The 57,671-nt window shown below is 41.0% G+C and carries 49 protein-coding genes and 2 pseudogenes (1 of these 51 only partly in view); 44 read left to right on the top strand and 7 right to left on the bottom strand.

The genetic code is table 11. From position 1 onward, the window contains the following. From ACSR9O_RS14980 to ACSR9O_RS14880, 21 genes are all read left to right on the top strand, one after another. On the top strand, window positions 1–1,190 hold the 3' portion of the coding sequence (locus ACSR9O_RS14980) for a TRAP transporter large permease (RefSeq protein ID WP_101225474.1). Its footprint begins 88 nt before the window's first position; only the last 1,190 of its 1,278 coding nucleotides appear in the window; the start codon falls outside the window, past its left edge; the stop codon is at window positions 1,188–1,190. 60 nt (window positions 1,191–1,250) lie between these two features. Beyond that, the gene (locus ACSR9O_RS14975) at window positions 1,251–2,294 is read left to right on the top strand and encodes a TRAP transporter substrate-binding protein (protein WP_491724625.1); all 1,044 of its coding nucleotides are present in this window, start codon (window positions 1,251–1,253) and stop codon (window positions 2,292–2,294) included. A 24-nt stretch (window positions 2,295–2,318) separates the two neighbouring features. Next, window positions 2,319–3,569 carry a nickel pincer cofactor-dependent isomerase, group 22 gene (locus ACSR9O_RS14970; RefSeq protein WP_491724624.1) on the top strand — a complete coding sequence of 417 codons (1,251 nt, stop codon included), beginning with the start codon at window positions 2,319–2,321 and terminating at the stop codon, window positions 3,567–3,569. A 65-nt stretch (window positions 3,570–3,634) separates the two neighbouring features. Next, window positions 3,635–5,839 (top strand): dihydroxy-acid dehydratase domain-containing protein, encoded by a 2,205-nt coding sequence (locus tag ACSR9O_RS14965; RefSeq protein WP_491724623.1) that lies wholly within the window; start codon window positions 3,635–3,637, stop codon window positions 5,837–5,839. A gap of 63 nt (window positions 5,840–5,902) precedes the next feature. Then, entirely contained in the window at window positions 5,903–6,670 is a 768-nt protein-coding gene (locus ACSR9O_RS14960; protein ID WP_101225470.1) for an IclR family transcriptional regulator, read from the top strand. 31 nt (window positions 6,671–6,701) lie between these two features. Continuing rightward, a complete protein-coding gene (locus ACSR9O_RS14955) occupies window positions 6,702–7,589 on the top strand; it encodes a fumarylacetoacetate hydrolase family protein (protein WP_101225469.1) in 888 nt (295 codons plus the stop codon). Window positions 7,590–7,600: 11 nt separating this feature from the next. Beyond that, window positions 7,601–7,900 carry a UxaA family hydrolase gene (locus ACSR9O_RS14950; protein ID WP_101225468.1) on the top strand — a complete coding sequence of 100 codons (300 nt, stop codon included), beginning with the start codon at window positions 7,601–7,603 and terminating at the stop codon, window positions 7,898–7,900. A gap of 4 nt (window positions 7,901–7,904) precedes the next feature. Then, the gene (locus tag ACSR9O_RS14945) at window positions 7,905–9,062 is read left to right on the top strand and encodes a UxaA family hydrolase (protein ID WP_101225488.1); all 1,158 of its coding nucleotides are present in this window, start codon (window positions 7,905–7,907) and stop codon (window positions 9,060–9,062) included. A 22-nt stretch (window positions 9,063–9,084) separates the two neighbouring features. After that, on the top strand, window positions 9,085–10,554 hold the full coding sequence (gene gucD / locus ACSR9O_RS14940) for an alpha-ketoglutaric semialdehyde dehydrogenase GucD (RefSeq protein ID WP_101225467.1): 1,470 nt from the start codon (window positions 9,085–9,087) through the stop codon (window positions 10,552–10,554). A gap of 67 nt (window positions 10,555–10,621) precedes the next feature. Further along, the gene (dgoD, locus tag ACSR9O_RS14935; RefSeq protein ID WP_230175865.1) at window positions 10,622–11,770 is read left to right on the top strand and encodes a galactonate dehydratase; all 1,149 of its coding nucleotides are present in this window, start codon (window positions 10,622–10,624) and stop codon (window positions 11,768–11,770) included. Between the two features lie 17 nt (window positions 11,771–11,787). After that, window positions 11,788–12,699, top strand: a complete 912-nt coding sequence (locus ACSR9O_RS14930; protein ID WP_260357784.1) for a dihydrodipicolinate synthase family protein — start codon at window positions 11,788–11,790, stop codon at window positions 12,697–12,699. After that, window positions 12,696–13,643, top strand: a complete 948-nt coding sequence (locus tag ACSR9O_RS14925) for a U32 family peptidase (RefSeq protein ID WP_230175867.1) — start codon at window positions 12,696–12,698, stop codon at window positions 13,641–13,643. The genes ACSR9O_RS14930 and ACSR9O_RS14925 overlap by 4 nt, the downstream gene beginning before the upstream one ends. 34 nt (window positions 13,644–13,677) lie before the next feature. After that, window positions 13,678–14,655 (top strand): C-terminal binding protein, encoded by a 978-nt coding sequence (locus tag ACSR9O_RS14920; protein ID WP_491724622.1) that lies wholly within the window; start codon window positions 13,678–13,680, stop codon window positions 14,653–14,655. Then, complete coding sequence (locus ACSR9O_RS14915) at window positions 14,652–15,515, top strand: fumarylacetoacetate hydrolase family protein (RefSeq protein WP_491724621.1); 864 nt, start codon at window positions 14,652–14,654, stop codon at window positions 15,513–15,515. The genes ACSR9O_RS14920 and ACSR9O_RS14915 overlap by 4 nt, the downstream gene beginning before the upstream one ends. Window positions 15,516–15,536: 21 nt before the next feature. Beyond that, on the top strand, window positions 15,537–16,493 hold the full coding sequence (locus ACSR9O_RS14910; RefSeq protein WP_491724620.1) for a sugar kinase: 957 nt from the start codon (window positions 15,537–15,539) through the stop codon (window positions 16,491–16,493). A gap of 13 nt (window positions 16,494–16,506) precedes the next feature. Next, entirely contained in the window at window positions 16,507–17,139 is a 633-nt protein-coding gene (locus tag ACSR9O_RS14905; protein ID WP_101225487.1) for a bifunctional 4-hydroxy-2-oxoglutarate aldolase/2-dehydro-3-deoxy-phosphogluconate aldolase, read from the top strand. Window positions 17,140–17,221: 82 nt separating this feature from the next. Continuing rightward, window positions 17,222–18,037: an ATP-dependent sacrificial sulfur transferase LarE gene (larE, locus tag ACSR9O_RS14900; protein WP_491724619.1), complete on the top strand. Its 816-nt coding sequence runs from the start codon at window positions 17,222–17,224 to the stop codon at window positions 18,035–18,037. Next, window positions 18,034–18,804 carry a nickel pincer cofactor biosynthesis protein LarB gene (gene larB / locus ACSR9O_RS14895; protein ID WP_063593702.1) on the top strand — a complete coding sequence of 257 codons (771 nt, stop codon included), beginning with the start codon at window positions 18,034–18,036 and terminating at the stop codon, window positions 18,802–18,804. The genes larE and larB overlap by 4 nt, the downstream gene beginning before the upstream one ends. Continuing rightward, window positions 18,785–19,819: a nickel pincer cofactor biosynthesis protein LarC gene (gene larC / locus ACSR9O_RS14890; RefSeq protein ID WP_491724618.1), complete on the top strand. Its 1,035-nt coding sequence runs from the start codon at window positions 18,785–18,787 to the stop codon at window positions 19,817–19,819. Before larB ends, larC begins: the two co-directional genes overlap by 20 nt. Beyond that, window positions 19,816–20,292, top strand: a complete 477-nt coding sequence (gene larC2 / locus ACSR9O_RS14885) for a nickel pincer cofactor biosynthesis protein LarC2 (protein ID WP_137017611.1) — start codon at window positions 19,816–19,818, stop codon at window positions 20,290–20,292. The genes larC and larC2 overlap by 4 nt, the downstream gene beginning before the upstream one ends. Next, window positions 20,289–20,927: a DUF4833 domain-containing protein gene (locus ACSR9O_RS14880; protein WP_260357778.1), complete on the top strand. Its 639-nt coding sequence runs from the start codon at window positions 20,289–20,291 to the stop codon at window positions 20,925–20,927. The genes larC2 and ACSR9O_RS14880 overlap by 4 nt, the downstream gene beginning before the upstream one ends. Window positions 20,928–21,307: 380 nt before the next feature. Here ACSR9O_RS14880 and ACSR9O_RS14875 read toward each other — a convergent pair whose 3' ends face one another. Next, window positions 21,308–22,225 carry a DMT family transporter gene (locus tag ACSR9O_RS14875; protein ID WP_101225455.1) on the bottom strand — a complete coding sequence of 306 codons (918 nt, stop codon included), beginning with the start codon at window positions 22,223–22,225 and terminating at the stop codon, window positions 21,308–21,310. Between the two features lie 393 nt (window positions 22,226–22,618). Here ACSR9O_RS14875 and ACSR9O_RS14870 point away from each other — a divergent pair, with 393 nt between their 5' ends. From ACSR9O_RS14870 to ACSR9O_RS14835, 8 genes are all read left to right on the top strand, one after another. Continuing rightward, complete coding sequence (locus ACSR9O_RS14870) at window positions 22,619–23,575, top strand: sugar kinase (RefSeq protein WP_101225454.1); 957 nt, start codon at window positions 22,619–22,621, stop codon at window positions 23,573–23,575. Window positions 23,576–23,601: 26 nt separating this feature from the next. Continuing rightward, window positions 23,602–24,612: an ureidoglycolate dehydrogenase gene (allD, locus tag ACSR9O_RS14865; protein WP_101225453.1), complete on the top strand. Its 1,011-nt coding sequence runs from the start codon at window positions 23,602–23,604 to the stop codon at window positions 24,610–24,612. An 8-nt stretch (window positions 24,613–24,620) separates the two neighbouring features. Further along, window positions 24,621–25,640 carry a zinc-binding alcohol dehydrogenase family protein gene (locus ACSR9O_RS14860; protein WP_101225452.1) on the top strand — a complete coding sequence of 340 codons (1,020 nt, stop codon included), beginning with the start codon at window positions 24,621–24,623 and terminating at the stop codon, window positions 25,638–25,640. A 13-nt stretch (window positions 25,641–25,653) separates the two neighbouring features. Continuing rightward, window positions 25,654–26,274, top strand: coding sequence for a bifunctional 2-keto-4-hydroxyglutarate aldolase/2-keto-3-deoxy-6-phosphogluconate aldolase (locus tag ACSR9O_RS14855; RefSeq protein ID WP_101225451.1), 621 nt, complete (start codon window positions 25,654–25,656; stop codon window positions 26,272–26,274). Window positions 26,275–26,286: 12 nt separating this feature from the next. After that, entirely contained in the window at window positions 26,287–27,363 is a 1,077-nt protein-coding gene (gene uxuA, locus ACSR9O_RS14850) for a mannonate dehydratase (RefSeq protein WP_101225450.1), read from the top strand. Beyond that, complete coding sequence (locus tag ACSR9O_RS14845) at window positions 27,360–28,196, top strand: SDR family oxidoreductase (RefSeq protein WP_491724617.1); 837 nt, start codon at window positions 27,360–27,362, stop codon at window positions 28,194–28,196. Before uxuA ends, ACSR9O_RS14845 begins: the two co-directional genes overlap by 4 nt. A gap of 186 nt (window positions 28,197–28,382) precedes the next feature. Continuing rightward, complete coding sequence (locus tag ACSR9O_RS14840) at window positions 28,383–29,384, top strand: LacI family DNA-binding transcriptional regulator (RefSeq protein WP_491724616.1); 1,002 nt, start codon at window positions 28,383–28,385, stop codon at window positions 29,382–29,384. A 159-nt stretch (window positions 29,385–29,543) separates the two neighbouring features. Next, on the top strand, window positions 29,544–30,785 hold the full coding sequence (locus ACSR9O_RS14835; RefSeq protein WP_101225447.1) for an MFS transporter: 1,242 nt from the start codon (window positions 29,544–29,546) through the stop codon (window positions 30,783–30,785). Window positions 30,786–30,853: 68 nt separating this feature from the next. On the opposite strand, the gene ACSR9O_RS14830 is transcribed toward ACSR9O_RS14835, so the two are convergent. Continuing rightward, window positions 30,854–31,720 carry an AraC family transcriptional regulator gene (locus ACSR9O_RS14830; protein ID WP_491724615.1) on the bottom strand — a complete coding sequence of 289 codons (867 nt, stop codon included), beginning with the start codon at window positions 31,718–31,720 and terminating at the stop codon, window positions 30,854–30,856. A 194-nt stretch (window positions 31,721–31,914) separates the two neighbouring features. On the opposite strand from ACSR9O_RS14830, the gene ACSR9O_RS14825 reads away from it, so the two are divergent. The 4 genes from ACSR9O_RS14825 (at window position 31,915) to ACSR9O_RS14810 (ending at window position 37,074) form a co-directional block, all read left to right on the top strand. Beyond that, window positions 31,915–33,420, top strand: a complete 1,506-nt coding sequence (locus ACSR9O_RS14825; protein WP_491724614.1) for a UxaA family hydrolase — start codon at window positions 31,915–31,917, stop codon at window positions 33,418–33,420. 45 nt (window positions 33,421–33,465) lie between these two features. After that, entirely contained in the window at window positions 33,466–34,479 is a 1,014-nt protein-coding gene (locus tag ACSR9O_RS14820; protein WP_491724613.1) for a zinc-binding alcohol dehydrogenase family protein, read from the top strand. An 80-nt stretch (window positions 34,480–34,559) separates the two neighbouring features. Beyond that, window positions 34,560–36,047 (top strand): tagaturonate reductase, encoded by a 1,488-nt coding sequence (locus tag ACSR9O_RS14815; RefSeq protein WP_491724612.1) that lies wholly within the window; start codon window positions 34,560–34,562, stop codon window positions 36,045–36,047. Between the two features lie 322 nt (window positions 36,048–36,369). Continuing rightward, complete coding sequence (locus tag ACSR9O_RS14810) at window positions 36,370–37,074, top strand: TerC family protein (RefSeq protein ID WP_101225442.1); 705 nt, start codon at window positions 36,370–36,372, stop codon at window positions 37,072–37,074. Window positions 37,075–37,263: 189 nt separating this feature from the next. Here the strand turns inward: ACSR9O_RS14810 and ACSR9O_RS14805 are convergent, their stop codons facing one another. Beyond that, entirely contained in the window at window positions 37,264–38,745 is a 1,482-nt protein-coding gene (locus ACSR9O_RS14805) for an aldehyde dehydrogenase family protein (protein ID WP_241590872.1), read from the bottom strand. 241 nt (window positions 38,746–38,986) lie between these two features. Here ACSR9O_RS14805 and ACSR9O_RS14800 point away from each other — a divergent pair, with 241 nt between their 5' ends. The 9 genes from ACSR9O_RS14800 (at window position 38,987) to ACSR9O_RS14760 (ending at window position 52,196) form a co-directional block, all read left to right on the top strand. Next, window positions 38,987–39,139 (top strand): hypothetical protein, encoded by a 153-nt coding sequence (locus ACSR9O_RS14800; protein ID WP_491724611.1) that lies wholly within the window; start codon window positions 38,987–38,989, stop codon window positions 39,137–39,139. A gap of 121 nt (window positions 39,140–39,260) precedes the next feature. Continuing rightward, entirely contained in the window at window positions 39,261–41,093 is a 1,833-nt protein-coding gene (locus ACSR9O_RS14795; protein ID WP_491724610.1) for a sigma-54-dependent Fis family transcriptional regulator, read from the top strand. Between the two features lie 243 nt (window positions 41,094–41,336). Then, entirely contained in the window at window positions 41,337–42,467 is a 1,131-nt protein-coding gene (locus ACSR9O_RS14790; protein WP_101225438.1) for a histidine kinase N-terminal domain-containing protein, read from the top strand. An 811-nt stretch (window positions 42,468–43,278) separates the two neighbouring features. Then, complete coding sequence (locus tag ACSR9O_RS14785) at window positions 43,279–44,697, top strand: amino acid permease (RefSeq protein ID WP_157831147.1); 1,419 nt, start codon at window positions 43,279–43,281, stop codon at window positions 44,695–44,697. 578 nt (window positions 44,698–45,275) lie between these two features. Continuing rightward, window positions 45,276–46,028: a hypothetical protein gene (locus ACSR9O_RS14780; RefSeq protein ID WP_230175878.1), complete on the top strand. Its 753-nt coding sequence runs from the start codon at window positions 45,276–45,278 to the stop codon at window positions 46,026–46,028. Between the two features lie 286 nt (window positions 46,029–46,314). Further along, window positions 46,315–47,310 carry a cation diffusion facilitator family transporter gene (locus ACSR9O_RS14775; protein WP_101225435.1) on the top strand — a complete coding sequence of 332 codons (996 nt, stop codon included), beginning with the start codon at window positions 46,315–46,317 and terminating at the stop codon, window positions 47,308–47,310. Window positions 47,311–47,472: 162 nt separating this feature from the next. After that, complete coding sequence (locus tag ACSR9O_RS14770) at window positions 47,473–48,222, top strand: Cof-type HAD-IIB family hydrolase (protein WP_260357994.1); 750 nt, start codon at window positions 47,473–47,475, stop codon at window positions 48,220–48,222. 172 nt (window positions 48,223–48,394) lie between these two features. Continuing rightward, a complete protein-coding gene (locus ACSR9O_RS14765; RefSeq protein WP_230175879.1) occupies window positions 48,395–49,393 on the top strand; it encodes an NAD(P)H-dependent flavin oxidoreductase in 999 nt (332 codons plus the stop codon). A gap of 406 nt (window positions 49,394–49,799) precedes the next feature. Then, on the top strand, window positions 49,800–52,196 hold the full coding sequence (locus ACSR9O_RS14760; RefSeq protein WP_491724609.1) for a YhgE/Pip family protein: 2,397 nt from the start codon (window positions 49,800–49,802) through the stop codon (window positions 52,194–52,196). Between the two features lie 196 nt (window positions 52,197–52,392). Here ACSR9O_RS14760 and ACSR9O_RS14755 read toward each other — a convergent pair whose 3' ends face one another. The 4 genes and pseudogenes from ACSR9O_RS14755 to ACSR9O_RS14740 all read right to left on the bottom strand — a co-directional run bounded on the left by ACSR9O_RS14755 (window position 52,393) and on the right by ACSR9O_RS14740 (window position 55,419). Next, complete coding sequence (locus ACSR9O_RS14755; RefSeq protein WP_260357767.1) at window positions 52,393–52,992, bottom strand: exonuclease domain-containing protein; 600 nt, start codon at window positions 52,990–52,992, stop codon at window positions 52,393–52,395. 69 nt (window positions 52,993–53,061) lie between these two features. After that, a pseudogene (locus ACSR9O_RS14750) lies at window positions 53,062–53,301 on the bottom strand (transposase); the annotation flags it as partial. A gap of 327 nt (window positions 53,302–53,628) precedes the next feature. Further along, window positions 53,629–54,510 carry a helix-turn-helix domain-containing protein gene (locus tag ACSR9O_RS14745; protein ID WP_434167036.1) on the bottom strand — a complete coding sequence of 294 codons (882 nt, stop codon included), beginning with the start codon at window positions 54,508–54,510 and terminating at the stop codon, window positions 53,629–53,631. A 282-nt stretch (window positions 54,511–54,792) separates the two neighbouring features. Then, window positions 54,793–55,419, bottom strand: coding sequence for a CAP domain-containing protein (locus ACSR9O_RS14740; protein WP_101225430.1), 627 nt, complete (start codon window positions 55,417–55,419; stop codon window positions 54,793–54,795). 298 nt (window positions 55,420–55,717) lie between these two features. Here ACSR9O_RS14740 and ACSR9O_RS14735 point away from each other — a divergent pair. Both ACSR9O_RS14735 and ACSR9O_RS14730 read left to right on the top strand, forming a co-directional pair. Beyond that, window positions 55,718–56,989, top strand: a pseudogene (locus ACSR9O_RS14735) (NAD(P)/FAD-dependent oxidoreductase). Window positions 56,990–57,053: 64 nt separating this feature from the next. Further along, window positions 57,054–57,632, top strand: a complete 579-nt coding sequence (locus ACSR9O_RS14730) for a GNAT family N-acetyltransferase (protein ID WP_491724608.1) — start codon at window positions 57,054–57,056, stop codon at window positions 57,630–57,632. Window positions 57,633–57,671: the final 39 nt, after the last annotated feature.

The raw sequence follows: 57,671 nt of genomic DNA, 5'->3' as shown, positions 1-57,671 counted from the left end.
TAATGTACTTCCTTGGTATTTTTGATAGTCAAATAATCGCACAAAATCTAATCAGTGGCGCTGATAACTTCCCTCTAATGGCCATACCGTTCTTTATGCTTGCAGGAGAGGCGATGAATAGGGGCGGATTATCACGGCGTATCGTTGAGATGGCAATGAACTTGGTTGGCCATATCAAGGGAGGCCTTGGCTATGTTGCGATCATTGCGAGTGTGTTGTTTGCAAGTTTATCAGGATCTGCCGTTGCCGATACAGCAGCGCTTGGGGCTATATTAATTCCAATGATGGTGAAGTCAGGGTATGATGTGAACCGGTCAAGTGGGTTGATTGCATCTGGTGGTATCATTGCCCCGATCATTCCGCCAAGTATTGGCTTTATCATTTTCGGTGTCGCAAGTGGAGTGTCCATTACAAAGCTGTTTATGGCAGGAATCGTTCCTGGTATTTTACTAGCGGTTGGACTAACGGTTACCTGGGCCATTGTTGCACGAAAAGATAAAGTCGCCGTTAACCCCCGAGCTTCAACAAAAGAAATTCTTACTTCTCTTCGTCAAGGCGTTTGGGCTCTATTCCTGCCCATCATTATCATTGGTGGATTGAAATTCGGTTTATTCACACCGACTGAAGCGGCAGTGGTGGCTGCAGTCTACGCCATATTTGTCGGTCTTGTAATCTATCGAGAAATGAAAATGAAAGATTTGTATGAGGTCTTTGTTCATGCAGGAAAAATGACGAGTGTTGTCATGTTTCTGGTCGCCGCGGCACTCGTGTCATCCTGGCTGATAACGGTAGCCGATTTACCTGGTCAGGTAATTGGATTGCTGGAGCCATTTATGGATCATCCATTCCTTCTATTAATAATGATAAACTTATTGGTCATCGTAGTTGGAACTGCTATGGATATGACGCCGACAATCCTTATTCTAACACCTGTATTAATGCCATTGGTGGTCGCTGCAGGTATTGATCCAGTTTACTTTGGTGTCCTGTTTATCCTGAATAACGCCATAGGTTTACTTACACCACCGGTCGGAACCGTATTAAATGTCATGTGCGGCATAAGCAAGATCAGTATGGAAGATATCATGAAGGGGATTTGGCCTTTCTTGCTCGTGGAAGTAATTGTATTGATCTTGTTGATTCTGTTCCCTTCCTTAGTGCTGGTTCCTCTAGGATGGTTTACCTCCTAACGGAATTAAACTAGTAATTCGGTTTGTATGCTGATATTCATCTTAATTAATAGGAGGAAAATGATAATGAATAATCTGTTCAAGCGTTTGGCGGTGGGGGTTTTACTGCCAGCCGTATTGCTATTAAGTGCTTGCGGAAACCAAAATGAAAGCGCTTCAGCTGACGGTATTCAAAAAAGAATAATCAAAGCAGGAATCGGTAATAGTAAAATGCATCCACAAGGGCAAGGAATGGAGAAATTTAAAGAACTGGTTGAAGAAAAAAGCGGGGGAAAAATGAAGGTCCAAAACTTTTTTGATGCCACCCTCGGGGATGATCAGAAAATGACAGAAGCACTTCAAGGTGGTTTACAGGAAGTAACTGTTCCTTCAACCTCTCCACTTGTGGGAATGATTAAGGAATTTGGAATTTATGACTTTCCGTTTGTCTTTAATAATGAAGAAGAAGCTTATTCCGTACTTGATGGTGCAATAGGCAAAAAACTTTTGGATAAATTACCGGAACATGATTTAGTAGGTCTGGGATATTGGGAAAATGGTTTCCGAAACTTAACCAACAGTAAACACCCTGTTAAAACGGTTGAGGATTTCAAAGGCCTTAAAATTCGTACCATGCAAAATGAAGTGCATTTAGATGCTTTTTCAAAGTTGGGTGCTAATCCATCGCCGATGGCCTTCTCTGAAGTATTTACTGCACTGGAAACCGGCACTGTTGATGGGCAGGAGAACCCACTCGCAACAATTCAAACGCAAAAATATAATGAAGTGCAAGACTACTTAAGTCTTACAAATCATGTTTATACACCATTTGTATTCCTTGTAAGTAAAAAGTTCTGGGACGACCTATCAGAAGAAGAGCAAAAAATCATGAGTGAGGCCGCACAAGAGGCTGGAAAGTATCAACGGGAAGTTAACCAAAAAGAAAATGAAAAGGCACTTAAGTATCTAAAAGAAGAAGGAATGAAAATCAATGAAGTAGAGCCGGAAGAAATAGAAAAAATGAAGAAAGCCATCCAACCAGTGACGGACGAATATGCCCAGAAATTCGGGCCGGATCTTGTAGAGGAAATGATGAGCGAAGTTGAAAAAGCACGCGGTAAATAATCCAGACTGTTTGGAGGATAGAAAATGGATATTATCTCTGAACTTTTACGTGAAATCCAATTACCGAAAATGGTCAAAGTGAGGCAGAAATTTCTTACACCTCATATAGCTGATGTAGCTGGTGAGGTGAAGAAGGCGATAAAAGAAGCAGGTGTCTTATCAAGAATAAATGAAGATGACAGGGTGGCAATTGCAGTAGGAAGCAGAGGGGTGGCGGACCTTCCTACTCTTGTAAGAGAAACGGTGGCTGCCGTTAAGGAGGCTGGCGGAAATCCTTTTATAGTCCCTGCAATGGGAAGCCATGGGGGTGCTACAGCGGAGGGACAAATTGATGTGTTGCTTCAACTGGGTATTTCAGAAGAATCGGTTGGAGCGTCAATACTTTCATCAATGGAAGTTATTAAACTGGATGAATTGCCAAATGGGCTCCCTGTCTATATTGATAAGCTTGCATATGAATCAGATAAAATCATTGTCATTAATCGGATAAAACCACATACGGCATTTCGCGGACCGGTTGAAAGCGGACTAATGAAAATGATTACAATCGGTTTAGGCAAGCAAAAGGGAGCCGAAGCTGCACATGCATACAGCTTTAAGTATATGGCGGAACATGTCCCTGAAATGGCAAAAATTTCTTTAGCGAAAGCTCCTATCATATTTGGTCTTGCGACTATTGAAAATGCCTATGATAAACCAGCGAAAATCGTCGCAGTCCCAGCAGAGGAACTGGAGGAAGTGGAACCGGGACTATTGCTTGAAGCAAAATCGTTGATGCCAAGAATCCATTTCGATTCGATCGACGTACTTATTGTAAATGAACTCGGAAAGGATATTTCAGGGGATGGAATGGATCCGAATATTACGGGTAACTTTGCCACTCCATATGCTACCGGTGGGCCAGAGGTTAAACGGACCGTTGTACTTGGACTTACTGAAAAAACTCACGGTAATGCAAACGGCATCGGCATGGCTGATATGACGACGAAGGCCGTCATGAATGAAATCGAATGGGAAAAAGGCTATGCCAATGCACTCACAAGCACAGTGACAGATGTAGTAAAGCTCCCGATGTTTTTAGATACGCAGGAATTAGCTGTTAAAGCTGCTATCAAAACGTGCAATGCCTTCAATTTGAATAAAGTGAGAGTCGTAAGAATAAAAAATACGCTTGAAATCGGTGAAATTTGGATTTCTGAAAGCATGATGGAAGAAGCTTTAAAAAACAAAAATTTAGAAATCCTGTCAGAACCAGAAGAATTGGCACTAGACTAAAAACCTTGGTTAATATTTTTAGAGAATGGAAGAAATTCATTTGAAATCAGAAAAGGAGTGCTGAAATGACACACCTATATCCACTAATTGATAACGGGATAAACCCTTACCGCGATAATGTACAGGGAAAAGCAAATGAACCCATTACAGTTGCAGGTTTGTTGGACCGTTCGAAGCTGACGCTTGGCTCCACATATGAAGGGGACAAGCCTGATTGGACGCTTGAAGAAATTTATATGCGGCTAGAGAGGAATGCCCCGCGTATCGCAATAATCGGTGGTTCGTCCGATCATCCGGCCCATATAATGGATTACCAAACGTCAGCACGGGCAGCAATCCGCATTTGGCAAAACGGCGGTGTGCCGTTTCATTTCTCGACGCCGGTGATGTGTGATGGCACTGCGCAAAACAATCAAGGAATGAGTTACTCTCTCCAGAGCCGAAACGCGGTTGCACAAATGGTTGTCAACCAGCTAGAAGCTCACAGTTATCATGGTGCATTCGTCATTCAAGGGTGTGATAAGCAGCCTCTTGGTGTTGTAAGTGCACTCGCACATGTTGATCGTGTTCGCCGAAACCGTGGTGAAGCACCCTTTTTCGCAACATTCGCACCTGCTCACGTATTGGAAGGCGGTTCGATTCCAGCTGACGTGATTGAAGAATTGGAAACTCTTGCGAAAAAAGCGGAAAGTAAAGGAGCTACTGATGTAGCCGTTGATTTACGAGATACGATGGCATATATATTGCAATGTTCATCGAATACTGCATTTCAGGGTGTATTTGAACGGGCCTATGAACGAGGAATATTGATGAAGGAACAGCATAAATACTTTGAAATGAGACTTGCTGTCGCAACATGTGACGGGCAGGGAGGTGTTTGTGCCTTTAATGGTACGGGGAATAGTTCACGTCATTTAGTGGCAGGCATGGGTCTGGTTCATCCAGCAGTGGAGCTGTTGACCGATCCACCAACACAACGCCAGATTAATTCGGTGCTTGATAGCTTTGCCGGCATGATAAACGAAGAGCGCTACGGCGTGGCCAACATTGTCGCTGCGAACATAAAAAATGCAATCCGTATTCACAGCGCTTCGGGGGGTTCTACTAACTTAATGATGCATATTGTCGCAGGCATGCTTTATGCAGGATTCAAATTCAGTTTATGGGACCTTGACCGCATTCATCATTCACATCCAATTCCTGACTTATTTGATTACAGTTTGACAGAAGGAAGGGACATTTATTCACTTGCGATGCAGTGTTGCAGCGGGAAAAGCAGAGGAATGGAAACACTTTTTCATGAACTTATTGAGAATGGTGTACCAATGGATCAGGATGCGCCGACTGTCGCAGCAAAAACCTGGAAAGAACGACTTTCGATCACAAGTAGCCTAAAAGCGGTTAATGTAAAGGAAAATCAGGTCATTTTATCCAATCCACGCCGTGGATTCAGCGGTGTTGATGTATTAAAAGGAAACTTCTTTGAAAGCGCCGTTGTAAAAATCAGCGGTATGCCGACACCACAGCTTGACCAATTCGATGATAAGCTTGCATTTGTCCTTTATTACGAAAATGAAGATGATGCAAATAAAAGCCTGCTCGATTCAAATCTGCTTTCAAAAATAAAAGAGCAAAAGCTTTTCGAACATAATCTATTGCTAGAATCTCTTAAATACAACAATGAGCCGGAATGGTCTCTTCTAAAAACCGCTACCTATGGGGAGCTATTTGACAGGATGGTTGAAGTAGGCACATTGAAAATTGCGGTTATTATCTCAGGGCAGGGGCCAGTGGCATTCGGAATGCCTGAAATGTTTACACCAATGCAACACATCAATGCAAATCGTGTTATGAAAAAAATCGCTACAATCATTAGCGATGGCCGCTATTCAGGAGTCACATATGGTGCTGCCATAGGACATATGACACCGGAAGCGTATGAAGGTGGCGGCATTGGTTTACTTAAATCAGGGGATGTAATTCACCTTCAGCTTCGTGATCGACGGATTGATTTTGTAGATTCTACTCAACTTCATACTGGAAAGGTTATTCATGATTTTGCGGATCATTTTAAAGAAGAAAGACAATCATTGGCAGCTGAACGCAAGCAGCGGATGAAAGTTAGACAAAAAATGGTTGCGGCTAGCAACAGGATGTTTGGACATACAGATGCAGCAAATGGTGTTGTTCCAATCGCTGTCATTGAGGATGCGGTGCTTGATTATGAACAAGATATTATAATCCAGGAAAAAAAAGTAGAAATAAAGTGAGGTATGCTCGTCGTAAATCCGATAAGATAAAGGTAGACAGAATGATAAAAGGAGTGAGGAACGATGCCTATCATCCAATCGGTGGAGCGTGCCTTGAAAATATTGGATTTATTTGATGAGCGTGAGCGTGAACTAACTATAACAGAGATAAGCAAACGAATGAATTTACATAAAAGTACGGTTCATTCACTATTAAAAACCTTACAGGAGCATCACTATATTTCACAAGGCGAAGAAAATGGAAAATACTCGTTAGGATTAAAGCTATTGGAGAGGGGAAGCGTTGTCGTGACCCATCTCGATTTGCGCAATGTAGCAAGAAAACATCTTGAATGGCTTTCAGCAACAACGAATTTGACGCTGCACCTTGTCATATTAGACGGGCAGGAAGGTGTCTATGTCGATAAAGTGGAGGGCACTGGGGTAACGGTCCTCTATTCCCGTATTGGCCGGCGTGTTCCGATTCATACGAGTGCAGTTGGCAAATCTCTTGTTGCAACCAAAACGGATAGTGAACTGGATTTACTCTTGGACGGCTATGATTATACAGGACCGACCGATAGATCGATTAGATCCAAGGACCAATTTTTAGCGGAAATCGAAAAAGCACGCATTAATGGATATTCAATGGATAATGAAGAAAACGAACCGGGCATTTTCTGTCTGGCAGTACCGATAAAAGATTATTCAGGCAAGGTAATCGCTGCAATGAGTGTATCGATGCCTGCTTCTAAAGTAAATGAAGAAACGCATGAGTATTATGTACGTCTCTTAAAGGAATGCAGCAGTAAAATTTCGCAGGAGCTCGGCTATGAATATCAAAAAATATAAATGAGGCCTGCCAATTAGGAGGAACTAGAAAATGAGAATTATTCGCTATGTAAAAGAAAGTAAAAAACAACTTGCTGCCGTGACAAACGAAAACAATGTGGTGGACCTTCCATTTACGGATTTTATGTCGTTGATTACAACGGCACGTCATGATAACAGAACAGCGTTTGATATTGTAAAACAAATTGCCGCCGAAGGGGAACTGCAGCCACTGGAAGGTCTTCAATTAACAACTCCTATCGACGCACCTGAAGTATGGGCATCTGGCGTTACCTATAAAAAAAGCAAGGAAGCACGTAACTACGAAGCTACGCAAGGAAAGCTGGACCGCCAAACATTCTATGACAAAGTTTATGATGCAGTGCGTCCTGAGATTTTCTTTAAATCGACTGCAGCAAGAACTGTGGGCCCGAATGATCCGGTATACTTGCGTTCAGATTCAAAATGGCAAATTCCGGAGCCGGAGCTTGGTCTGGTCATCGATAAAGAGGGAACGGTACTCGGATATATCGCGGGTAATGACATGAGCTGCCGAGATATTGAAGGTGAAAATCCGCTTTATCTTCCACAGGCAAAGGTATGGAAAAATTCTTGCTCAATTGGACCGGCAATATTGTTAAAAGAGGCTGTTACGGATCCATATGAGCTTAAAATCATGTGCCGTATTTATCGAAATGAAGAAAAAGTATTTGAAGGTGAAGCGAAAGTAAACCAACTGAAACGAAAATTGGAAGAGCTTGTCGACTATTTAGTCTTAGATAATACTGTTTTTGACGGATCAGTTTTACTTACTGGTACATGCGTGGTTCCGCCAAATGAATTTACATTGAAAGGTGATGACCGAATTGAAATCGAAATACCAGGGATTGGAGTATTGAACAACCCGGTTATCCAAAGTAAAGCAGTTCAAACAATTTAAGGGGTGACAAAATGAGCGAATATAAAACACTTTACTTAAGTGCGAAAGACAGTGTAGCTATCGCTTTATCCGAAATCCCTGAAAACACATCAGTAGTTGTGAAGAAAGGCATGGATGAACTTGTCGTACCCATTATTGAGCCGATCCGTTTTGGGCATAAGTTCGCAGTCAAAGCCATCGAAAAAGGAGCGGACATAATTAAATATGGGGAAGTCATAGGTGCAGCCTCTGCTTATATTCCCGCTGGTGCACATGTTCACGTACACAATTTAGAAGGAAAGAGGGGAAGGGGTGACAAAATTGCTGAATGAAAAAATGCAGTTTTGGGGCTACCGCCGTCCGGATGGACGCGTCGGTGTCCGGAATCATGTACTGATTTTGCCAACGATAACATGCGCAACACAAACAGCGCAGCGAGTAACAGAGCTGGTGAGCGGAACCGTCACATTCATACATCAGCATGGCTGTGCGCAAGTGGGCTCTGATTATGATCAAACGGCCCGAACCTATGCGGGAATGGGCATGAATCCAAATGTATATGGTGTCATAGTACTTGGACTTGGCTGTGAAACACATCAGGCGCACCGTATTGGAGATGAAATTGCCAAATGCGGTAAACCAGTGGAAACGGTATCAATTCAGGAACATGGCGGCACTCTTCAAACCATTGCCGAAGTAGCTAAAATTGCGGTCAAAATGGTCCAGGATGCCTCGATGGTTCAACGGGAATTATGTGATTTTAGCGAGCTAATTGTCGGCACAGAATGCGGTGGGTCGGATGCATGCTCCGGCTTATCGGCTAACCCCGCAGTCGGACGTACAAGCGATTTGGTTGTTCAGCAGGGGGGAACCGCAATATTAGCGGAAACGACTGAACTCATCGGTGCGGAGCATTTGATCGCTAACCGGGCGGTAAATGATCAGGTAGCCAAAAAAGCTTATGCGGTTATTAAAATGATGGAGGACCGCTCGATACAAATGGGCGTAGATATCCGCACCGGAAATCCGAGTCCGGGAAACATTGAGGGAGGTCTCAGCTCACTCGAGGAAAAATCACTGGGGGCAGCGACAAAATCAGGCACAACCAGACTTGAAGAGGTCATTGATTATGCCCAGGTGCCCACAAAAAAAGGGCTCGTATGGATGGATACGCCTGGCCACGACATTGAGCAATTGACGGGAATGGTCGCAGGCGGTGCCCAAATCGTTCTCTTTACAAGTGGAAGAGGCACGCCGACGGGTTCTCCTATTTCACCCGTCATAAAAATCTCGACTAATACACCAATGTTTGACAGGATGAATGAAAATATGGATTTAAATGCTGGTACGATCGTCGATGGTTTAGAAACCGTTGATGAAGTGGGCAGGCGCATCATGGAAGAAATTCAACATGTTTCAAACGGTAAACTAACAAAAGCGGAGATATTAAAGCAGCATGACTTTGGTATATGGAGAATTGGACCGACATTCTAAAACGAAAAAGGAGCTAAAGACTATGATATCAACTACATTTGCAACGAAAACATATAAAAATTTCATTAATAATGAGTGGGTGAATGCATCTTCTGGAAATACAATCGAAAGCATTAATCCTGCGGACAAAGAACCAGTTGGTTATGTTCAAAGCTCAACGGTAGATGACTTGAACAAGGCTGTAGCTTCTGCGCATAAAGCAAAGAGGGATTGGCGCAGGATCGGGCAGTCTGCACGTGGACAAATCCTTTTCAAAACGGCCAATATATTGGAAGAAAATCTAGATGAAATTGCCGAAACGATGACTCGCGAAATGGGTAAAACGTTACCTGAAGCAAAAGGTGAAACGGCACGGGGGGTTGCAATTCTGCGTTACTATGCTGGGGAAGGGATGCGGAAAGACGGCGATGTTATTCCATCATCCGATAAAGATGCCCTAATGTTTACGAAACGCAGCCCACTTGGTGTTGTCGGGATAATCACGCCATGGAACTTCCCGGTTGCAATTCCCATCTGGAAAATGGCTCCTGCTCTTGTATATGGCAACTCAATCGTATGGAAACCGGCTACGGAGGGAGCCGTTACTGCAGCGAAAGTGATGGAATGCTTCACAAAAGCAGGCTTCCCGGAGGGCGTAGTGAACTTCATTACTGGTAAGGGGTCGATCATCGGTCAAGGACTCATAGATCATCCGCTTTTAAATGCGATCACATTTACCGGTTCTGAAAGTGTCGGTCAGAGCGTCGCAAAATCAGCTTCCGCACGCGGCATAAAATATCAGCTTGAAATGGGTGGCAAGAACCCAGTCATCGTAACGAAAGATGCAAACATCGACCAAGCTGTCGAGGCGGTCATCAGCGGTGGATTTCGTTCTTCCGGCCAGAAATGCACAGCTTCAAGTCGTGTAGTCGTTGAATCATCCGTCTATGATGAATTCAAACAAAAACTGGTAAAGGAAGCAGCGGAAATTACAGTAGGCAACGGTCTTCAAGAGGGTATTTGGATGGGTCCATGTGCAAGCGAAAGCCAGTTCAAAACGGTCACAGAGTACATTGAAAAAGGCAAGCAGGAAGGCGCAAAACTCATACATGGCGGGGAGATATTAACTGGCGGAGACTATGATAGGGGCTTTTTCATCACACCAGCGATTTTTGAAGACGTGACGTCCGAAATGGAGATTGCACAGGCAGAAATTTTTGGACCAGTTATCGCACTTATGAAAGCAACCGATCTTGTCGAAGCGATTGACTTGGCAAATAATACGAAGTACGGATTGAGTGCATCAATCTTCACATCAAATATTAGCTCAATTTTGGAGTTCATTGATGAAATTGAAGCAGGTCTTGTCCGCATTAACGCAGAAAGCGCGGGCGTAGAGTTGCAAGCCCCATTCGGAGGCATGAAGGCATCAAGCACGGGTTCGCGAGAGCAAGGTGAAGCGGCGAAAGAATTTTATACAGCCATAAAAACGGTTTTTATTAAAGGTTCTTAACAAGTGCAAGGGAGGTTTCCATTTTTGAAAATCTCTCTTTCTTCAAAAAAACATTGCGAGGTGCTTGATGAAAATCATAAAAATTTCTTTATACAAAGTTCCGCCCCGCTGGCTGTTTTTAAAAATCGATACGGATGAAGGCATTTCCGGATGGGGAGAGCCTGTCGTGGAAGGCCGTGCTGAAACTGTTAAAGCAGCAGTTAACGAACTGACTGATTATTTGATCGGGAGAAATCCGAACGATATTGAAGATATCTGGCAAACGCTTTATCGAGGTGGATTTTACCGTGGGGGCCCAATTTTAATGAGCGCCATTTCCGGCATTGAGCAGGCACTATGGGATATAAAAGGAAAATACTTCGATATTCCTGTATACCAAATGCTCGGCGGCAAAGCACGTCAAAAAATTAAAGTTTACTCATGGGTCGGAGGAGATAGACCGGTGGATGTAGTTGCTGCCGCAATAGAAAAACAGAAAGAAGGCTTCCTTGCTGTCAAAATGAACGCATCAGAAGAAATGAATTACATAGATAGCTTTTCGAAAGTAGAAGCGGTCATCGAACGCGTTGCTTCAATCAGGGAAGCGGTTGGCAAGGACTTTGGGATCGGTGTGGATTTTCACGGGAGGATTCATAAAACGATGGCAAAGGTGATTGTGAAAGAACTCGAACCATACCGTCCAATGTTCATTGAAGAACCGGTGCTCCCGGAAAACAATGAAGCACTTCGTGAGATTGCCTGGCATACTACGTGTCCGATTGCGACGGGAGAAAGAATGTATACGCGCTGGGGCTTTAAGCAGCTACTTCAAGATGGTTATGTCGATATAATTCAGCCGGATCTGTCTCATACAGGTGGTATTTTAGAAGGGAAAAAAATTGCCGCAATGGCAGAAGCGTATGATGTAGCAATTGCGCCGCACTGCCCGCTCGGTCCGATGACTCTTGCTTCATCCATTCATTTGGACGCAACGACACCGAATTTCATTATTCAGGAGCAAAGCCTTGGTATTCATTACAACGAAGGCATGGACATTCTCGATTATATGAAAAATCCAGAATTATTCGATTATGAAAATGGCTATGTGAACATTCCGGATAAACCGGGCCTTGGAGTGGAAATTGATGAAGAAAAAGTGAAACAGGCAGCAGAGACCGGACATAATTGGAAAAACCCAATTTGGCGTAATGAAGACGGGAGTATCGCTGAATGGTAATAAAAGGAGGAAAAATAATGGACTTTCATGGCATCGTTCCACCGGTAGTCACCTTATTTGATGAAACTGGGAACTTGGATTTGGAGTTGAACAGAAGGTATATCGACCTATTAATCTCACGGAATATTGACGGTATTTTGTTGATGGGTAGTTCAGGTGAGTTCTCCTCACTTACGACTGAAGAAAGGAAATTATATGTACGCGAAATGTTAAAGCACATTAACGGACGAGTGCCAGTTATGGTCGGAGTCGGGCATACCGCATTAAAAGAGGTGCATGAACTGACTTCTTATGCAGAAGAGCATGGAGCGAACGGCGTTCTCGTAGTAAACCCATATTACTGGAAGCTGTCTGACGAGCAATTATATCGACATTTTTCCAGCGTAGCGAATCATACTAATCTGCAAGTTTTCATTTATAACATCCCGCTCTTGACCGGACAAAATTTATCAATCGAATTGATTAAAAAATTAGCCCAAGATCATTCCAACATAGCAGGTATTAAAGAGACGGTCAGTGATTTCGGGCACCTTCGTCAAGTGCTCACGGAAGTGAAGAAAGTTCGCAGTGATTTCAAAGTCTTCTCCGCGTTTGACGAGCATTTGCTTCCGGCTCAAATGATTGGTGCAGCTGGAAGCATTAATGGAAGCGCTGTCTTTGCCCCGGAAATATCCGTACATTTATATGAATCGTATCATAAAGGGGATCTCGCTGAAGCCCAGAAAAATCATCAAGTGATTTCAAAACTGATGGATGTGTACAATTACGGTCCGACATTTTTTACAGCCATGAAAGAAGCTGTTCATCAGCGCTGGTTTGACGTTGCGGCTGGACACCGTGCCCCATGCGATGTATACCCTGCTGATTTGAGTGACAAAGTAGCTGCTCTCTTAAAAAATATTGATATGAAAGAAGGCGTCCAAAAATGAAAGAATCACGTGACTTGCTCGAACAATTAGGCTACCCATCTACTGATCTTAAAGAACTTCCTACATCAACGAAAACATTTCCGGATGGAGCTCAATACCGCATTGAACTACCAAGTGTAGAAGGTCCAGCTGCCCTAAAAGAAACATTGAAAGAAATTGACCGACTCGGTTTGACTATTCACCGGATATCCCAGGGCAGCGGCATCATGCTTCAAACGGATGAAGAAATTAAAGAAATGTGTGAAATGACAGCAGAGCGCGGCATGGAGCTCAGTTTGTTTGTCGGCCCCAGGGGTTCATGGGATGTCAGTGCGGGACCGCTTACGCCAGGAGGTAAATCTCAGGGAATCCGCCATGAAGGATCGGACCAGCTTGTTTATGCAATGGAAGACTTGAAAAGAGGAGCTGCACTTGGTCTTCGCGGTGCGTTAGTTGCGGATGAAGGACTCCTACTTTTAACGAAAGAAATGAAAAAATACGGACAGCTTCCGGAAGACTTTGTTGTTAAAGTATCGGTTCAAATGGGTTCAGCCAATCCAGTATCCGTTAAATTAATGGAAGACATCGGAGCGGATACCTACAACGTGCCACCTGCATTAACGCTGTCTAAACTTGCAGCGATCCGACAATCAATAAACATTCCAATTGATTTATATGTTGAAGTTCCGGATACCTTTGGAGGCTTTCTTCGCTATTATGAAATACCGGAAATTATCCGTGTATTGGCGCCTGTATACATTAAATTTGGTCTGCGTAATCATCCTGATGTATACCCTTCAGGGAAACAATGGGAAAGTACGAACATCTCACTCGCTCAAGAACGTGTACGCCGTGCCGCAATTGGTATTCAAATGATCGAACGATACTATCCTGAAGCAAAAACATCGAAACTCGGTGCAGAAGGGCTCGGTATTGCAAAAATTGAAAAGGCAGCAGCGAAATAGATGTCTGGTATTACAATAAAGGAGTTGAGCCCGAATGACCTTTAAAATATTATTAACGGATTACGAATTTGAACATTTGAAATATGAAGAAGAGGTTTTTCAAGAAAGCGGTCTGGATATCAATTTCATCAAAGCGCAATGCAAAACTGAAGAACAAGTTATGGAGCAGGCAAAGGAAGCGGATGCAATTTTAAATCAATATGCTCCTATCTCACGCCGAGTCATTGAGTCGCTTGAAAACACGAAAATCATTTCCCGCTATGGTGTTGGCGTCAATACAATTGATCTCAATGCGGCTAAAGAAAAGGGGATCACTGTCGCCAATGTACCGGATTATGGCATGGAAGAAGTTTCGAATCATGCATTGGCACTTTTACTTTCGTCGGCGCGGAAAGTGACACTGTTAAACAAGGAAGTGAAAAAAGGTAACTGGGACTTTAAAGTGTGTGTCCCGATTCACCGTTTTAACGAACAAACGGTTGGGGTTCTCGGCTTTGGCCGGATTCCGCGCCGTTTCATTGAAAAGGTGAAACCGCTCGGCTTTAAAACCGCTGCTTATGACCCTTTCGTATCGGCGGCAGACATGGCTGCTGTCGGGGTTCAAAAAATGGATCTCGACGAAATTATAGGCGAAGCCGATTATTTGTCGATCCATGTACCCTTAATTGATGATACATACCACCTGATCAATGAGGAGCGCCTTAAACAAATGAAGAGTAACGCGGTCATCATTAACACGGCACGTGGACCGATTATCGATGAAAAAGCACTTTCCTATGCACTTGAAAAAGGGATAATTGCAGGTGCTGCACTTGATGTGACAGAAAATGAGCCGGTCCGAATCGATAGCCCGCTACTCACAATGGACAATGTCATCATTACGCCGCACAGCGCCTGGTATTCTGAGGAAGCGATGGTTGAACTTCGTCAAAAAGCAGCAAGAAATATCGTTCAGGTCTTAAAAGGGGAAAAAACACCATACGCATTAACCTTAGAAAGGGGAAAAATATGAAAATAGCAACTTTTTCCGTGCAAACCGAACAGCACATCGGTCTTGTTAAAGATGATCAAATTATCAGCTTAACGGCTCTCGGTCCAGAAGAATTTCCTGCTTGCATGAAAAAATTTATAGAACGAGGAAGCGAGTTGCGTTCACGTGCTGAACAGTTAATCGAGCAACGGGTAAATGACGATGCAATATTCAAACTGTCAGAAGTAAATATCCTGCCGCCAATCGCAAAGCCGGATAAAATCATTTGCGTAGGACTTAACTATTTTGATCATTGCAAGGAAACCGGGATGGAGACTCCTGAATCACCGGTCATTTTTTCGAAATATGCTAATGCTATTGCCGGACATAATGATGCGATTGAAATCCCGATTAATTCAACCGAGGTCGACTTTGAAGCAGAGCTTGCGTTTGTCATTGGTAGAGAAGCGAAACATGTGTCAGAAGAAGAGGCGGATGACTACGTCTTTGGCTACACGATTATGAATGATATCAGCGCCCGAGATTTGCAATTTCAGGACGGTCAGTGGTCAAGGGGCAAAACGGCGGATACATTTGCTCCATTTGGTCCTGTTATCGTGACAAAAGATGAAGTGGGTGACCCCCACAATCTAGCGATTTCGCTCGAATTAAACGGTGAAATTATGCAGGATTCAAATACAAGCAACCTAATTTTTACGGTTCCGAAAATCATTTCATTTTTATCACAGTCCATGACGCTAATGCCAGGTGATTTGATTGCAACTGGCACGCCACCAGGCGTTGGAATGGGAAGGAATCCGAAAATCTGGTTGAAAAACGGTGACCGGATGAACGTCAGCATTGAGAAGATCGGTACGCTTTCTAATCACGTAATAGCATGATAAGAGAAAGAAGATGATGACATGGATGTTGTAACCATCGGAGAAACAATGACAGTGTTTACCCCGAATGAAGAAGGACCGCTTCGCCACGCCAGATCTTTTTCGATGAAGTTTGGCGGTGCGGAATCCAATGTCGCGATCGGGTTAAGCCGACTCGGTCATAGCTCACGCTGGATTAGCCGTCTCGGTGAGGATGAATTTGGCGATGCCATGCAATCGTTCATTCGCGGAGAAGGCGTTGATGTCTCTTATGTAACAAGAGACCCTGATGCGCCTACCGGAGTCTTTTTTAAAGAATTCAGACGGCTGAATGATACTCGAGTTTATTATTACCGGAAAGATTCGGCCGCTAGTAAAATGACGGCGGAATTACTAACTGATCTTGCTATCCAAGACGCCGCTTATCTCCATATTACGGGGATTACCCTTGCACTAGGGAATTCTTGTCAGTCGCTCTTGGATAAAGCGATCCGCATTGCTAAGGAAAACGGAACAAAAATCGTCTTCGATCCGAATATTCGCTTGAAAATATGGGGTGATGAAAATGAAGCACGTCACATCATAACAAAGTACGCCTCGAAAAGTGATATCGTCATGCCTGGGGTGGCCGAAGCCGAATTTTTATTCGGCTCCCATACTCCGGAGAAATTTGCCGATCATTTTCATGAACTCGGTGTCGAAACAGTTTTACTTAAATTGGGTAAAGAAGGCTCTTTAATTTCAGCCCCGTCTGTACCGAAAACATACGTTCCTGGATTCTATGTGGAACGGGTCGTGGATCCCATCGGTGCTGGTGATGCTTTTGCATCCGGTGTACTTTCCGGTCTGCTTGATGGACTGCCGCTAGATGAAGCTGCAAGGCGTGGAAATGCCATGGGAGCAATGGCAACGATGGTAAATGGCGATGTTGAGGGTTTGCCGGCCCGTGCCGACCTCGCTTTGTTCATGAGTGGCGGCGCTGATGATGTGAAGAGGTAGAAAGGTGGAAAAAATGACTAAACTTGAAGAGCTTAAACATGGGAAGCTGGTCGCCGTCATTCGCGGAGCACGCCCCAATCAAATTATACCAATCGCCCGGGCCCTGAAAGAGGGCGGCATCCGAACGCTAGAAATAACAGTGGAAACTCCCAAAGTGTGCCATTTGATTGAAAGAGTGAAAGAGGAGTTCGGTGATGATATCATAGCGGGTGCCGGTACAGTATTGGATCCTGAAACGGCCCGTGCGGTAATAATGGCAGGGGCGGAATTTATCTTTTCTCCAACCGTCAATGTCAAAACGATTAAAATGGCGAAGCGCTATGGCGTTATTAGCATCCCAGGTGCGCTCACACCAACCGAAATATTGACTGCTTACGAGAATGGAGCTGACATCATCAAAGTTTTTCCGGCAGATGCATTGGGTGTTAGTTACTTTAAAAATCTTAAAGGGCCGCTTCCTCACATCCCTCTAATGCCAACTGGCGGTGTCAACCTTGACAACCTCGCTTCATTTTTTAAGGCAGGGGCCATCGCTGCGGGAGTTGGCGGTTCATTGATCAATCCTGCGAAATTGATTACAGGTGAAGATTACACCAGGCTGACAGAAACGGCAAAAAAATTCTCGGCTATCGTACAAAAAAGCTAATGCAGTCCGACTCTTATATTCATATCAATTCAATAGCCGCTGGAAATTAAATTAAAGACAAACCAGAAAGGGGAAAAGTGCTATGTTACTAGAAAAGTACAGTAATCTGCAGGGTATTCTCCAAAAAATGGAGTCGGTTGTGGTCGCTTTTTCAGGAGGGGTGGATAGCACGTTTTTGCTAAAAGTCGCTATTGATACTCTGGGTTATGATAATGTGTTAGCCATTACAGCAGATTCGGAAACCTATCCGTCGAGTGAATTGAATGAAGCCATTATGCTAACAAAATGGATTGGTGCCAACCATCGTGTCATTCAAACTTCGGAGTTGGCCATTCCTGGATATAAAGAAAATAATCAGAATCGCTGTTACTTTTGTAAAAGTAGTTTATTTGACCATCTGCTTCCTATTCTTGAAGAATATGAATTTAATAATATTATTTATGGAGTTATCGCTGATGATGCTAACGAATTTCGTCCAGGCATGAAAGCAGCTAAAGAAAAAGGAATCAGGGGACCTCTTCTAGAAGCCGATTTATTCAAAGAAGAAATAAGAGTATTGTCCAAGCAAGCCGGATTGCCAACCTGGGATAAACCGTCATTTGCTTGCCTATCCTCACGAATAGCATATGGCGATATCATTACGAAGGAAAAATTGACCAAAGTTGATAAATCAGAGGCTTACATAAAATCACTGGATATTCATCAGGTAAGAGTCAGGACCCATGAGGATACTGCCCGAATTGAAGTTGAACCCGATGATATGCCGCGAGTGCTTCAATACCATGTGGCGATCACGAAACGGCTGAAGCAATTTGGTTATAAGTATGTATCAATGGATCTCACAGGCTATACAAGCGGAAGTATGAATATAGCGCTTAAAAAGGAAGAAATGTTATGATTGACGATATTTTGGAGCAGGTTCAAAAGGGTTCATTGACAGTTGCGGAAGCGAAGGGAAAACTTGCATCCTATGAAAATTTAGGGTTTGTAAAAATCGATCATCATCGTAAAAGGAGACAAGGCTTTCCCGAAATTGTGTTTGGGGAAGGGAAAACAGCTGAACAAATTTTAACGATTGTCCAATCGCTGCGGACAAGGAATGATTCTGTGCTTGTGACTCGTATTTCTCGGGAAAAAGCGGTATTTGTACAAAAAGAATGTAGTGATTTTGAGTATAACGAGATTGCACGGACACTTGCTTGGGTTAAAGAAAAGCCGAAATCCGTTGATTCATATATTGCAATTGTGTGCGCCGGGACATCAGATTTGTCCGTTGCTGAAGAAGCTGCCGTGACGGCCGAAACTCTAGGTATTCCAGTAAGACGTATATACGATGTAGGTGTTGCTGGACTGCACCGCCTTCTTGATAATATTGACGAGATACGAGGGGCTACGGTATCAGTTTGTGTTGCGGGGATGGAAGGGGCACTTCCAAGTGTGTTAGGAGGCCTTGTTACGAATCCAATTATTGCTGTGCCGACAAGTATTGGTTACGGTGCTAATTTTAACGGTTTATCGGCACTTTTATCGATGCTCAATTCCTGTGCGTCGGGTGTAAGTGTGGTGAACATAGATAATGGATTTGGTGCAGCCTACAATGCAGCCATTATATACAAACTCGTACATAAAAAGGAGGTCAATTGTGATGAGGACTTTATATTTTGACTGCTTTTCCGGCATAAGCGGAGATATGGTTATTGGTGCGTTGATTGATGCAGGTGCAGACCCTGTACAAATGGAAGAAGAGTTAAAAAAGCTGAACATAGATGAAGAATATAATCTGTCATGGGGGAAGGTCGTCAAAAATGGCATTACGAGTACTAAATTTGATGTCATTCTTACCAGAAAATCAGAGCAAACACATGAACATAGCCACAGCCATGGACAAGAACACCATCATGGACAAGGACACCGTCATGGACAAGAACACCGTCATGGACATGAACAAAGTCATGGACACAGTCACAGTCATGGACACAGTCACAGTCATGGACACAGTCACAGTCATGGACACAGTCACAGTCATGGACAAGAACACAGTCATGGACAAGAACACAGTCATGGACATGAGCACAACCATGGACAAGAACACAACCATAGCCATGAACATGAACACAGTCATGGACATGAACACAACCATAAACATGTACCTCACAACCATCACGGCAGCCGTACCTACAAACAAATTGTAGAAGCTATCAATGAGGCGAACTTTAATGAATCGGTAACAAACATGTCACTCGCCATTTTTAAGAAGATTGGTGAAGCGGAAGGGCACATACACGGGCTTCCTCTTGATAAAGTTCACTTTCACGAGGTGGGAGCGGTAGACTCAATAATAGATATAATCGGGGCTGCAATTTTAATCGATCAGCTAGGTATTGAATCAGTTCAGTCATCAGCCATTCCAACGGGATCTGGACATATACATATTGATCACGGAATATATCCTGTTCCTGCACCTGCCACTCTTGAAATATTAAAGGGGGTACCGATTGCCTCAAACGATATTCGTTCTGAATTAGCAACGCCGACCGGTGCTGCCATCGCTGCGGTTTTAGCTGGAAATTTCGGCTCGCTTCCACCCATGACTGTCGAATCGATTGGCTATGGTGCGGGAACAAAAACATTCGAAAATCATCCGAACGTCCTACGCATTATTATAGGGGAGATCCAATGAAGCGCCCACCTGATCATGAGCATCTTGATGAACAAATGGTGAAAATGGAAGTGAATTTAGATGATATTTCCGGTGAATGGCTTGGGCATGTAATGGATTTGTTGTTTGAATCAGGAGCAAATGATGTATTTTATACACCAATCTTTATGAAAAAAAATCGACCGGGGGTATTATTGCAACTTCTCTGTTCACAGCAGGTGATTTCGAAAATGAAGAAGATATTATTTGCTGAAACGACGACTCTCGGTATTCGCTACTACCCTCTTACCGTGCACCGGCTTGAGCGCTCTTTTTTCAATGTGAATACTCAATGGGGGGAAGTGACGATGAAGAGAGGGATTCATGAGGGATTGACCTTGCAGCAGGCACCTGAATATGAAGATTGCCGTAAAATTGCCGTACAGAACAATATACCTCTTAAAAGGGTGTATGAAGAAGTGTGGAAGTGTCTCGGGGAGGTGGTAGAGAAATGAGTTTGGTGTCGATTCTTACATTTGGATTCATATTAGGGATAAAGCATTCGTTAGAGCCGGATCATGTTATTGCGGTAGCAACCACGGCAGGAAATACGAAAAAATTATCGCGTTCCACTCTAACGGGGGTGTATTGGGGTATAGGCCATACATGTACGCTGTTTCTTATAGGTATGATGTTCATTTGGATGAAAGGGGAGATTCCAGAGTCGTTAAGCATGACGCTGGAATTCGGTGTTGGCATTATGCTTGTTATGCTAGGGGCGAAAAGTTTATTTAAAGCTAGCCCTAATATCACGAACGACAAAGATAGATTTCGCCCTTTTTTGGTATCTGCTTTAATTGGGTTCGTCCATGGTCTCGCGGGCAGTGCCGCAATGGTCATTCTAACGATGTCGACCGTAACCGGAATAGGCCAAGGGTCCATCTATATAATAATATTTGGCGCGGGAACCATTATTGGCATGCTGTGCTTTACAACTTTACTAGGCATACCGTTTGCTTTGAATGGAAAGGACATCGTTTTAAACCGAATCTTCATCAAGCTGGCGGGAGCTATAAGTTTTTCATTCGGACTTTATTATATATACAAATTGGGTGTAACAGAAGGTTTGTTTGCGCTCTGGGCTAATTGATTTATTTTATAAGCATGACTGAAATCTCAGGCTGTCTGTAACCCATGGACAGTCTCTTTTATTTTTATTAATTCATCAAAACCAATATTAAGTAGACAATATGTCTTCTAGGAGGTTTCTCAGAAAGAAAAGGGCCACAACTGACAAAAAGGCTTGTCTTAATGGGCACACTTCAATGGACATGTCCAAGCAAATTTCTGGGTATATTGTAATGGATATGAATCTCCTATTCTGCAATTATTTGTAGTTGGAAGAAGGGATGGACAATAAAAATAAGACCCCATGACACTGCTAAGCCATTTTTTTAAGAATGGCAGTGTCGTAGGATCTGTTAGTATTTTTATATAGAAAGTCACGAAATCTAGGTTTTGCTGTAGCCGTTAGGCAGAAATGCGTTTATTTTTCCGTTGAAGAATCCATATTTCTATTGCACCGGAGCCAAGCAATACTCCTGAAACAATGAATATAAGTCCAATGAAATGTGCAGGAACTATGGCTTCATTAAGGAAAAATGCTGCCCCTAACAAAGAGAATAAGGTGTTTAAGTTAAGAAATATCGATGATTCGGCTGCGCCTACCTTACCAATGGCATAATTATAGCTCATGTGCCCAAGGGCAGTGGCAAAAATAGCGGAGAACAAGAAAGCTCCCCAGATGGATGGCGGTGCCGTTGCCAGTGAAGATAAGCCCTCTGGTTCCTTCCATAAGCTGATGGCAAAAAGAATAAAAGACCCGATAAGCATCATGTAGCCGGTTAATAATCGTGGATCCATTGTTTTTGAGGCTTTATTAATGAGTATGAAACTCAGTGCCTGTGAAAGAATGGAAAGGAGAATATCCACATCTCCCAGATTAATAGAATGAAGTCCTCCACTTCCTGCCATAACGGTAAAACTCACGCCCAGAGCACCGCATATAAAGCCAAGAAGCCGGATTAAAGTGGGCTTTTTACGAAAGAATATCATGGTCAAGATGACAGTCAATATTGGCCCCATGCCCAGAATCAGTCCAGCATTCGAGGCTGAAGTCTTCGTCAATCCCTCAGCTAAAAAATAATGATGAAAAACGACACTCAAAAGTGCTCCTCCAAAAACGTAAAGAAGTTCACTTTTTTTAGGAAGACGTATTAATCCAAAGAAGAAAAGAATAATAATGACGATAAGAGAAGCAGTAAAAATTCTCAATGAAGTGATCGTTACTGGCTGCGTATGCGCTACTAAAATTTTAATAACTGAGACATTTAACCCCCACGTGATCATTATTCCGGTAAGTAAGATGTATATTTTCAAAAAACTCATTCCAAACAACCTTTCAAACTTATTTAACAATTGATATATTATACAACTTTCACTAAATTAATAGCAAAGAGTAAAATTTGATTGAAAGCCCAAGGATGAAAAATCAGAAGCTCTTAATCATTAAAAAAAGAGGGAAGAAATAACCCCTTCTGATTTACCTTAATATGGTTTTTTATCATAAATTTAGCTGAAATATAATCAAATAAAAATAAAATTACAAATTATCTAACTTTTCTATTGTTTTTGGTAGGGTTTTCATTTACAATTTCCTTATGATTTACCAAACCGGTTTAGTAATTAACTAAATCGATTTAGCAATAAAGCTTAATGAAAGTGATATGATCAAATGTTTTTCTTTTTATTTGTGATTGTTCGAAAGAAGGAGGTACTGTATTGTCATCAAAATATGGTGTTTTAACGCTGGGCGACGCCATGATTACGCTAAATCCGGAAGAAACAGGACCTTTAAGATTCGTAACCCGTTTTGAGCGAAAAGTAGGAGGCGCAGAACTGAATTTTGCAATTGGCTGTGCAAGGCTAGGCATGCGGGCAAAATGGATAAGTCGTTTAGGCAAGGACGAGTTCGGCAGAGTTATCTATAATTTCGCTCGTGGGGAAGGCGTGGACATGAGTGATGTTGCCTTTGTAAATGGATATCCAACATCCCTTAACTTTAAAGAAATCCGGGAAGATGGATCCGGAAAGACATTTTATTACCGCTATCAATCTCCGATTTTAACTTTAAAACCGGAAGATATAACAGAAAAGATGTTTGAAGAGATTGATATAGTCCATCTTACTGGAGTATTTTTGGCTATAGATCCCCAAAATGTGGATATTGCCAAGAGGGTAATGGACATTGCAAAACAAAAAAATATACCTGTTTCCTTTGATCCGAATATTCGCTTAAAGCTATGGTCAATCGAGGAAGCAAGATCAGTTTATTATGATATTTTTCCATATGTTGATATTTTGCTTACAGGTTTGGATGAAATAAGATTGATCATCGGAACTGACTCAAAAGAATCTTTGGCAAAATTCGCGAAGGTGAATGACATTGATCAACTTGTCATCAAGGACGGGAAACATGGTTCAAAACTATATACCAAAAATGAATGGCATGAAAAAGAAGCCTTCCCTGTTATACCCCTGGACACTGTTGGAGCGGGAGATGGTTATGATGCCGGCTATATTTACGGATATCTTCATGGCTTATCCATTGATGAAAGATTAACATTCGCAAATGGTGTAGGAGCTCTTGTCACAACTGTTGCTGGGGACAATGAAGGATTACCGTATTTGGATGAAGTAATGCCTTTCATACAGAATGAGGCCGTTATAGAAAGATAGATGACTGAAAGAAACGAGGGAATGAAATGGCAACAGTAACGATTCAAGCGGAGGAAGCAAAACGATTAGTCATACAACAGCTGACCAAAGTGGGTTTAAATGAAGAAAATGCCGGGAAAATCGCGGAAGTATTGGTTCATGCCGATCTTAGAAATGTCAATTCCCATGGTGTTTTACGAACAGAGCATTATGTGAACCGTTTACAGGCAGGAGGAATAAATCCCGATGCACAGATTTCCTTTCAAAAGACAGGACCCGTTACCGGTGTAGTTGATGGAGATGATGGATTTGGTCATGTGATCAGCGACGTGGCCATGGACCATGCGATCGAAATGGCCAGAGATAATGGCGTGGGCATGGTGACTGTTTTTAATAGCAGCCATTGCGGAGCACTAAGCTATTTCGTTCAAAAAGCCGCTGAAGCAAAGTTGATTGGAATCGCAATGTCACATACCGATAAAATTGTGGTCCCATTCGGAGGGAAAACTTCTTTTCTTGGTACCAACCCAATCGCTTACGGAGTTCCTGCCAAAACGAAGAAACCCTTTATACTTGATATGGCAACTTCCAATGTTGCACTGGGGAAAATCCTCCAGGCACGGGAAGAGGGAAAGGAAATCCCTGAAGGGTGGGGAGTGGATGAAAATGGAGCTACGGTCACAGACCCGAATAAAGTCGTTTCCCTTTCCACTTTCGGAGGCCCGAAAGGCTATGGCCTATCCGTAATTGTAGATGTGTTTTCTGGATTATTGGCCGGTGCGGCATTTGGCCCGCACATTGGGAAAATGTATGACGATCTTGATAAGAAACGGAAGCTGGGACATTATTTTTGTGTAATTAATCCTTCGTTCTTTACGGATACTGATATATTTCTAGAGCAAATGGATCAAATGATCGAAGAGCTGCAACAGGTTGAACCTGCTCCAGGGTTCGATCGCGTATATGTACCGGGTGAGATTGAACAAATCAATGAAGAAAAAAACCTGAAACAAGGAATTACGATAGCATCAAGTGTTTATGAATTTCTTACAAAGTAGGTGGGGAAATGAAAGCGGTTCAAGTACGTAAAGCTCATGAACTTATCATTCAAGAAGTTGAAAAACCACGGATTTCGAACTCGACGGATGTCCTTGTAAAAGTAAAAAGAGTCGGGATTTGCGGATCGGATATGCATATTTACCATGGCACCAATCCTCTTGCAACTTTGCCGCGGGTCGTTGGGCATGAAGTAGCGGGAGAAGTTGTGGAGATAGGTCAAGGCGTCGCGGGCATAAAAGTTGGGGACCACGTTGTTATTGAGCCCATCAGTTATTGCGGTGAGTGTTACGCCTGCCGCAAAGGACGCCAAAATGTTTGTGAAAAACTTTCCGTTTTTGGCGTGCATGAAGATGGTGGGTTGAGGGAATGGTTCGTCCTTCCCGAGAAACAATTACATGTTGTGGATTCCGCTTTAGCTTGGGATGAAATAGTATTGGCGGAGCCATACACAATTGGAGCACAGGCCGTTTGGAGAGGCGAAGTCGAGGAAGGGGAAACCGTGCTAATCCAGGGAGCTGGACCTATTGGGATATGCATTTTAAAGATGGCAAAGCTTCAAGGAGCATCTGTGATGATCACGGATTTAAGTGATGAGCGTTTGGAATTCGCTAAAGAAAGCGGCGCTGATATCACTGTACATGCGGGAAAGGAAGATGTTCAAAAACGAGTGGAAGAATGGACGAATGGGGAAGGGGCCAACGTCGTCATTGATGCAGTATGCTTGCCGATGACCTTTGAATTGTCCTTTGATGTAGTGTCAACGGCCGGGCGGATTGTCGTACTCGGTTTTGATGAACGTCCTTCAGCTATTTCCCAGCTTCCAATCACTAAAAAGGAAGTATCTGTGAAAGGATCTAGATTGCAAACCGACCAGTTTCCAAAAGTGGTTAAGCTTTTGAATGAAGGCAAACTCAGACATGAAGGTTTAGTCACCCATACATTTTCGCTCGATGATATCCAGGAAGCATTTAATTTTGTTGAAAATCATCCCGAACAAGTTCGAAAAGCGATCATCGTTTTTAATTAAGGGGGTAGGAGTCATGGATAAACACTCAATCATACATCAAATAACGGAAACGAAAGTTGTAGCTGTTATCCGGGGACAGGATGCAAAAGAGGCGGTACAGCTGTCTAACGCTGCTGTAGAAGGAGGTGTTCGGGCAATCGAATTGACTTATACAACACCGGGAATTGAAGAAGCTTTCAAAGAACTGCAAAATACGGAAGCACTCTTAGGGGCAGGCTCTGTACTTGATTCTGAAACGGCACGACATGCGATTTTAGCTGGCGCCAATTTTATCGTCAGTCCCTATTTTGTCAATGGAGTAGCCGAACTATGTAATCGATACGGCATTCCCTATATGCCTGGTTGCATGACAATTAGAGAAATGGCTACATCATTGGAAGCAGGTTGTGATGTTTTAAAGTTATTTCCGGCAAACCATTTCGAACCTTCTTTCATCAAGTCGGTTAATGGACCACTGCCTAATGTAAGGATCATGCCAACTGGCGGAATAAATTTAGATAACATGAAGGACTGGCTTAATGCAGGCGCGGTAGCAATCGGTATCGGCAGTGACTTGAACAAAGCCTATCAGAATGGCGGCTATGAGGCCGCAGTGGAGTTAAGCAGAAAATACATGCAGAAAATTGCGGAATGACGGAGGTGCATGATGAACATTACATTTAGATGGTACGGGAAAGACAATGATACCGTTTCATTGGAGCACATTAAACAGATTCCTGGAGTGAAAGGGATCGTCTGGGCACTTCACCAAAAACCTGTTGGTGAGGTATGGGAAAAGGAAGAAATTAAAAAAGAAATCGAGTATATCCAATCATTTGGTTTTCACACGGATGTCGTAGAAAGTGTAAATGTCCATGAATCGATTAAATTGGGTAACGAAGATCGCATGATATATATAGAGAAATACAAAGAGACGATCCGGAATCTTTCGGAAGCTGGAGTGAAAGTCATTTGTTATAACTTCATGCCGATTTTTGATTGGACTCGGACTGAAATGTTCCATCCTTTGGAAGATGGCTCAACTGCCCTGTTTTATGAAAAGGCGAAAGTGGATACGTTAGATCCACAAGATTTAATTCGTACGGTAACGGAAGCCTCAGATTTAACTTTACCAGGTTGGGAACCAGAAAAGATGGATCAAATCTCTGAATTATTCGAAGCTTACAAAACTGTGGACGAAGAGCAGCTGTGGGCGAATCTTGAAATATTCCTAAAAGAAATATTACCTGTTGCCGAGGCTTGCGGTATAAAAATGGCAATACACCCGGATGATCCGCCATGGTCCATTTTTGGCTTGCCAAGAATCATCACCGGAGAGTCGAGCTATGAAAAACTGATCTCGATTTCGGATTCACCGTCGAATGCGTTCACCATGTGTACAGGCTCGATGGGGGCAAACCCTGAAAATGATATGGTCCAAGTGGCTAAAAAGTATGCAAACCGTTCGCCTTTCTCCCATATAAGAAATGTGAAGATTTATGAAAATGGCGACTTTGTGGAAACATCCCATCATACCCAGGATGGATCCATCAATATACAGGGCGTCGTGGAAGAATTGAATAAGCAAAATTATACTGGTTATGTCAGACCGGATCATGGCCGCCATATATGGGGTGAAGATTGCCGCCCTGGATACGGTTTATATGACCGAGCATTGGGAATCATGTATTTGCTCGGATTATGGGATGCATATGAAGCTGGTAAATCAGGTGGGGAATCATGATCCCCATACATGAAAACTTAACGAACAGGGTGGCAGTCATCACTGGGGGCAGCGGTGTTTTATGTTCCAAAATGGCTGTGGAATTGGCCCGTCATGGTGTCAAGATAGCTATATTGAACAGAACGGCAGAAAAAGGTCAAGAAGTGGTCGAACTCATTGAACAAGCAGGGGGAACTGCGATATCAATCGCGGCAGATGTTTTGAATAGAACCTCATTGGAGGATGCAAGAGGGAAAATAATTGATACGTTCGGAAGAGTGAATCTATTAATAAATGGAGCGGGTGGCAATCATCCTGATGCCATTACTGCTCCAGAGAAATATGGGGAAGAAGCAGAAGGAAAATCATTTTTTGATCTGGATGAGGATGGTTTCTCCCAAGTTTTTGCCAGTAATTTTACCGGTACATTTTTGGCAAGTCAGGTTTTTGGAAAAGAATTATTGCAAGTGGAAGCACCAGTTATCGTAAATATATCTTCCATGAGCGCCTACGCTCCAATGACTAAAGTACCAGCATATAGTGCCGCCAAAGCTTCGATAAATAATTTTACCATGTGGATGGCTGTTCATTTTGCCGAAGAAGGTTTACGGGTGAATGCCATTGCTCCAGGTTTCTTTTTGACGAAGCAAAATCGGGATCTTTTGCTTAATGAAGATGGCAGTCTGACGGCAAGGTCTGATAAAATCATTACTTCAACACCCATGAAGCGTTTCGGGCAGCCTGAAGATTTACTTGGTACATTGCTTTGGCTCGTTGATGAATCCTATTCGGGCTTTGTCACAGGAATTACGGTACCGGTCGATGGGGGCTTCATGGCATATTCGGGCGTCTGAAGCCAGGTCCAATAAAAAGGCGAACAAGTTAAGGTTTAAATTAGTTCAACGGGTTGGGAAATTGTCTTTTTACTGCATCAGATGGTGATTGTAAAGCTTTACTTATTATAATAGAATATTCCTTATATATAAGCCATTTTGGTATTAGGCAGAAAAAATTGAAATCACACGACAGGAATGAATGAAATGAAAACCATTACAATTACTGATGTCGCCAATCACGCGAAAGTATCAAAAAGCACAGTTTCCCAATACCTGAACAAACGCTATGAATATATGAGTGAAAAAACAAGGAAAAAGATTGAAAAAACAATAGAAGAGTTAAACTATCAGCCTAATATAATAGCGCGCAGTTTAAAACAAAAATCCACTTTTACCGTTGGGGTAGTGGTTGCCAATATCCTTCACACGTTTTCAACGCAAGTTATTAGAGCTATAGAAAACTACTTTTATGAACAAGGGTTCCACATTATCGTTTGCAATGCAGATGACAATCCTGAAAAGGAAAAGAATTATATTGAAATGCTAAGGGCTAAACAAGTGGATGGGATCATCATTTTCCCCACAGGGGACAATCTTGATTTATATCAACGTATGAAGAGTGATCAATTCCCGATTGTTTTCATGGATAGGACGATCGAAGAATTGAATATTGCTACAGTCATGCTCGATAATCACCTTGCTTCCAAGTTAGCGGTCGATCGGTTTATTGAAAAGGGTTTTGAAAACATTGCAATCATAACCACTTCAATAATACGCGATATCAGTCCTCGAATCGAACGGATCAAAGGGTACAAGGATTCTCTCGCGTCACATGGGATACCATTCAATTCAGAATATATTAAAACTGTGAATGCAGATGAAATTCCGGTTGCGCTTTCAGAATTTTTCGAATTGGAAAAGCCGCCTCAAGCCATTTTGGCAGGAAATGATATCGTACTTAATGAAGTATTGCGTTATATGAAACAGCACGAAATCAATATACCTGATGACATAGCGGTCATAGGAATCGATGATGTTCCTTATGCCAGTTTCTATACACCGACCATCACAACGGTTAATCAGCCGGCCATTGAAATGGCAAACTTGGCAGCAGAGTTACTGCTTAGTCAAATCAATAAATCAGGAAAAGAGGATACTAGCGTCCATCGCTTGAAGCCGACTTTGCTTTCAAGGAATTCTTGCTAGATTCGGATGTAAGAATTCCTGTGAAAAAGAAAGCGCTTTTTTTACGGGAATTCTAAACCGATTTAGTTTTTGGGTCATATAGGTTTTACTCTTGGTTATTAAATGGAAACGTTTCCAAAAATGCTGCTGCATTTATAGAAACGTATAGGGGGGTTCTTTATGTTTTCAAATGGTAGAGGAATGGTTATCGTTTTCTTGTTCTTGGCAGGGGTAATAAACTATCTGGACCGATCTGCACTATCCATTGCAGCTCCGTTCATCCAAGATGATTTATCCCTAACAGCAACACAGATGGGAATTATCTTTAGTAGCTTTTCAGTTGGTTATGCCGTATTTAACTTTCTTGGAGGAATGGCGTCCGATAAATGGGGAGCAAAGCTTACGCTTTTCGTGGCAATGATCGTTTGGTCATTATTCAGTGGTGCACTTGTGCTTGCTGTCGGTTTTGCCAGTATGATAGTCATCCGCATCTTGTTTGGGATGGGCGAAGGCCCTCTTTCAGCAACCATCAATAAAATGGTGAATAACTGGTTCCCGTCAAATCAACGGGCATCTGTCGTTGGTCTGACGAATAGCGGGACTCCGCTTGGTGGCGCAATCGCAGGTCCAATAGTTGGATTCATTGCCATCTCATATGGATGGAGAGTTTCTTTCATTGCCATAATGATAATTGGTCTTATTTGGGCGATTTGCTGGTGGAAGTTCGTTAAAGAAAAACCACAAGAGTCAAAAGAACAGAAACATACAGGAAAATCTTATGTAGCGGCAACATCGGAAGGAAAGGTGAAATTCACCTTTTATTTAAAACAAAAAACTGTTTTATTTACAGCTCTAGCCTTTTTCTCCTACAACTATATTCTCTTCTTTTTCTTAACTTGGTTCCCAAGCTATTTGGTGGATGCACGCGGCCTAAGTGTGGAAAATATGAGTATCATTACAGTGATTCCTTGGATCTTTGGATTCATCGGACTTGCTTTGGGTGGATTCGTGTCGGATTTCTTCTTTAAAAAATTCGCTCAAAAAGGTGTTTTATTCTCACGTAAACTCGTGCTTGTAACATGCTTGTTCTTATCGGCAGTATGTATCGGTTTTGCCGGACTTGTATCCACGACGGTCAGTGCGGTAACGCTTGTAGCACTTTCCGTCTTCTTCCTATATTTGACTGGTGCCATTTACTGGGCAATCGTCAACGATGTCGTAGACCCTGGTAATGTTGGATCTGTTGGAGGTTTTATGCATTTCTTGGCAAATACAGCAGGAATCATCGGACCGACGTTAACAGGATACATTGTCGATACCTCAGGCACATACACAGTTGCATTCTTGCTTGCTGGTGGATTGGCCATCGTTGCATCGCTTGCAGTCATCCGTTTTGTACGACCGATAGTAAAGCCTGCGTAATAGATTGTTAGAATGGAAGTGTCTCCCAGATGGAAGACACTTCCATTTTTCATTTGTATTAGGCACGCCTAGCGAAGCCGATTTTCTTTTCGAAATGTAGCTGGTGTCTTTTCATTGTATTTCTTAAAGGTACGATAAAATTGGGGCATGCTTTCAAAACCACACATTTCAGCAATATGGGCAATGGTGTGATTCGTTTCCAGCAAAAGTTCCTTTGCCTTGATGATTCTTTTCGTGTTTAGATACACGATTAAGCCGATTCCAGTCGTTTCCTTAAAAACTCTGCTGAAGTGAGCGGGACTGACCAAAGCTTTTTGTGCAAGTGCCGTCAGTGTTAATGGTTCATCAATTTGTTCATTAATATAGATTAAAATATCTTTGATCCATTCTGAGCTATAGCTGCCCTCGGATAAATCCTCTTTGCCATTTATCCGGGTACGGTATAAATCAAGTATGATCTGATGAACGATCAGCAAACAAGCATGCCTTGAGCCTATTAATTGGCTAGTTGTTTCTTGCAGGATGAGCTGTAGCTGTTCCTCCAACTTTACTTGCTCCTTCTGCGGCAATGATATTTTGTAATTCTTACTCTTTTTTGTCAGATCAAACAAGTGTAAATATGAAAAAGAATCATCAACCACATCTTTATATATTAATGTGGGACTGAAAAAAATAATGGTGGAGGTGACAGGGTCGTCCTTATTCGGTAATGCCCTATGAATGGTATTATTCGGGATCAGGAATACATCCCCTTGCTGCATATCATAAAACACATCACCAATAAAAAAGGTCCCTTTACCGTTATAAACATAAACAATTTCATAATAGTCATGCATATGATCGGACAATTCATTCTGGGGACTTTTCGTATCTTGATAGACAAAAGAGAATGGGAAGAGTAAATCATGGTTTAATGCATTATGAATTTTTTTCATTTGTTCATCTCCTGAAAGTATAATACAACAAGAATGAGTATATTTATAGCAAAAAACGCAATTTATATCTCATAAATTGATGTTAAAATTAAAATAGATTTAAAAATTAAAAAATTCAAGGGAAAAATGAAAGGGCTTTCGGAATGAATTGACGTTTGGTTCTGAACGTCTTACTCATGATAAGGAGGGACAAAATGAATAAATATGTTCAATTGCATTCAAATGATGATGTTGTTATTTCCTTGGAGGGAATTCATAAAGGACAGAGCTTCCAGATTCAAACAGAAGACAGTGGAATGATCCATATCAAGGCAAATGACGACATTCCTAAAGGGCATAAAATGTTAGTGAAACCGGTTAAACAAGGGGAGGACGTAATCAAATTTGGCTACTCGATCGGAAAAGCTAAAGAAGATATCTCCATTGGCGATTGGGTTCACACCCATAATCTAGCATCCGGTTTGCATGGTATATTGGATTATTCCTATCAACCTAGCATTCAAGATACAAATGAGCCAAGTCAAAATCATACCTTCCAAGGATATATCCGTGAAAATGGGGAAGTGGGTATCCGGAATGAAATCTGGATAATCAATACGGTAGGCTGCATCAATAAAACATGTGAACTTCTCGCTAAAATGGGCAATGAGCAGTTTAAAGATCGTCAAATCGATGGGATTCATCACTTTTCCCACCCCTACGGTTGTTCTCAATTGGGAGATGATTTGACCCATACGCAGAAACTATTGGCAGCCTTGGCTCAACATCCAAATGCAGCAGGGGTTTTAGTTGTAGGATTAGGGTGTGAGAACAATCAAATCGAAGCATTTAAAGAAGCCATAGGCGAATTTCCTCCTAATCGGATTAAATTTTTAAAAGCTCAGGAGGTTCAAGATGAATTGGAGAGCGGCTTACGTTTAATGGGGGAATTAGTGGAATATGCGGAAAGGTTCGTGCGCCAGACCGTACCAGTTTCAAAGTTGAAAATAGGCTTGAAGTGCGGTGGTTCCGATGGTTTTTCAGGCATTACCGCTAATCCATTGGTTGGTGCGGTTTCCGACTTAATAGTGGAAAGTGGCGGGACCACGATATTGACAGAGGTTCCTGAGATGTTTGGAGCGGAAACGATATTGATGAACAGGGCAAGGGATGAAGAAACCTTTAAGAAAATCGTTGGCCTTATTAATGATTTCAAACAGTATTTCATTCGCCATGATCAGGAAATTTATGAAAACCCTTCACCTGGAAACAAGGAAGGCGGCATAAGTACACTGGAGGAAAAATCACTTGGATGTACACAAAAAGGGGGCCATGCCACTGTAGTGGATGTAAGCCCATATGGACAACGAGTAGAGAAGCATGGTTTGAATTTAATCAATTCTCCTGGCAATGACCTGATTTCGGTGACGGCTTTGGCAGCAGCCGGCGCACATATCGTTCTATTCACTACGGGAAGGGGAACGCCGTTTGGGGGACCCGTGCCTACTGTAAAAATAGCTACGAATTCGGATTTAGCCGATCGTAAAAAGCACTGGATTGATTATAATGCCGGGCGGTTGATAGAAGGTCAAAAAATCGATGAATTAAAGGACGATTTATTCCATTACATTCTTGAGCTTTCAACAGGTAAAAAGAAAACGAATAATGAAAAATTCGGATATAGGGAGATAAGCATCTTTAAAGAAGGAGTCATTCTCTAATACATACACAATTTCTATCAAGTTATTAAAAAGGAGTGTTATTCAGTGAAAAGTATCGTTTGTGAACAACCTTTTGAATTTAAGATGATACAGTCGGAAAAACCAGTTCCAAACTCAGGGGAAGCTTTGATTCGTGTGCGGCGCATAGGTATATGCGGAACGGATATTCATGCCTATGGAGGCAATCAACCCTTTTTTAGCTATCCTCGAATACTTGGCCATGAATTATCCGGTTTTATTGAGTCGATACCGGAAAATGAATCTGGGCTTAATGTCGGGGATCAAGTATCGATCATCCCCTATATGGAATGTGGAGAATGCCTGGCTTGCAGAAGTGGAAAAACGAATTGCTGTACGGATATGAAAGTGTTGGGTGTACATGCTGAAGGCGGCATGAGTGAGTGGATAACGGTTCCTTATAATCATTTGGTGAGAACCGAGGGTCTCACACTTGACCAATCCGCAATGATAGAGCCTTTAAGTATAGGGGCTCACGCAGTTAGACGCGCTGCTATTCATAAAGGGGAATTTGCACTTGTAATTGGTGCTGGGCCAATTGGCTTGGGAGTCATGGCATTCGCTAAAGAACAGGGTGCTAAGGTGATCGCAATGGATGTAAATGATGAACGCCTTGTGTTTGCCGGCAAATGGGCAAATGCCGATTATACTTTGAATGTTTTGGAGAATCCAATGGAGAAATTAGCCCAATTGACGAATGGAGATATGCCAAGCGTGGTATTTGATGCGACAGGTAATGCTAAGTCAATGATGGATTCATTTAAATACCCTGCTCACGGCGGAAGATTGATTTATGTAGGTTTAGTTAAAGCGGATATTTCCTTTAATGACCCTGAATTCCACAGTAAAGAGCTTACATTAATGGGAAGCCGCAATGCAACAAGGGATGACTTTGATTATGTCGTGAATACGCTGAAAAATGATTTGTTGGATATGAGCCAGTATATTACCCACCGCACACATTTGGATGAAATGATCAATCAGTTTGAAGGTTGGTTAACTCCTGAAGCTAAAGTGATCAAGGCCATTGTCGAAATATGAACATTAGTACGCTGTCATAAGGAAACCACATAAAACGCAATCCGAATTGGATATTTCTATTAGAAAGGAGTTCCTTGATCATGAACCTAAATAAAAGTCAACTGAAGCATCTGAGTAAAGATACAAACGCTGCCCAATATTCACATATGATGGAACTTCCCATGAAAGTATTGCAAATAGGGGAGGGGAATTTTCTTCGAGGCTTCTTTGATTGGATGATTCATGAATGTAATAAACAAGGACATTTCATGGGAAGTATTGCAGTTACCCAGCCCCGCCCCGCCGGAAAAGGGAAAATAGAGGAAGTAAAGCGGCAAGATGGACTATATACATTAATGTTACGTGGTTTTCACCAAGGCGGGAAAGTGGAACATACAGAGATCATTTCCGTTTTTTCAAAGGTAATTGATCCATATGAAGAATGGATGGAATTTTTAGCACTATCAGAAAATCCTGAATTGGAATTTGTAGTTTCCAACACGACTGAAGCAGGACTCAAATACCAGCCGATTCCTTTGGAAGAAGGAAAGCCGATTGAATCTTATCCAGGAAAGCTGACTGCTTTTTTGTATCATCGTTATCTGCATTTCAACGGGGATGCGAAAAAGGGACTGATCATGCTTCCATGTGAGCTTTTAGAGAGAAATGGTGATTCATTGAAGCAATATGTTCTTAAGCATAGCAGGGATTGGGATTTACCAAAGCCATTCATGGAGTGGGTGGACCGGGACAACCTATTCCTAAACTCGCTTGTAGACCGTATCGTTACAGGATTTCCAGCCAATGAGTCGGACAACCTATTTGCTGAATGGGGATACAAGGATACTCTGCTAAATACGGCAGAACCCTACCATTTATGGGCTATTGAAGGTGACCCTTGTATTGATCAACGTCTTCCTTTACAACAATCCGGCTTAAATGTGCATTGGGTAAAAGATTTGACACCTTATCAAATGAGGAAGGTAAGGATACTTAATGGTTCACATACCTTGTTGGCTCCTTTAGGCATTTTATCTGGATTGGAAGAAGTAAAACAGGCAATCGATCATCCGGAATTCAGCCAATTTCTGAGCAATGCCATCGAAAAGGAAATAATTCCTTCATTACCTTTTGATCAAAATGAGATGATGCAATATGGGGAAAGTGTTCTTGAGCGATTTAAGAATCCTTTTGTACATCACCTCCTGGCCGATATCTCGCTGAACAGTATTTCGAAGTTCAAGGCCCGTCTCCTGCCTACCTTGGAGGAATATCATAAGGCGAAAGGCAGGCTGCCCGACTGTATCGTAAAAGGTTTTTCGGGCCTGATCCGATTTTATAGGGTTAACGAAACCAAGGGGAGTTATATTGGTAAAAGCTTTGCGGGTAAAGTCTATGTCGTTAGAGATGATATAAAGGCAATTGAATTTTTCAGGGAACAATGGCTTCATTTTGAGAGGGAAGAAATCCCGCTTAGACAATTGGTAGAGGCAACGTTAAGTAATCAATATCTATGGGGGAAGGATTTGAGCGGTATCCCTAACCTTGGAAACGAATTATGCCAATATCTAGAAGGGATGATTGACTGAAATTATCCGTTGAAAGGATTTGGACAAGGTTAAGTTCATGAATAACATTACTATCTATTATTTTTTTCTTTATTTTATTTGTATTTTTGGTATACTGAATTAGTGATATTTTTTCTTGGTAGTTTCCTAATGGAAAGATATTAAAAGAATTACATATTCTTTATTCCCGTGAAGGGGAGTAGCGTCAGGGATAACCTGAAATAAAGTCGTCATTACGTGGGAATCCCACCGGCTTTATTGGCCTAATTCATTTAGTGCTTAGCGAGACCTTTGCCATTTATGGCAGAGGTCTCTTTATTTTTGTAAAAAGGAGGAATTTGTGTTGGATTTTTTAACAGGTGAATTCATTTCAGGACTTTTAGCGATCATTATGATAGATTTGGTTCTAGCCGGTGATAATGCGATCCTTATTGGATTGGCTGCAAGAAAGCTTCCAAAAGAACAGCAAAAAAAGGTGATAATATGGGGAGCGGTCGGCGCAATTGTGATAAGGATCATTGCAACGCTGCTTGTTGTTTGGCTATTAGAGGTGCCGGGACTGCATTTAATAGGGGGATTACTTCTTGTATGGATTGCTTATAAGCTCCTTATCGATGAAGAAGAACATGATGTGAAGCCTGCAGACTCTATGTGGGCTGCTATAAAAACCATCATTATTGCAGATGCATTGATGGGATTGGACAATGTCCTAGCTGTTGCAGGTGCTTCTCATGGTAACTTCACTTTAGTGGTGATCGGTTTACTTGTATCAATTCCAGTAGTGATGTATGGAAGCACTTTGATCCTGAAACTGATCGAACGCTTCCCATTCATCATAATAATTGGTGCGGGAATACTAGGCTGGACAGCTTCTAAAATGATCGTAGCTGAACCTTTCATGCACGACTACTTTGCAAATCCCTTCATTAAATATGGATTTGAAGCAATAGTGGTAATTGGAATCCTGGTAGCCGGGATTTCAAGACAGAAAAATATCGAAAAAGAAAAAGCAAACAGAGAAAAAATGCAAATCGAACGTAATGGATAATTGATACAAAGAGACCTTTCGAAATGAAAGGTCTCTTCTTTTTGTCTATGCCATATAAGTACAAAACAAGAAAAAGGATGTACCAAAGTCCGCACTTTGGTACATCCTTTTGCGAATTAGCAAACGATAACATGCACTTCAATCATGATATCTTAGCCAAATGAGCATATGGAGCATTCACCCTATTTATTAGTTTAAGTTAATCCATACACTTTTGACTTCCGTATAATTATCCAAAGCATAACTGCCCATTTCCCGACCGATTCCACTTTGTTTATAACCGCCAAATGGGGAAGCTGCATCAAATGCGTTATAGCAGTTTACCCAAACTGTACCTGCTTTTAATTCATTAGCCACATAATGGGCTTTTTTTACATCCTGTGTCCATAAACCTGCAGCTAATCCATATTCTGAGTTATTTGCACGGTTTATCACATCATCCAAATCGTCAAAAGGCATCGCAGCTACAACAGGCCCGAAGATTTCCTCTTTAGCGATTGTCATTTCGTCTTCAACGCCTGCAAATATTGTAGGCGTTACAAAATAACCTTCTCCTTGTCCGTAATTACCCCCGGTAACCACTTCAGCTCCTTCAGACTTTCCTTTTTCAATATAACCGCCGACTCTTTCCATTTGTTCACTGGATACCAAAGGACCTATCTGGGTAGATGGATCAAGACCGGCCCCTTGTTTAATGTTTTTTGCATGGGACACTAAGTCAGCTACCACGTTATCATAGGATTTCTTTTGAATGTACAGGCGGGAACCGGCACAGCAAACTTGTCCTTGATTAAACATGATGCCCATTAAAGCTCCAGGAATGGCTTTACTCATATCTGCATCCGGTAAAATGATATTAGGTGATTTCCCGCCTAATTCCAACGAGATTTTTTTCACGGTTCCCGAAGCTTGGCGCATGATCATTTTCCCTACTGAGGTTGAACCAGTAAAGGCAATTTTATCGACATCAGGATGATCTACAAGCGGTGACCCTGCTGTTTCACCAAATCCAGGTATAACATTGAGAACGCCGGGAGGAAAACCTGCTTCAAGCGCCAATTGACCTAAATATAATGCTGAAAGCGGCGTTTGCTCCGCTGGTTTTAAAACGATCGTACATCCGGTTGCAAGGGCTGCGCCTAATTTCCATGCGGCCATAAGTAAAGGGAAATTCCAAGGGATGATCTGCCCTACCACCCCGACTGCTTCATGACGGGTATAATTGAAGTAATTCCCAGCAACAGGTATTGTTTGTCCCACTATCTTAGTGGTCCATCCAGCATAATAACGGAAGTGATCAATTGCAAGGGGGACATCGGCATTGGTGGTTTCTCCAATCGGCTTGCCATTATCCAGGGTATCCAATTGTGCTAACGCTTCTTTATGTTCCTCCATGAGGTCCGCTAATTTATAAATGAGGCGACTGCGTTCCGATGCACTCATTTTTTTCCATGGACCGTTGTCGAAAGCCTTACGGGCTGCTTTGACTGCTTTATCTACATCTTCCGGACCTGCTTCACTCACAACCGCTAAAACCTTGCCGTTTGAAGGATCGAGGGTCTCAAAGGTTTTTCCTGAAGCAGCTTCCACCAATTCCCCATTAATCAAAAGCTTTTTAGTGCCCTTCAAGAATTCCTGCACTCTCGGATTAAGTTTAATAGTTTGTTCCATGTATAATACCCCTTTTCATTTGGATTTTAAGTTCGATATTTGTTTTGTTCGGACAATGGCGTTCCTCTAAGTAAAAGGATCAGGCATAATCTTATGTTTTTGATACTATTCTCATTGACTGACTTGCAGCAAGTCTGAATATCTTTAAAAACTGGATTACTTGAATTCTTTCCCCCCTTATCATAAGGAATCAATTTCTCGACATGTAATTATGCAAGACTTATGCCATAACAAAAAACCAATGAAACCAGCTAAAGAAGATGCTGGAGGGACATGGGAAGGTGGTAAACTGTTCCATATTGGAACAGGAAGTTGTACCAATATGGAACAAAAAAGATTAGAAGTTGGCATAATGCGTTTTCATTTTGGTTGGTATCTGAATTTTCTGTTATAATTAAACTGAATGAACGAACCCTAAATGCTCTGAAACTTTGGATTACATAGAGTTTCATTAATGAAATTGAATAAAAAACAGTGGCCGATTTACTGGATTATACATACGGGAGGATTATTCAATGTCTGTTAATATAAGCTCGGATAAAGGAACCGTACCGGCATTTATTCAAGAATCATGGCAGCGGTGCATTTCGAAGGGACTTCAGCCAAGCATGATGGATAGGGAAGATATGCTTGGTGCATTCGAGTTGGCCGAATACCACGATCGATATGCGGAACTCCTGTACCATTCTTCTCCCATTTTAGAAGAAGTTTATCGCTCGATTAATGGTTTGGAGTCCATTTTATTACTTGCTGCTCCTGAAGGATATATCATTGAAACAGTTGGGGATCCAGCTTTCATTCGGCATGCAGATAATGTTTCCCTAAGAAAAGGGGCTAATTGGCTAGAGGAATCAAAAGGAACAAATGCGATAGGAACAGCCATAGTAGAGAAAAACCCTGTACTAATTCATGGCAGTCAACACTTTCATCAGGATAACCATTTCCTTACTTGTGCCGCATCGCCCATTTATCACCCTGAGGGGCATCTGCTTGGTGTTCTGAATTTAAGCAGTCATCAACAGAATTATCATCCTTTTTCCATTAGTTTAGTTCAGAGGGTGGCTGATAGCATCAAACAAGCACTCTTATTGTCACATACACAAAAAAGGGAGAAAAACCTTTATTTTATATATGATTCATACCCTGATCCGTTAATTACCCTTGATAAAGAGGGAAAAGTTACAGATCTCAATATAGCGGCGTCACATGTTATCGGCACAATGGAAAAACCAGTATCGAATATAATATCAGGTACAGACCCACTTGTTTTAGAACAGAAGGTTTCAATTAAGGACCAGGAATTCCTGGTTCAAACCCTTGGTAAAAATATAGAACATCAATCCTCCATGATCGTAAGGTTAAAAAAACAAAAATTGATTGATGGTTTAAAAACTAATCGTTATCAATTTACCGATATAATAAGTAATGATCCGCAAATGAATCAAACCATATCCATTGCTAAAAGAGCTGCAGCGCTTGATATCAGCCTGCTAATCACTGGGGAGAGCGGAACGGGAAAAGAACTGTTCGCTCAATCCATTCATGGGGTTAGCTTAAGAAGTGATAAACCATTCATCGCCATCAATTGCAGCGCAATTCCCGAAAACTTATTGGAAAGTGAGTTATTTGGATATGAAAAGGGTGCCTTTACTGGCGCAAAAAGCGGCGGGCATAAGGGGAAATTCGAAGCTGCAGATGGCGGTACCCTGTTTTTGGATGAAATTGGGGACATGCCGCTTAAAGCTCAAGCGACTCTGCTCCGTGTGCTTCAGGAACGATGTGTGACGCGCGTCGGAGGACATGCTTCCATTCCAATCGATGTAAGGGTCATTGCCGCCACCAACAAAGACTTACAAAAAGGAATTGAAGCTGGGGAATTCCGTGCAGATCTATTTTTCCGTCTTTGTGGATTGTCTTTAAAACTTCCAAATCTAAGGAGTCGTAAAGATTTATTGCTGTTAGCAGAATATATTTTAACGGATTTACCTTATAAGAGCGAACATACCGAACTAACTGACGAAGCTAAAACATTCATTTTGGAATATTCGTGGCCAGGTAATTTCCGTGAATTGCAAAATGTGCTGGGACAGGCTGCATTCCTAGCTGATAATGGCCCGATTACTAGGGAATTGGTTGCGGCACTTTGTCCTGTTTCTTCCATGACGCATGAGGAAGGGGCAAATGCCGATCGAGAACCAAGAAACTTTCAAGAACAAGAAACCCTACTTATCAGGAATGCATTGGAACGAACAAATGGGAATATCAGTAACGCAGCGAAACAACTCGACATCGGCCGTAATACGCTATATAGAAAAATGAAAAAGTATGGAATCAACTTTCAAAAGTAAGAGACTCACAGTATATAAAAAAATATGAAGGATCTTTTTATGACAATTTCAGATTCCCGACCTGATTTGGTCGGTTCTTTGTTATCGCAAGTAACTATATGCGGACTAGCATACCTGTCTCCTTATAAGCTACATTTCACCTAAAAAACAATAAATAATGAAGTGCAGGATATCAAAATCTCATATAGAATGATGTTATTGATGTAGTAACTAAATTCCGCAAGGGGATGTGTGGTCAATAGTATGGAGTTGTCATCTGAACATAAGAAGTATAAACATATATTGATTCAATATTTGGAAGAAAATGAATCTGTGTTTTTAAATGAATGGAACGAGACTATTAAGATCAATGAAATAGACCCCTACAAAGATAGAATTAAGGAAAATGGTTATGGGATGTACTCACTGGTCATCCAAACGTTCAAGGAGGTATTGTCTGATGATGTGCTGATAAAATTGGCTTACCAAGTTGCAAAAGAACGTCTTGAAGCAAATATCAACATTGGGGATTTTCTATATAATATCAATTTGGGAAGAAATATCATAATCAGAAATGTTTTTGGCGCCAATATCCCAATTAAATATATGCAGAGATTCATTAATGACATTAACCTGCACTTTGATACGTTCAGCTACCATGCAGTAACTAGATATACGAATCTTACAAATGAAGTGATTGAGGAAAAAAAGTCTTATATTAGTGAAAACCACAAAGATAAATTAGCGGTACTGGGTCAAATATCATCAAGCTTTGTACATGAGTTCCGTAACCCTCTTACAGCTATCATGGGGTTCAATAAATTATTGAAGAGGGAGAATCCCGACTTGAAATATTTGGATATCATTGATTATGAGTTAAACCAGTTGAATTTCAGGATAACCCAATTCCTCCATACCTCTAAATCTGATTTTAATGAGGAACAAAGAGAGGAAATTGCCGTATTAAAGTTAATTGAAGAAATACAAGAATTGACATATGCAAATATTGTGGATGCCAGCGTTAATGTGGAAATAGATATTTATCCAAACTTCGTCATGACAGCGAGCAAGGATGGGTTAAAACAAGTGTTCTTGAATCTTTTTATTAATTCCATTGATGCCTTAAAGGATAAGGAACATCCTAGAATTTTGAGGATAAACTCTTTAATTGAGGCGAATGAAAGAATAATTCGAATTTCAAATAATGGACCGGCCATTGCCAGTGAATTGATCGAATCTATTTTTGAGCCCTTTGTCACAACGAAAGAATTAGGAACGGGAATTGGATTATACGTATGTAAAAAGATCATTGAAAGTAATGATGGATATATGAATTGTGTCTCCAATGAAAATTTAACCACATTCAGCATCCATTTCCCCGAAGTTCAGTACTGAATCATAAGGGTTTCATACATATCAGTAGGGTAATTTACATACAGCATTATATACATATCGAATTTTTTCGAAGCTTGTAAACATAGAGTTTTAACTATTAGAAGGAGGGGCATACCGGTTCTGCCGGTGTTTTACATATAATCATTCTCAGTGTAAATAAATTTATTTGGAAGATGCCAAGAAATCATAATTAGGATTTTAGCATCTTCTTTTTTATCCCTGTATTTTTCAGTATATATGTGTCGAAATAATAAAAGAAAACAAATAAATTGTCATTTTTTGATTCGTTTATGAATCGAAAAGGGTCGATAATTAATGTATGAATCGAAAATTGAAATAATAATTCAATATTGAATCGTTTTAAATACATAAAAGCGTTAAACCCTAATAAAATAACTATCCTTTTTTTGGCATGGATATTGCTTTTATTATATATGTATAAAATTTTAGTGAGAGAGGGTGCTTTTATTAAAGGAAGTGTAAGGAAAGAAAGGGTAGAGCGGGATATCTATATTTTTACATAAAAGGACTTCACTCAACATAAGTGCAAAAACAGCAAGGTTCTTTGTACTTTCAGTTGAGGTGCTGATGTTAGTAAAGAGGGAATATAAATCGAAAAGCGGTTACGGTTAATAGAGTATATGCTGTGCAATATACATATAACGATCGTGAATTTGGCCTCATTAAAACTAATGATGAAACGGGAATAGGACTGCACTGTAAACATCGTTTTGAATGAAAGATTTCTACTAAGGTACCCATGAGCAATGGTTTACTGTACAAAACGGAAATTAGACAGTTTTAAAGGATGGTGACAATAGTGGCACTTCAAACAAATGAATTGAAACATGGTCTTAAGACCAGGCATGTCACAATGATTTCTATTGGCGGGGTAATTGGGGCAGGACTATTTATCGGAAGCGGAACAATAATAGATTCAGCTGGGCCTGGTGCTATTTTATCCTATATAATCGCTGGATTGATGATCGTGCTTATAATGCGTATGCTGGGTGAAATGGCTGTGGTAAATCCTGATAGCGGATCCTTTTCAACATATGCGCATCAAGCATTTGGTCCCTGGGCCGGATACACGATCGGCTGGTTATACTGGTTCAACTGGGTTATCATCATTGCTATAGAAACTACGTTATTGGGTACTATGATTCATGATTGGTTTCCTGGTATACCCATGTGGGCTGCTAGTCTATCCTTCCCTATATTAATGACGATTACGAATATCTATTCAGTCAAAGCTTATGGGGAATTTGAATACTGGTTAGCTTTCATGAAAGTGGCTGCCATTGTAATATTCCTCTTCCTGGGTGCCGCCATGATTTTCGGATTTGTTCCGGGATTTGATTCACCAGGCCTTTCAAACATTACTGGAGATGGAGGATTTTTACCAAAAGGGTTTCTGCCTGTCCTTCTTAGTGTGATTTTCATTACTTTCTCTTTATCGGGAAGTGAGGTAGCTGCCATTGCTGCAGGAGAGTCTGAAAACCCTGAAAAAAATATTATTAGAGCCATAAACAGTGTTGTATGGCGTCTCCTTCTTTTCTTTGTTGGTTCAGTGACCGTGTTGGTTCTCGTAATCCCCCAAGGGGCTGAAGATTTACTGAAAACCCCCTATGCCAGCGTATTTGACATGGCAGGCCTGCCGGCAGCGGGTCAAATCATGAATATCGTAATCTTCACTTCATTGCTTTCTGTTTTGAATTCAGGCCTTTATACAAGTTCTCGTATGCTATATTCTTTATCAAAAAAAGGTGATGCACCGAAAATTCTTTCCCGAGTGAATAAGCGGGGAATCCCGATTTGGGCGTTAATGGCAAGTGTTTTCTTTGCTTACGTGTTCACGACATTTAAATTTGTTTCTCCTGATAAATTGTTTGCTTTCCTCGCAAACAGCTCTGGAGGAGTCACTATGATCATGTATATCTTTATCGCCTTTTCTCATCTATATTTACGGAAAAAGACGGAAAAAGAAAATCCCGGGACACTCAAAGTGAAAATGTGGCTATTCCCTTATTTAACCTACGTGACCATTGCCGTATTATTTATTATATTCGTTGCTCAGGCGTTCATTGATTCCATGAGATTGCAATTCTTTCTTACAACCCTTCTCACTATTCTAGTAATTGGGTCATACTTTCTGTTTTATCATAAGAAAAAGGTAATTACTCCTGAACAAGATGCAAAACTAAAAAACATTCACGTTAAGGAAGGGTAATGGATACAGTAGTTTTATCAATTAAAGAAAGAAAACTTGATTATCCTTCATGGTTTTTACTTTTTTGGGGGTACACTTTGAACGTTGATTTTCACTCCAGGCACTCGCTTTCCGCGGGCAGTCCGGGAGCCTCCTCGGCGCTCTTTGCGCCTGTGGGGGTCTCCCTTGGACGCGCTTTTCTAAGCGGGAGTCTCGAACACCCGCTCCAATCAACTGAATTGTATTTTAAGAAAAAAAACTGTAGGCTGGTCTCATCCCGAACCATGTTAAATATGGTTTTTACGGTTTGATGTGACATGGCAGACAGTCGGCGGAAAAGGAGCGGATTTCTGAGATACTGGAACGTTTTTCAAATAAAAAACTGCAGGCAAAATCTCTTTTGAATTTGTCACAGTCTGGGCTGCTCTTAGTGGGCAGCTTTTTTTCTGGTTACAAAAATGATCGCATTCATTTCATGGTAAAGATTTAAGCGAGTTGGGGATTATGACTGCAATCAACCCATTACGATACTCATTCATTTGCAACTTTGAAATCCTTTGCTAGAATATAATCTATAGAAAAGATTAGGAGTGGTTACTGTGGCTGAAACTCCAGCTGAAGATTTGATTCATTATATCGCACCAAAAGGAGAATTTATCCCTTTTTTAGATGATACGGACTATATCGCTAAAGGATTGGAATGGAAATTATTCACTGCCCGTTCGGTAAAAAGAGAACTAGTATATAAAAGCGGAAGTTTTCAAGCAAAGGTCAAATTAGCAGGTTATGAACAATACGGCAACGGACTTGACACTGTAGTCGTTCAATTTGAAAATGGTAAGCTTAGTTGCATTAACCCTTCCTATTTAAAGGAAATGCAAAGCTCCAGTTTCGGAAAAGAATTGTTGAGTGGCCCGGTTTCCGAAACAGCCGCAGTTCCAAGTGAAACTGAGCAGGTGATGGAAGCGCCAATTACGGAAAACTCCGATCAGCTAAGTGAAGAACCAAAACAAGCAAAAACCAAAACTAAAAAAACGACAGCAAAGCCTAAGTTGGACTTACCTGGGGAAAAAGTGCATTTCACAGCGACCGTCAAGGAGTTCACGGCGAAAATGAACCATTTTACTGGTGAAGAAGATGAAGTCATACTCTTGGAGAATGTCAAAGTGACAACGGAACCTGAATTGACCATCGGCGATGCTTGGTGTGGATATAGCAAGACATTGAAAAAAGCTGAACTCGAAGAAGGTGACGAAATCGAATTTGATGGAAAAGTGGTCGACAAAAAATATAATAAAGAAATACGCTATAAAGTAAATAATCCATCTAAGTTAGTGAAAAAGGAAGGATAAACGCTTGAAGTTCTTGATAAGGAGTAAGCCGCCGCTTACTCCTTTTTTTGATGCATTAATCAGCCTTCAAAAGAAGTGGATGCGTTCATTGTGAACTTATTAGAATAGATGAGTCCGATTCTGGAATATATTCGTTTGTGGGAGATACAACTTAAAAACCAAAGTGATGCAAATTATTCGTAAATCGTATGGTTAAGGGTTTCGCTTTTGTGGTTTCATATATTCCAGTGTTGGGGATAATACATTATGAAAATGGATTTATAAAAAGATTAGGGGGGATTTTTAAATGAAAGAATTATTTCAGTTATTGAAACAAGGTAATAAATCGGCTTTCATTGCTGCCTGTGTGAATAGTATCATCGCTGTGCTAAAGGGGATTGCTTACTTCATGACAGGGAATGTCGCTATGTTTGCTGAAACTTTACATACTTTGGGCGATGCTGCGAATCAGTTTTTCGTCTTCATTGGTTCCGCACTAAGTAAAAAGGCACCAACTGATCGATTCCCTGATGGTTTTGGACGTTTGGTTAACCTAGTATTATTAGGGGCAGTATTGATTGTCGGAATCATGTCTTATGAAACGATTAAAGAAGGGTTTCATCACATTTTGCACCCTGCAGAATCAACTGGTATCCTTATTAACTTGTCCGTCCTTTTCTTAGCGGTTGTGTTGGAATCATATGTATTATTTAAAGCGATGAAAGAAGTGGTTCATGAGACTGGAATCGAAGCTAAAGGAGCAGCCGTCATATTTAAGAGCTTCACTGGTTTAAAAAGAGCAAAACCAGCGACGAAATTAGTATTCATGGAAGATATGGTAGCGACCGGTGGCGGGGTGCTTGCGATAATTGCCATTTTATTAGCAAACTTCACGCCTTTCATTCAAGCGGAAGGAGTTGCTTCCGTCATGATCGGTCTCGGTATGTTCTATGTGGTTGGAAGGGTTTTTCTTGATAATGCTGCAGGGGCTCTTGGGGAAGCCGATATTGAAATGCGACAAAAAATCGGGACGATGGTCATGGATGATCCAGACGTAAGGGATATACAGAAACTGGCGGTATTAAAAGAAGGGGAAGACTTCCATGTAGAACTTGAAGTCGAACTTGATCCCCATATTTCAATTGCCCAAGCGGATGACATTAAAGATCGGCTATTTAATGAGATATTCAAGGAAAGAGGGGTAACGGATGTCATTATAGAATTTGATGAAAATGATGGTGTCCCAAAATGGGAAGGTCAAATAAAAAAAGAATTGAATGAAATTAAAAAAGACAGGGAGTAGAAAGAATGGCAGAATACAAAGTGTCATGATAAGAAATTTGTTTGATTATAAATATCACGACACTACTTATAATGCCTGTTCAATTATTCACGTACTTTCCTTGCGTATGCATTATAAGCTATCATGGACTTAGTTACATAAAGAAGGATTATGAAAGGGTGAATAAGATTGGAGAAACAAGATATTAAGCTAGTTGCACTTGATATGGATGGCACGCTTCTCAATAAGGCAGGAGAGATATCTGAAGAAAATCGCAGAGCGATAAAAGAAGCCGAAAATCAAGGGGTTTTTGTGGTATTGAGCACAGGAAGATCCTATGCTACATGCAGTGATTTTGCAAAGTCAATGGAACTTCAATCATTTCTCATTACGGTAAACGGAAGCGAAATTTACGATAATCAAGGAAAACTGGTGGAAAGGAATATAGTCGATAGTGATTCCATACAATGGATGTGGGAATTAAGCCAAAAACATGGTACACATTTCTGGGCAATAAGCTGCGATAATATTTACAGGGCTGAAATGCCTGAGAAAATCCATGATTCGCAATGGCTTAAATTCGGATTTGATACAGATGATGAAAGCATCCGCAAAATCATCATGGATGAACTGGTGTCAAAAGGAAACTTTGAAATAAGCAATTCAAGCCCGACGAATATTGAAGTGAATGCCATGGGCGTAAATAAAGCGAAAGCGATAAAGCTCGTATGTTCATTGCTCGATATTACTATGGATAATGTTATGGCAGTGGGTGACAGCCTTAATGACCTTGCAATGATTTCTGAAGCAAAAGTGGGTGTGGCAATGGGAAACGCCCAAGAAATTGTGAAAGAAAAAGCAGATTGGATTACAGCGACAAACGAAGAAGATGGTGTGGCTAAGGCAATTCGTAAATGGGCGCTTTCAAATTGAACCGAAACTGTATATGGGACGTATCCATATACAGTTTTTTTATTGAAATGGCGCTGCCGAAAATGAAATTTTTGCTGCTAAATTAAATTTCTTGAAAATTGTGTATTTTAGAAGTATGATAATCTTGTAGTGTTATATTTTGGTAATATATTAATAATGGGAGGTTTAATGGATGACTAGAAGTTTGCCTGAACAGTGGTGGAATCAATTATCTTTACCAGTTATCTCAGCACCTATGTTTTTAATATCCGGTCCTGAGTTAGTGAAAGAATGCTGTTTGAATGGGGTGATCGGCTCTTTTCCAGCACCGAATGCGCGTCCGATAGAGGTACTGGATCAATGGATGGGTGACATAAACGACACATTGATTGCAGCAAAGGATAAAGAACCAGGCTCAAAGATTGCTCCATGGGCAATGAATATGGTTGTCCACCGTACATATAGCCGGCTTGAAGAAGAGTTGGAATTGGTCAAAAAGCATCAGCCTCCCATCGTCATTACATCATTAGGTTCACCCAAACATGTGGTGGATGTCGTACATAGCTATGGCGGCTTGGTCTTTTCGGATGTCAGTTCTGTGGATTTTGCGAAAAAAGCTGCGGAGTCAGGTGTGGACGGATTGATCTTGGTTGCTGCGGGAGCCGGCGGTCATGCGGGTGAGATAAATAGCTTTGCTTTCGTGGACAGCGTAAGGACTTTCTGGGACGGAATCATTTTGCTTGCCGGATCGATCAGTACTGGTCACAGTATTTTGGCAGCTCAGGCAGCTGGAGCGGATCTTGCATATATGGGTACACGTTTTATCGTGGCGAAAGAGAGCAGGGCAAATGATGAATATCGTGAAATGCTTGTCGATTGTGATCATGATGACATCATCTTGACTGATGCATTTTCAGGCGTTAATTGTAATATGCTGAAACCGAGCATAAGAAAGGAAGGCATGGACCCGGAACAATTAGCCAAAAAAGAAAAAGTCGATTTTGACAGCATGTCCAACCCATCTGAATCTAAAGCGTGGCGTGATATTTGGTCAGCGGGTCATGGTGTAGGGGCAATTAAAAAAATAGATACCGCTGCCGGCATCATTAAACAATTGGAAAAAGAGTATCAGGAGTCCTTGAAGAAATTGACCGGGCAGGCCGAAAAATTAAAAGGAATTATATCAAAATGATATGAAAGCGCTTTATTAATTATGCTAATATAGCTAACAAAAAGGGTATCCATTATGGATATCCCTTTTTTTTATATAATGTCAGACATAATTCATGATAAGGTCTCAATCAGCTAAAAAGGCAATCAAAATAGGCTATAAAGAGAAAAGCAGTAAATATACGAGGTAAGATTGTGAAAAAATATTGATAAAAAGAAGGATAAATGTTATATTATTTTCGTGATACTGACCAAATGAACAATATGGTCAGTTATTATTGATTGTTTAAAAATTATATATATCAAGGTGAAGAAGAATTTAAATTTATATCGCAGAAGCAAATGACTTAATTATGCATTCTTCAATCAGTTTTCACCTAGATAGATTAATAAACGGCATATTCGTCGTATAGGAGGGCTTGGTAGGCGTGTTTAAATCTTTAAAGGGTGAATTTTTAGCCATAATAAAACATCCTATGATACTCATTTCCATAATAGGGATCATACTGATTCCTTTATTATATAGCGGCACGTTCCTGTGGGCATTTTGGGATCCATATGGTAAGGTCGACCAATTGCCTGTTGCCATTGTCAATATGGATGAGGGTGCGGAGTTCAATGAATCTGAACTTACAATAGGAAAAGATTTAGTCAAGGAATTAAAGGAAAAGAAGGATTTCGATTGGCATTTCGTTAGTCAAAAAGAAGCCAATGAAGGCCTTGAAAATCAAGATTATTACATGAAAATAGAAATCCCGAAAAACTTTTCGAAGAATGCAACGACCTTACAGGAGGACAATCCGGAAAAACTTGATTTGATTTATACGTCCAATGAAGGGTTCAACTATATATCGACTAAAATAGGTGACGCAGCTTCTGAGAGAATTAAAGGGGAGGTATCGTCAGCCGTTACGAAAACCTATGCAGAGTCAATGTTCGACAATTTGAACGAAGTGGCTGACGGACTCAAAAGTGCCAGTGATGGAGCTGGGGAATTGAAAGATGGGACAGATACAGTGAAGAACGGATCCAGTGAACTTGGTGAAGGGATTAACTCAGCCAAAGAAGGCTCCAAAAAAGTGGATGAAGGAATTGATTCCCTTCATTCAGGTTCTGTCGAAATCCATGAAAACTTGGAAAAATTAGCTGAAAAATCATTGACCTTTTCGAATGGGGTCGGTTCGGCAGTTGCAGGATCGAAAGAACTCAATCAAGGGTTACAACAGTTCAGCTCTGGTGTTGGACAAATGAAAGATGGGCAATCCGAGCTTTTGCAAGGAGCCAAGAAATCTGAAGCGGGAACTGGTGAATTGGCCTCTGGACTGCAGCAGTCATTAGAGGGCTTCAATCAAATAGAAGAAAAGCTGCCCGCGTTGACAGAGGGAGCAAATGGTGTAGCGGCTGGTGCTGCCCAGCTTTCAGGTTCATTGTCTGATTGGAGCGCAGCATCGAACGAAGCAAAAGCGGGGGCATCTGAAGTGTCGGCAGGATTGGATGAGGTTATTTCCGGATTGAAACAACAATCTGAAGCTGCGGATGATCCTGCAGAAAAAGCGCGTTTGGAGGAAGTGATTTCTTCTCTAACCCGCATCAGTGAAGGTAGTAAAGGAGTTTCTGAAGGAGTAGGGAAACTATCAGCCAGTGCAACTGAAATTGCTAAAGGCTCAAATAGCCTTAGTGATGGTGCAAATCAGTTAGGTGAAGGTACAAGTGCATTAAGCGGAGGTTTCACTCAATTAAAGCAAGCTCAGGATAAACTCGCCAATGGGGCGAATGAACTGAAAAATGGTCAAGGTCAATTGGTGTCTGGTTTGACAACATTTGGCGATAGTATAGATTCCGCTCAGAGTGGGCTAGGACAGTTAACCGAAGGCAGCAATAACTTGGTAAGCGGGCTTGATCAGCTTGAAGATGGCTCCAAGCAATTATCAAGTGGAACCTCACAGCTTTCCGAAGGTTCGAAAGGTCTGGTTACGGGAACGGATAAGTTGAAGGAGGGTTCATCCAGCCTTACTAGCGGTATGGGAGAACTGGCGAATGGTGCCATAAAGTTACAAGATGGAATCGCCAAACTTTCAGATGGATCTGCAGAATTACATGAGGAATTGAATGACGGGGCAAACGAAGCAGGTAAGATAAAATCCAATGAAGAAGTATATGACATGTTTGCAAGCCCAGTTAAAGTGGATAAATTACCAATTAATAATGTACCGAACTATGGAACAAGTTTTGCACCATATTTAATTTCATTAAGTTTATTTATCGGGGCTATCGTTCTGACAATCATTTTCCCGTTAAGAGACCCTGCTGTTAAACCGGCGAGTGGATTTAGCTGGTTTTTTAGTAAATACAGCGTCATGGCTCTCATAGGAATCTGTCAAGCCATATTGGTGGACTCGATTTTAATTTTAGGCCTTGGAATCAATGTTACGAGCCTGCCGCTATTTTTTGCAGTAAGCATTCTTGCTAGCTGCACATTCATGGCAATCATTCAGTTCCTTGGTTCGGCCTTTGACAATCCTGGCCGGTTCATAGCATTATTGATTTTGATTCTTCAACTGACAAGCAGTGGCGGAACATTCCCAAATGAATTGGTTCCAGGCTTCCTGCAAGGATTCACACCGTTCTTACCGATGACTTACTCTATTAATGCTTTTCGGGCAGTGATTTCAACAGGAGATTATAGCTTCATGTGGCATAATCTTGGCATATTGGCCATATTCCTCGTTGCGGCATTAATATTATCACTACTTTACTTTATGTATCGGCATAAGAAATTGAACGGCGCATTAAATGAACAACAGGAAGAAGCAACTGTACAATGATCAAAAAACAGCGACCCGTCATGGGTCGCTGTTTTTTGATAAATATCAGGTAATAAGTGAAATGCAGGAAAATAAAAGTGCCCCTAAAATAACACCAATCGTAAGGATATGCATTCATTTTCTAACGGAATTGGCAACGGTTTGTTTGTGACTAAACATTGGTGCAGCCTGAACAATGAAGTAATTATTGAAACGGCTATACCCTTGTCTTTTGAGGTGCAGGTGCATATTTCTTCATCGGATTTTTTGCAATGACATCCTTTAAATAAGGATGGCCAGAAGGACCTGGTTTTCTCATAAGTTCCATTAGATAAGCAATATCGTCCATAGCCCTGTGTGTTTGAAAATTGGTGATATTATGTGCCTGCAGTAATGTTAAGAGTTTACTATTCTCAAATCCATATTGCTTCCAAGGTACATTCCGCATCGTACAGAACCATTTTTGATCATTGATTTCCGGATACATTTGGTAGAGAAAACTTCTATCGAAAGAAGCATTATGTGCGAAAATAGAATCGGTACGGGCAATGAAGGATTTAACTTTTTCATCGTGAAAACTTTTTCCTTCGACGGAGCTGTATGGAATCCCATGAATTCTGTATGCTTGATCATAATTCCTTCTTGCTCCATGGGAGAGAGGCTCCCTCAAAAATGATTCTTGATCAACAAGATTAATGATTTCCCCTGTTTCACTGCTGTATGTAAAGAGTATAAGGGCAAGCTCGATAATTTCATCTGAAGAGGGACGTAAACCAGTTGTTTCTACGTCGAGTACTAAACCTAATCTATTAGTCAATTTTTTTTCCTCCAGTTTGGTTACATTCTTCTATTATAGCTGACATAGAATAGCTATTGAAAGTGTAATGATCGTTTTACGCATGGAACGAATACCGAAGGTATATTGAATGAATGTCAGTTTAACTAAAATAACTGAATCAATACTTGGGCGTCCTACCTCTGAATACATATCTTTCACCAAGTCATAAATGAAATTGAAGTCAATGGAAGCCTCAATTATACGAACCAAATGATTCGCCGGCACCAGTTGATCTAAAGTAATCATTTCAAGTTGGTCTCGCTGAATAGAATTATGTTTCGAAAGCATCCTCATCACCTCAAGTATTAATAGTTCTATTTTAAAACAAAAAAGATTATAGGCAAAAGGAGTTCCATCTAAAATTTTAAACATAGTTGATTGGAGCGGGTGTGCGAGACTCCTGCGGGAATAGCGAGTCCAAGGGAGACCCCACAGGCGCAAGTGCGCCGAGGAGGCTCCCGGACCGCCCGCGGAAAGCGAGTGCCTGAAGTGGAAATCAACGTCCAAATTTGTAAAGCCAAAAAAAACTGTAGACAAACTCGATTTTCATCGAGTTTGTCTACAGTCTGAGATAGAGATTTTAAGCAATCTCTATCTTTTTTTATCCATTGAAGTTCATAAGCATTGTAAAATGCTTTCCAATTCATGTTCGGCAATTTGTACGAATTCTTCGTTTTTTTGAAGGCTGAAAATGTTCTTGGATTGCTTTATATAGTGCAGTCCTTCTTCAGGTTGTTGAAGATGAACCAGATTTTTACCAGTTAAAAGATGGAGTTCCGCATATAAATATAATGATTCTATCGAATTGCAAATGTTGATCCCTTTAAGAGTATAATTTAATGATTCCTGATAATAATGAAGTTCAGTCAATGTTTGTGCTAATCCATGAATGATCTTCACGATAATGGTACCTTCTTGATTCACATGGGGAATATTCTCGATAAATTCCAGTGCTTCATTGAAGATGGCGATGGCCTCTTCATAATTCTTCGTTTTAAAATGGATGATCCCGATACTATTTAAAACTTCTATTTCCTGTTGATGAAGAATGACCCGTTTACCCATGGTAATATGAATGGCCTCATTCAATAATTCTATAGCCTTTTGTTTGTCATTGTATAAATAAAAAAAAGAGATACCTTCATGCCATTTTAAGAATTGATAAAATGATATCGATTTTTCCGGTGCAGTTGCCATTTCTTTTTGGACGATTTCATAGATTGCTTCATAATTACGAGTCCGTTTGTATTTGTTAATCAAAAGTTTTATCGTTTCTATGTAATTATAAATCGGTTCATTTTTGGTAGTGAAGAAATACGGCAGGTCAACTTTAAGTTTATCCGCAAAAAGTGCCAATTCATCAATGGTTGGAGAAGTGATGCTTCTTTCATAATCTGACAGGGCATTAGGTTCACATATATCCTTAGCCAGTTCTTCCCTTGTAAGATTTTGTTTTATTCGTAATTCGTTGATAACAGAGCCAACCTCTATTTTCATTACAATTGCCCCTTTGTACCTATGTCTAGAATTCTATTTTAACATAATTTAATTTTTATCAGTAAGATAATGAAAGATGGTTCGAAATAACTACTTTACGTGTTTTCCAAGGTATCCCTACAACAAAAATTATGAATTGCGTTTTATTATTGAAGTGAGCAAACTAATATGACGTCTTTTCAATATAAAGTGAGAAAAGTATATATTCACGGATAATAGCAAGCATTAAATTTAAAATATAAGGATAAAAAAAGAGGCGGCAAGCTGCCGCCTCTAACGTTATTAATTTCCAATGAATTGCTGGGTCCAATAGTGGGCGTATTTCCCTCCTGTCACATGCCCAATTCCAATATGTGTATAGTTCTTGTTCAGGATATTGGCCTTATGTCCGGGGCTGTTCATCCATGATTTCATGACAGCATCCGCACTAGGTTGACCTGCTGCGATATTTTCCCCTGCGTACTCGTAACTGATCCCAAAGGATTTCATCATATCGAAAGGCGATCCATAACTCGGGCTTGTATGATTGAAATAATTATTATCACGCATATCCTCAGATTTCAGAATTGCTACGTTGGAAACGTCTGTATCCATTTCAAGGGGAGAGAGGCCAGCTTTTGAACGTTCTTCGTTAACCAAACTAAGAACCCGCTGTTCAACTGATTGACTTTCTTTTTGATTTACTGTTGTGTTGGATGCCGGAAGATTTATGATTTGTCCTATTCGAATTTGATTTGCATCCTTTATAGCAGAGTTCGTTTTGAGTAATTCGTCAATGCTGACATCATATTCAGAAGCAATTTTCGTTAAGGTATCTCCTTTTGCCACCTCGTATGTATTGGCTCCCATTGCAACTTTTGGAGATAGTAGGGATAGTGACAGTGCTGATAAAATGATGATTTTCTTCATTTTGATTCCTCCTAGTAGAATATCTGGATTGGAAGTATAGTATGCTATAAAAATAGTTTTGTGTAAAATTAGCTCATTAACATTCTTTATTGGAATGGGAAAAAGGTATCGAATAAGAACATACAAAATACGGGTCCATATAACTTGGGAGAGTATATGGTAAATCAAAATCATAGGGCTTTTTGATAAATTGGTAGGATCATTTCATGTAGATAAAGAATCATTTTACGTTTGCAGGCCGTGTTTGTCAGGGTAAACAATAAGAACATCAAAACGATATAGTTATATGTAACTAAATATGATTGAACTAATAAATTATCCTAAGGGTGGAACTTGTATGGATTTAAAGGCAGGCAAATTGTTTTGGAAAGATACATTTGAAGCAAAAGAATACCCAATGCTGGAAGAGGACCTTTCATGTGATGTTTGTATAGTGGGGAGTGGTTCATCGGGGGCGCACTGTGCCTATTTTTTGGCAGAGACGGGTCTGAATGTGGTTCTGATCGATAAACGGGATATAAGTGAAGGGAGTACGGTTGCGAATACTGGACTCTTACAGTATTCAAATGATAAAACATTAACATCCCTCATTCATAGTTTTGGAGAAGAAGCTGGGACGCGGCATGTTCTGCTTTGTTTGGACGCCATTCGGATACTTGAAAAAGAGGTTGTTCCAAGTTTAAAGGAAAACCCGGATTTTAAAATTAGAAAAAGCTTATACTATGCATCCAATCCCAAGGATGTTTCTATGCTTAAAGAAGAATATAATAATCTAAAATCCCGCAATTTCCCTGTTGAATATTATACTGAAAAAGAGATTTGTCGAAAATTTTCGTTTCCGAAAGCAGGAGCGCTGGTTACAGATAATGATGCTGAAATCAACCCTTATAAACATGCACATTTATTGATTGAAAAGGCAGTTTCGAAAGGCGTACGTGTCTATTCAAAAACAAAAATCAATGGGAAGATATTAAAAGAGAATCAAACCCAGTTATTTACCCAAACCGGACATACGATACATGCACAGACGGTCATCTTCGCAACTGGGTATGAAGCCCAAGAAGAGGTGAAGGATAAAAATGCAGTGATTCTCAGTTCGTATGCCATCGCAACCAATCAAATAGCAGATCAAGCTAAATGGCATGATAATATGATGATATGGGAAACGGCACGGCCTTATTTATATGCAAGAAAAACTCCTGACAATCGAATTATCATTGGTGGTCTTGATGAATAGACCGGTTATCTGGATAAAAGGGATTCAATGATTTTGAACAAAAGAGATAAATTATTAAAGCAGCTTGTCAATTTGTTTCCAGAATTAGAGAATCGGATTTCGGCTGATTATTATTGGGGAGCTTTTTTTGGTGAGACCCATGATGGTTTACCGACAATAGGAATGTATCCTGACTATCCTAATTGCTACTTCTTATTGGGTTATGGCGGGAATGGAACGGTTTACAGTGTCATCCTTTCCCAAATCATCAGGGATTTGATTACAAAGGGTGGACATGAGGACTCGGCATTGTACGTTAAGGAAAGGAATTTTTCAAAAAGTATTGTCCATTAAAACAGGTATCTCTTATTCATGAATAGAAATAAGTAGACAGCTGAATATACGGAGGGATTCTTCGATGTGGTTTAAGGAATTGGAAACAGAAAGGCTGCGTTTAATCGAAATAGGTCACCATCATGCTGAGAGTCTATTTGAAATCCTCTCTAAAGATGAAGTGACTAAATATGATGGGATAGAAAGTTTAACTCTATTAGAAGATGCCCGTCGCTTAATCGACTCGTTTAAAAGTGCCTATATAAACAAACGTGGGATGCGATGGGGAGTCATTTTAAAGGATTCAGGCAAATTCATCGGTACCGTTGGCCTGAATCAATTGAGCCTAGCCAACAAACGCGCCGAAATAGGATATGAAATCCATCCTGAATATTGGAGGAAACACCTTGCGTCTGAAGCTGTCAACGAAGTATTGCGCTATTGCTTTGAAGAATTGAAACTACAAAGAATCGCCGCTTTAACTTTCAAGGATAATATTGCATCCAGAAACCTATTGAAGAAATTTGGATTCAAAGAGGAAGGCAGCCTCCGAAGTTATCTATTTCTTCGTGAACAATCGCATGATGCCCTTGTGTTTTCCTTGTTAAGCACAGAGTATTGCCAGTTACGGCAACAAAGTGTTCAGGGATCAAATAGATTTTAGTTTAATATAGAAGATTGCAGCTGGCCCAAGTGCCAGTTT

It is taken from the genome of Peribacillus sp. B65 (genome assembly GCF_058513295.1).
This window is presented reverse-complemented; position numbering and strand designations above follow the sequence as displayed.

Excerpts from the sequence above, each read along its gene's own strand:
- ACSR9O_RS14975 (WP_491724625.1), top strand. The coding sequence starts at position 1,251 with ATGATAATGAATAATCTGTTCAAGCGTTTGGCGGTGGGGGTTTTACTG.
- ACSR9O_RS14970 (WP_491724624.1), top strand. The coding sequence starts at position 2,319 with ATGGATATTATCTCTGAACTTTTACGTGAAATCCAATTACCGAAAATG.
- ACSR9O_RS14965 (WP_491724623.1), top strand. The coding sequence starts at position 3,635 with ATGACACACCTATATCCACTAATTGATAACGGGATAAACCCTTACCGC.
- ACSR9O_RS14960 (WP_101225470.1), top strand. The coding sequence starts at position 5,903 with ATGCCTATCATCCAATCGGTGGAGCGTGCCTTGAAAATATTGGATTTA.
- ACSR9O_RS14955 (WP_101225469.1), top strand. The coding sequence starts at position 6,702 with ATGAGAATTATTCGCTATGTAAAAGAAAGTAAAAAACAACTTGCTGCC.
- ACSR9O_RS14950 (WP_101225468.1), top strand. The coding sequence starts at position 7,601 with ATGAGCGAATATAAAACACTTTACTTAAGTGCGAAAGACAGTGTAGCT.
- ACSR9O_RS14945 (WP_101225488.1), top strand. The coding sequence starts at position 7,905 with ATGCAGTTTTGGGGCTACCGCCGTCCGGATGGACGCGTCGGTGTCCGG.
- gucD (WP_101225467.1), top strand. The coding sequence starts at position 9,085 with ATGATATCAACTACATTTGCAACGAAAACATATAAAAATTTCATTAAT.
- dgoD (WP_230175865.1), top strand. The coding sequence starts at position 10,622 with ATGAAAATCATAAAAATTTCTTTATACAAAGTTCCGCCCCGCTGGCTG.
- ACSR9O_RS14930 (WP_260357784.1), top strand. The coding sequence starts at position 11,788 with ATGGACTTTCATGGCATCGTTCCACCGGTAGTCACCTTATTTGATGAA.
- ACSR9O_RS14925 (WP_230175867.1), top strand. The coding sequence starts at position 12,696 with ATGAAAGAATCACGTGACTTGCTCGAACAATTAGGCTACCCATCTACT.
- ACSR9O_RS14920 (WP_491724622.1), top strand. The coding sequence starts at position 13,678 with ATGACCTTTAAAATATTATTAACGGATTACGAATTTGAACATTTGAAA.
- ACSR9O_RS14915 (WP_491724621.1), top strand. The coding sequence starts at position 14,652 with ATGAAAATAGCAACTTTTTCCGTGCAAACCGAACAGCACATCGGTCTT.
- ACSR9O_RS14910 (WP_491724620.1), top strand. The coding sequence starts at position 15,537 with ATGGATGTTGTAACCATCGGAGAAACAATGACAGTGTTTACCCCGAAT.
- ACSR9O_RS14905 (WP_101225487.1), top strand. The coding sequence starts at position 16,507 with ATGACTAAACTTGAAGAGCTTAAACATGGGAAGCTGGTCGCCGTCATT.
- larE (WP_491724619.1), top strand. The coding sequence starts at position 17,222 with ATGTTACTAGAAAAGTACAGTAATCTGCAGGGTATTCTCCAAAAAATG.
- larB (WP_063593702.1), top strand. The coding sequence starts at position 18,034 with ATGATTGACGATATTTTGGAGCAGGTTCAAAAGGGTTCATTGACAGTT.
- larC (WP_491724618.1), top strand. The coding sequence starts at position 18,785 with ATGAGGACTTTATATTTTGACTGCTTTTCCGGCATAAGCGGAGATATG.
- larC2 (WP_137017611.1), top strand. The coding sequence starts at position 19,816 with ATGAAGCGCCCACCTGATCATGAGCATCTTGATGAACAAATGGTGAAA.
- ACSR9O_RS14880 (WP_260357778.1), top strand. The coding sequence starts at position 20,289 with ATGAGTTTGGTGTCGATTCTTACATTTGGATTCATATTAGGGATAAAG.
- ACSR9O_RS14875 (WP_101225455.1), bottom strand. The coding sequence starts at position 22,225 with ATGAGTTTTTTGAAAATATACATCTTACTTACCGGAATAATGATCACG.
- allD (WP_101225453.1), top strand. The coding sequence starts at position 23,602 with ATGGCAACAGTAACGATTCAAGCGGAGGAAGCAAAACGATTAGTCATA.
- ACSR9O_RS14860 (WP_101225452.1), top strand. The coding sequence starts at position 24,621 with ATGAAAGCGGTTCAAGTACGTAAAGCTCATGAACTTATCATTCAAGAA.
- ACSR9O_RS14855 (WP_101225451.1), top strand. The coding sequence starts at position 25,654 with ATGGATAAACACTCAATCATACATCAAATAACGGAAACGAAAGTTGTA.
- uxuA (WP_101225450.1), top strand. The coding sequence starts at position 26,287 with ATGAACATTACATTTAGATGGTACGGGAAAGACAATGATACCGTTTCA.
- ACSR9O_RS14845 (WP_491724617.1), top strand. The coding sequence starts at position 27,360 with ATGATCCCCATACATGAAAACTTAACGAACAGGGTGGCAGTCATCACT.
- ACSR9O_RS14840 (WP_491724616.1), top strand. The coding sequence starts at position 28,383 with ATGAAAACCATTACAATTACTGATGTCGCCAATCACGCGAAAGTATCA.
- ACSR9O_RS14835 (WP_101225447.1), top strand. The coding sequence starts at position 29,544 with ATGTTTTCAAATGGTAGAGGAATGGTTATCGTTTTCTTGTTCTTGGCA.
- ACSR9O_RS14830 (WP_491724615.1), bottom strand. The coding sequence starts at position 31,720 with ATGAAAAAAATTCATAATGCATTAAACCATGATTTACTCTTCCCATTC.
- ACSR9O_RS14825 (WP_491724614.1), top strand. The coding sequence starts at position 31,915 with ATGAATAAATATGTTCAATTGCATTCAAATGATGATGTTGTTATTTCC.
- ACSR9O_RS14815 (WP_491724612.1), top strand. The coding sequence starts at position 34,560 with ATGAACCTAAATAAAAGTCAACTGAAGCATCTGAGTAAAGATACAAAC.
- ACSR9O_RS14805 (WP_241590872.1), bottom strand. The coding sequence starts at position 38,745 with ATGGAACAAACTATTAAACTTAATCCGAGAGTGCAGGAATTCTTGAAG.
- ACSR9O_RS14800 (WP_491724611.1), top strand. The coding sequence starts at position 38,987 with ATGAAACCAGCTAAAGAAGATGCTGGAGGGACATGGGAAGGTGGTAAA.
- ACSR9O_RS14795 (WP_491724610.1), top strand. The coding sequence starts at position 39,261 with ATGTCTGTTAATATAAGCTCGGATAAAGGAACCGTACCGGCATTTATT.
- ACSR9O_RS14790 (WP_101225438.1), top strand. The coding sequence starts at position 41,337 with ATGGAGTTGTCATCTGAACATAAGAAGTATAAACATATATTGATTCAA.
- ACSR9O_RS14775 (WP_101225435.1), top strand. The coding sequence starts at position 46,315 with ATGAAAGAATTATTTCAGTTATTGAAACAAGGTAATAAATCGGCTTTC.
- ACSR9O_RS14765 (WP_230175879.1), top strand. The coding sequence starts at position 48,395 with ATGACTAGAAGTTTGCCTGAACAGTGGTGGAATCAATTATCTTTACCA.
- ACSR9O_RS14745 (WP_434167036.1), bottom strand. The coding sequence starts at position 54,510 with ATGAAAATAGAGGTTGGCTCTGTTATCAACGAATTACGAATAAAACAA.
- ACSR9O_RS14740 (WP_101225430.1), bottom strand. The coding sequence starts at position 55,419 with ATGAAGAAAATCATCATTTTATCAGCACTGTCACTATCCCTACTATCT.
- ACSR9O_RS14730 (WP_491724608.1), top strand. The coding sequence starts at position 57,054 with ATGTGGTTTAAGGAATTGGAAACAGAAAGGCTGCGTTTAATCGAAATA.